We start from the raw sequence: 41,583 nt of genomic DNA, 5'->3' as shown, positions 1-41,583 counted from the left end.
CCTGTGTTATACTCTTGCTCATGAAGGATATGGCCCCCTCTCGTCAAGTTAAGTGTCGCAACTCAACTTTAACCGATAAGGCCCTATCCTTCATCCTTTTTTTATTCAACTGTCCAAGATGTATTGTACTCCTACAAAAAAATAAAGGGAGAATGGGATGCCACGTTTGACACGCGGTGTCCCTTCTGTTATAATCATATCATGCCGCCATGGCGGAACTGGTAGACGCAGGGGACTTAAAATCCCCCGGTAGCGATACTGTGCCGGTTCGATTCCGGCTGGCGGCACCAAAAAGCCCCGTATTCGCAAGGATACGGGGCTTTTTACCGCATGCGGATCTGAGATATGAATAAGGGATGCCTCACGAAACGGCGGGCGTATGGATTGACAGGGTTGCGGGCTGTCGGTAGAATAGAAGAAAGATCAAGAAAGATGAAGATAGAATGAGGGGAAGAAAATGTGTTTGATGCAATCGCGCTGTGCAAAAGTGCTGGGCGTTATCTTTTTGATATCTTTGATACCGCTGTATTGGATTGCGCGCTATGACTATTTATCGGGTGACGACTTTTGGTACCTTGCTCAGACGCAGCAGGTCTGGCAACAGACCGGTTCGGTAGTAGCGGTAGTCAAAGCGGCTTTGCAGCAGACAGTGCAGCGCTATTTTGAGTGGCAGGGCAACTTTTCTTTTATTTTCCTGACTTTTTTGCAGCCTGCCAGTTTTGGTGAGCAGTATTACGGCTTGACAGCAGTGCTGACGCTGACTGCACTGGTTCTGTGTGGTCTATACTTCTTCCGAGTGTTACTGCGCAGCTATATGCAGGCATCGCGCAGCGTCAGCTGGATCATTTCGTTGCTACTGGTGTTTTTGCTGGTGCAGTATATGTATGAGCCGGTTGAGGGGCTTTATTGGCATCCTGGTGCGATTTCCTACACGTTTTTCTATGCTCTTGGCCTGTGGATGAACGGCCTGTTGCTGCAAATGGCGCGGCACACCACGCTGCGCAGACGGTTGCTGTGTTTTGTGCCTGCGCTGCTCCTCGCGCCGATCGTGGGTGGCAGCAATTACTCGACCGCGCTGGTTTCGTCCATGCTGGTATTTCTCCTGATCGTTTACCTATTTGAGAAAAAGCGGCGGCAAAGCGCTGTGTTCTGCCTGCTGGTGTTTATGCTGTTGTTAGCGGCGCTGCTGGTCAGTGTTTTTGCGCCGGGCAACGGCCTGCGGCAGCAGACCGTAGGTGAGGCGAGTATAATCAAGGGTGGCATCGTGTCGGTTGTTTATGCGGTGTACAGCATGGCGAATGCCACAACTGTACCGGTGTTGTTGGCATGGCTGTTTATCGCACCGCTGATGTACCGGCTGGCAAAGCAGAGTGAGTCGGACTTTTCGCACCCGGTTTGGGTGCTGGTGCTGCTGTTTGGTCTGTATGCGGCGCTCGGCATGCCTTGCTTCTATGCACTGGGCTTTGCGATTCCTGAGCGCAATATTAATTTGATCTATTTTAGCTATTATCCGGTTGTGCTGTGCGCGATGTTCTATTTGTTTGGCTGGTTCTCACATCGCGTTTCGGACAAGTTGCCTAATTGGAAGATTGGTGCACTGTATGAAAAGCGGTTTGGTACGGTCTTTACAGTGTTCTGCCTGCTGTTTGCACTGGCCTGTGGCGGACAGATCGTAGTTAGCAAAAGTGCAGGCGGCGGACTGGCGTTTGAACGCATGCCAGCCGGCCTGAGCGCGGTGTATTCTCTGGTGGCTGGGGAGGCGCAGGAGTTCCATGCGCAGATGCTCGAACGTGCGGAGATCTGTCGCAATGCGCCGGGTGAGGATGTGGTGCTGCCCGCGCGGGCAGTCGAACCTTGGGTGCTCGCATACGAGGATATTACAACCGACCCAGCAGATTGGAAAAACACAGGAATGGCAGGGTATTACGGCAATGCCAGTGTACGGCTGGAAAGCGAAGGGGAAGAAGCATTGAGGTAAAGAAGCCGCTTTGAGTTCATTTCAATAACTACTTGCTTTAAAAAGTTGAGTATTTTTGATATCTTTCCTTCCTCTTTTGGCGCTTTGATGCGATTTGCGGTTTTCTTTTTATGAGTAGAATGGGAAAGTGCGTTTCCGTGCCCAGAAACGCACTTTCTTTATGTTTGGCCCCAAAAAGGAATAGACTGTAAGTTTATAAAGAAAGACGAATGACGGATGATAATGATTGAAATGAAAATGTTGCTCGAGAAGGGGTAGAAGTGCAGATTGTCTCGAAAAAGGCTGGCTTGTGGGCTAAACTCTGATAGAATATGCTTTTTTTTGTTTGAAAATTCACCTTGGAGTTCTTCCGTTTCTGCTATGGACTGTGATATAATAAATAAAAGCCTTTGCGTTGCATTTTCTTCAATAGTAACCTTTATTGCCGAAATGATTGCTTGCTTTGGATATGTGAAGAGCTTGTGGTCTTTGTCAATGGTTTTTTTGTTTTGAACTTAGGTATGCTTTGCTTTTGGGTGATAGGTGAGTTCCGGCAGTCTACAAAATCCAAATCCAATAGGAGGAATATTTGGTGCAGTCAGATTTTACGGTCATTGTGCCTGTGTATAATGTCGCAGATTATTTAGAGCAATGCGTGCAAAGTATTCAAGACGCAGTGGTTCAAAAGGATGAGATCATTCTTGTATGCGGAGATTCCGGCGATGGCAGCGATGAATGTGCAGCCAGATTGCAAGAAAAATATTCCAATGTAAAAATAATTAGGCAAACTGGAACGGGTGCATCTAATGCAAGAAACTGTGGCTTGCGCCATGCCAATGGTGAATATATCCTGTTTGTTGATGGTGATGATTTTGTGGATGCAAATGTGCTGAGCCGGTTACTAGATCAAATTCGAAGTGGCCAGCATAAATTTGATATGCTTTTCACAGATTTTTATCGCTATAAACGAATGATAGAACAAACGGTGAGCATTCGGCAATTCGGAGAAGATTATATCAGTGGTACAGAAAAGATTATTGGAAAACTGACTGGGAGAGAATGCTTTTGGAATATCTGGCGGTGCATTTATCGGAGGGAATTTTTGGTTCAAAACAAAATTGAATTTTGGGAAAATGCCTATGCTGAGGATCTCGATTTTACGATTAGGGCTTTTTTGAAAAAACCATTCGCTTGTTTTGTGCCGACCGCCTATTATCATTATAGACTTGGAAGAATAGGTTCTCTGATGAATTGCACTCCCAGCAAGCGCGTACTGAGCACCTTAACCGTCATTGCGTATGATATCAATCTACTGAAAGCATCTGATGAAATTTGGAAACAAAAGCTCATTGATGCATTACAATATGAATACATTTTAAATCTCGCCCTGATTCATGAGCTACCACACGGACAGCAAAAAAAGGCACTTGAAATCATAAAGCTGGAAGTGCTAAGCCCTACTTGCGATGGACTTGTGCGTGCGATGAGCATTATGTTACGGCTCTTTGGTGTTCGGATAACGGCGGCAGTTTTATCGCAGATAAAACGATTGAAACGAAGAAAAGAGGGACGCACCCTGTAATCGGGGGAGTATAATGCCAAAAATCACGATTTTATTGCCTACTTATCAGTCTGAGTTATATATAAATGAGACATTAGACAGCATACGGCGGCAAACGATGAAGGATTTTGAGATCCTTGTGGTGGACGATAGCAAAACAGACAAAACCCGCACTATTTTATCACAGGCAACAGATTTGCCAATTCGTGTGCTAAATGGGCGAAAAAAGGGGCTTGCAGATGCCCTGAATCTTGGTATAATGCAAGCAAAGGGACAGTATATCGCACGCATTGATGCAGATGATCTTATGACGCCTGATCGCCTTGAAAAACAGGCAAATTACCTTGATGCTCATCAAGATGTGATTGTATGTGGCGGCTGGCAGCAGTATTTTGGAAAAAGCTCATATTTGCATGCGCCTCCTGCTGATTCCAATCAGTGCCGTGCGAATCTGATTTTTCGCTGTGATTTATGTCATGCGACGGTTATGTTGCGAAGAAAGGTATTTGTTGAGCATGAGTTGTTTTATGATGCACGATATGCAGCAGAGGACTTTGAACTGTGGACTCGTGCGTTGCATTACGGGGAAATTGCCAATCTTCCTGAAATTTTGTGCTATTACCGATTTGAAGGACAAAATATAACCGTTGCGAAAATGAAACAGCTGATAGAACAAAATGGTCAAATTGCAGCAAAAACACTGAAGCGCACATTAAATATTGAGCTAAGCGAGGAGCAAACGGCTTATTTTACAGGATGGAGCAATCCATTTTATGAGGACAAGCGTTTTGTAGATCGCGGCATAAGACGCTGCGGATTTGATGACCTAAAAAAAATACTATTGCAAATCATAGAGACCAACGAGAAAGTAGGAGCATATGAGAGTGAGTCGCTTTGCAAAGCGTTACAAGCGGAGTGGCTGCGATTAAGGTATCGTATAGGTTTTCATATTGCCAAAGGGAAAATAGATAAAACCAAGCTTTTTCAGGAAATTTCTGCGCCAAGATGTTTTTTTCTTAAAATACAGGGGATTTGCGCCAATTATCCGGGGTTGAAACGGAAAATTATAAAAGTTTATTGCATTGTAAAGAATAAAGTTGAAAGAAAAGAGTGAAAAAATGATTATCACAAGAACACCATTTCGCATCAGCTTTGCAGGCGGTGGCAGTGATCTGCCGGATTTTTACGAGAAGTATGGCGGATGTGTGCTAAGCACAAGCATTAACCGCTATTGCTACATTTCAATTCATCCTTATTTTGATGAAACACATACACTGCTGAAATATTCGCAAAATGAGCTGGTGAGCGATTTGTCCGAAATTAAGCACAGTATTCTGAATTGTGTGCTAAATGAGCGTAAAATCAGCGGTGTGGAAATCACTTCAACGGCAGATGTGCCTGGCGGAACAGGACTTGGCTCTTCCAGCACCTTTACAGTAGGTCTGCTGAATGCGCTGAACTGCTATCAGGGCAAATATATGTCCAAAGGAAAACTCGCGGAAAAGGCTTGTGAGATTGAAATTCAGAAACTTGGCAGCCCGATTGGCAAGCAAGATCAATACGCGGCGGCGTTTGGCGGGTTGAATTTCATTCGATTTCATCAAGACGGAGAAGTTTCCGTTGCGCCGGTTGTCATGAAGCCGGAAACATACCATGAGCTGCAAAAAAATCTTGTGATGTTTTACACAGGTGATACGCGCTCTGCAAATTCCATCCTGAAAGAGCAGAAAAATAACATGGGGGCGGAAGAGAAAACTGCAAATCTTCGCCAAATGTGCGCGCTTGCAGAGGATATGCTGGTAGCGTTGGAGAAAAATCAAATTGACAGCTTTGGAGATTTGCTCAACGAAGGCTGGAAACTCAAGCGCACCCTTGCAAGCGGAATTTCAAATCCGCATATTGATGAGGCCTATGAAATTGCAATGAAAAATGGTGCACTGGGCGGCAAATTGCTGGGAGCAGGTGGCGGTGGCTTCCTGCTGTTCTACTGTCCGCCCCAAGAGCAGGAAAAGCTAAGAGTTGCGTTGAAATTGCGTAGTTTTCCGTTCTCATTTGAAAAAGATGGAGCATCGGTTGCTTATATCGGTGATAAATACTGGGACTGATCTGAAATAAAGGAGATTGAATGTTATGAAGGTTTTGGTAGCGGGCGGTGCTGGATTTATTGGCAGTCATCTGATTGACGCCCTTTTGGCAGAGGGGCATGATGTAGTATGTGTAGATAATTTTTTTATCGGCACAAAGGAAAATATTGCACATTTGCATGAAAATTCGCATTTTACTTTTTATGAGCAGGACCTAACCGAGTTTGATAAAATGCTTGAGATTTTTAAGGCAGAGCAGGTGGAGTATGTATTCCATATGGCTGCAAATTCGGATATACAAGCAAGTGCACAAAATCCGATGATTGAGTATAAAAATACTTATTCTACCACTTTTATTCTGCTCGAATGCATGCGGCTTTGCGGTGTGAAAAAGCTGTTCTTCGCATCTACTTCTGCGGTATATGGAGAGCAGATGGGTGCGGAGGTGAGTGAAAATGCAGTTGCACTCCAGCCTATTTCTTACTATGGCGGTGCCAAATTAGGCTCAGAGGGTATTATTTCATCCTTTGCTTATATGAACGATATGAGTGTGCTGATATTCCGCTTCCCGAATGTGATCGGTCCAAGGCTGACTCATGGTGTAATCTTTGATTTTGTAAAGCGTCTGAAGGCTGACCCCTCTCATCTTCGTATTTTGGGCGATGGCACACAGAGCAAACCTTATCTCTATGTGCTTGATTTGGTGGATGCGATTATGCAGTTTAAGGATGTGGACAAGGGAATTGCCCTTTACAATGTTGGTGTTCAGACGCAGACTTCAGTAACACGAATCGCGGAAATTGTATGTGAAAAAATGGGGCTTACGGGTATTCCGTTTGAATATACAGGCGGCAGAGGCGGTTGGAAGGGCGATGTGCCGGTGTTTGCCTATAATTTGGATAAAATTCATGCTGCTGGGTGGAAAGCAAGCATGACAAGCGATGAGGCAGTTGCCAAAACAGTGGAAAAGGTGCTTTGATATGCAGGCAGTGATTATGGCAGGCGGCAAGGGAACCCGTCTGCGTTCGATTACAAATGATGAAATCCCAAAGCCAATGGCGCCTGTGGCAGGTAAGCCGATTTTAGAGTGGCAGATGGAATGCTTGAAGCGTCAAGGTGTTTTGGATGTTGTTCTGATTATTGGTCATTTGGGACAAAAGATCAGAGAATATTTCGGTGATGGCAGCAAGTTTGGTATGAATATTGATTATATCGAGGAAACTGCACCGCTCGGAACAGCAGGTGCACTTTCGATGCTGCCTCCATTCCTGAAAGAGGATACTTTCTTTTTGATCTTTGGCGATGTGTTGTTTGATATTGACTTGAACCGTATGGCACAGTATCATTCGGAAAAAAAGGCGGAGGCAACCCTGTTTGTACACCCGAATACGCATCCGTTTGACTCGGATTTGGTGATTTGTGATAAAGATGGACTGGTAAAGCGGTTTGATTCCAAACACAATGTGCGCGATTATTGGTATCAGAATTGTGTAAATGCTGGTTTTTATCTGATGAATCGCAGCGTTTGCGATTGTGTCCCAAAGGGACAAAAGTTGGATCTCGAGAAAGAACTGCTTACAGGCATGATAGAACAAGGTCGGGCAGTTTATGGTTACCGCTCGCCGGAATATATCAAGGATGTGGGCACGGTGGAGCGCATTCGTCATGCAGAAAAAGAGCTGAAAAGTGGCTTTATTGCGGGACGATGCCTGCAAAATAAGCAAAAGGCGATTTTCCTTGACCGTGACGGAACAATTAACCAGAAAAATGGTTTGGTTTATCAGGAAGAGCAGTTTGCACTGGAAGATTGTGCAGTTGAGGCAATCAGGACAATCAATGCATCAGGCTACCTTGCAATTGTCATTACCAATCAGCCCGTTGTTGCGAGGGGCTTGTGCGAAGAAGATGATGTGATCCGAATTCATAATAAGATGGAAACCCTTTTTGGGCGAGAGGGTGTGTATTTGGATGATATTTGCTACTGTCCACATCATCCGGATAAGGGTTATCCAGAAGAAAATCCAGCATATAAAATTCCGTGTCATTGCAGAAAACCGGATATTGGCATGATTGAGCGTTGTGCGGAACTTTATAATATTGATTTATCGCAGTCTTGGATGGTTGGCGACACAACGGTCGATATTCAGACCGGAAAAAACGCCGGCACAAAGACTGCGCTGGTGCTTACTGGTGACGCTGGTAAGGATAAAAAATATGATGTTGCAGCGGACATCACTGCACAGGATATCTTAACAGCGGTTCAAAAAATCATAGAATAACGGGAGTGAAGATATGAACTATATTAAGGATATTGAACAATATATTGCACTTGAAATAGAGATATTGAAGCAGCTGGATGCGGAACAGATCAATGCTGCGCTGAACCTTTTGGACGAAACCCGTCAGCACAAGGGGCGAATTTATATTTGTGGAAACGGTGGCAGTGCAGCGACTGCATCACATTTTCAAAACGATTTCAATAAAGGCGTTTCTGAGTATATTGATGTACCGTTTCGCTTTCATTGCTTAAATGATAATATGGCTACGATTATGGCGATTGCGAATGATATTGGATACGAGGAAGTGTTCCGTTTTCAGCTGCGGAACAATTTAGAGGAAAATGATGTGCTGATTGCAATTTCGGGCAGTGGCAACTCTCCGAATATCATTCACGCAGTAGAGTATGCAAAGGAACATGGCTGCAAAATTATCGGTCTGACCGGTTTTTCGGGCGGCAAGCTTAAAGAGATGGCAGATATTTCTCTGCATGCGCCAGTAAATAGCATGCAGGTCACAGAGGATATCCATATGACTTTTGACCATTTGATGATGAGCATTTTTTATAAGCATCTTTGCGGACAAGATCACTTAAAAGGCTAATAGTGATGGAGGAAGAAATGGGGAAAAATGCAATTATGCTGGCAGATACAAGACCGGCGCTCGTTGGTACAGTACTGTTACAGCTGCAAAATACAAATAAGGGATTGTTTGATGAGGCGATTATATATTATAAAACACCGATCTCAGCAAAAGACCGGGAACTCATGTGCTCAATTATGCCATGTCGGTTTATTGAATACCAGCCGCCGCTTCCTGATTATTTGTTTGAAAAGCCGAGATTTCAGCGTTTTTCGGTGCTGATGTTTTGCAGATATGAAATGTTTTCATATTTGGATGAATTTGATACGATTACATGGATTGATACTGATATTCTGATTCAGGATAGTTTGGAAGATCTGATTTCTGCAGCGCAAAAAACGGGAGCAGCAATGGTTCATGAAGATCCGATTCATAAGACTGCTGAAAATACAGATCGAATGCGAACCTGTTTTACCACCGATGTGCCAGGATACAAAATGGACGAATATCTTTATCCCTCTGGTACAATTGTATTTTCTAAAAAAATTGAAGGCTACAAGAATTATACAAAATGGTGTTATCAAAAGACGATCGAATGGGCAGATATTCTTAGTTTGCCGGATCAAGGTGTGATTAACGCGGCGATACAGCAGTTTAAAATTAAGGTAAGCCCAGTTGCTGGAAAAGACTATTGCTGTTATCCATATATGGGACGCGATTGTTCCAGTGCGAAAATCATACATACCTGGGGCAGTAATAAGTTTTGGAATGATTGGTATAATTATTTATCTTTTCCTAAGTGGAAAGAATACTATCAAAATTGGATAGAAATGGGCGGTATTTCGCTTGGCTTTGACATTCTTCCTAAAATATCAATAGTTATTCCATCATATAAGCCTAATTTGGAACTGATGAAACAGGCTCTAGACAGTCTGATAAACCAGAATCGTGCAGATTGGGAGCGATATTCGGATTTCGAAATTATTATTGTTGCTGAGCCGTTTGAAATAGATGCTTTAAAACAACTAATTGATTCGTATCATGATCCCAGAATCTGTTTGCATTTTAATGAAGAGCGAATGGGAATTGCTGCAAGTTTGAATGTTGGGTTGCGTCTCGCAAAGGGAAAATATATTGCTCGTGTGGATGACGATGATATTTGCGAAGCATCTCGAATGTATTTACAGGCCAAATATTTAGATGAGCATCTGGATATTCACCTATGCACAAGTGATTTTGAATATTTTGGCGATATGAATGAGTGGCGCTTGTCTTTTGAAGGGGAAATGAGCCGGGCATGGTCTATTTTTACTTGTCCATTTGACCATCCGACAATTATGTTCCGTAAGGACTTTTTTGAAGAAAACGATTTATTTTATGATGAAAAAAGAGGATTTGTAGAAGACTGGGAGCTTTGGAGACGTGCTTTCGATAAGGGATTGAAGGTTGGATGCATTCATCAAGTGCTCTTTTTTCATAGATGGATGAATACAGGCAGTGCAGGTCAGACTAATAAGACCATCGATATGATGCGTGAAATGATTCAAAATAACTTTGCACAGCTTGGAGTTGAAATACCTAGAGAGGATTTGTCACTAATTGGACCGTGGAATGGACGTTTAGATAACGAAGAACAAATTCAAAAGGTAGAAAGTTATTTCGAGCAAGCATTGAAGCAAAATGAAGTATTAAAACTTTATGATCAAGATGCTCTGGCTGAAGCGTTCCGCTTACGTCTTGTTGAAGCTCGCACAGGAAATTTGCCGGACTTAAGCAGAAAGATCCAGAGAAACAGCGGCAAAAAGCGAAATGAGGGTACGCAGCAAATTTCTTTGAACTATGAGACTCCACATCAGCCATCTTTGTTTAGAAGAATTGCAAAGAAGATCATAAAACCGCTTTATCGCCCGTTTAGAAATAGATACGAAGATCGATTGATTGAAATTATGCACACAACATATACAATCAGCGATCAGTTAAATCGTTTGCAGGCATATGTTGAGACACAGGATAATAAAATCTCAGCACTAACTCAGCAGCTAAAGGAGCAAATTCAGTTAAACTCCACTCTGCTGAATTCAAGAATTTGTGATGAATCTGAGCACACTAGGCAGGTGCTAAGCGCAAACATGTATCAGGAAAGTGAAAACACAAGACAGATGTTGAGTGCGAATATGTATCAGGAAAGTGAAAACACAAGACAGATGTTGAGTGCGAATATGTATCAGGAAAGCGAAAATACAAGACAGATGCTTAGCGCTAAAGTGTTTGAGGAGAGTGAGCATATTCGTCATGAAATTCTCGATCAAGTCAATCGACATATTGATTTTACCTATCGAGATATTATGGTAGCAATGGAACGCCAAAAGCCTTTTTTGCCAGAAAATAGTGTAAAGCTAATCACAGATTATCCTGTTGCATATAAAAGTTTAGATCATTTACATCCGCATGGAACAATAAGAGATAACACAAGGTATCCAAGATTTGTAGAAAAATGTGAGGAGATCCTTGATAAGAAAACTGGACTTAGCTTTTTGGATCTTGGTTGCTCTGGTGGTGGCATGGTGTTAGAAGCTGCGCTGCGAGGACATACCGCTATGGGACTTGAAGGAAGCGATAGTTCTAAAAAAGAACAACGCGCAGAATGGAGATTGCTTGGTGAACGCTTACAAACATGCGATATTACAAAGCCGTTCCAGATAGAATGTATAGATGGTTCCAAGAAAAAATTTGATATTATCACTGCGTGGGAAGTAATGGAGCATATTCAGGAGTCAGGCTTACCGCAAATGTTGCATAATATCAAAAATCATCTAAGTGATACTGGATATTTTGTTGCGTCTATTGCAAATTGGGAAGATATCGATTCCGAAAGTGGTGTAAACTGGCATGTCACCCTTCATGAGTATGAATGGTGGGTTAAGCTATTTGAAGATGCTGGGTTTAAAATACATTCGGATTTGTTTGAACCAATTGATATGGCAAGAGGTACATATAATCCACCGCATTGCTATGAGGCATTGTATCCGGAATATGATAGCGAAAAAAATTTTTATATTGTGGTATCTGTTATAAAATAACAGAAATTATGGGAGTGAGGTTTTGCTTTGAATATCATAAATAAACTCAAAAAAAATCAATTTCTCTTCCAGCAGCTTGTGCATCGTGATTTTACAAAAAAATATAAGCGAACGGTTTTAGGAATTGGCTGGAGTATGCTGTCTCCGCTTCTTACCTTGCTTGTTATGAATATCATTTTTTCTTCCTTATTGGGTTCAGATATTCCACACTATACGATTTATTTATTTTCAGGACAGCTGGTATATTCTTTTTTCAGTGAATCTACAAATCAAGGCATGACCTCACTTCTGGATAATGCAGATATTTTTACTAAAGTCAATGTACCCAAATATATGTTCTTGTTTTCAAAGAATGTATCTGCACTGATTAACTTTGGATTAACACTTATTATTTATTTTATTTTTGTTATCGCCAATGGGATTCCAATCACTTGGAAGTTTATTTTTCTCATTTATCCAATTGCGTGCTTGGTGATATTTAATTTGGGAATGGGGCTTATACTTTCGGCCCTATATTTGTTTTTCCGAGATATACAGTATTTGTATAGTATTTTTACTATGCTGTTGATGTATATGTCTGCGATATTCTACGATATTGGTTCATTCCCACAGTTAGGACAAAATCTGTTTTTACTCAATCCGATTTATCTGTATATTCGGTATTTCCGTAAAATAGTAATCGAAAATACAATTCCAACGCTGCAGTTTCATTTGCTTGCTGTAGCATATGCAGTGATTGTTTTTGCAATTGGAAGCTGGATTTATAAAAAGAAGAATCATAGTTTTCTTTACTACGTGTGAGGTTTACAATGGAATTTGCATTAAAAGCAGAAAATGTGTCAATTCGTTATATTACAGGCGATTTTAAGGATATTGGTATCAAGGAATATTTGACACGTAAGGCTACTCATAACTATCATGTAAATGAGTTCATGGCAGTTGATGGTGTATCTTTTACACTTGAGCATGGCGACATGCTGGGCATAATTGGAACGAACGGTGCGGGCAAATCCACGCTGCTCAAAGCAGTAGCTGGAATTATGGAGCCTACCAGAGGAAAAATCACCGCAAATGGAGAAGTCGCTGCTCTGCTTGAATTGGGCAGCGGCTTTGATGGAGATTTGACAGTAAAAGAGAATGCATACCTGCGTGGCGCAATGCTGGGTTATACCAAAGAATTTATGGATCAAACTTATGACCATATTATTGACTTTGCAGAGCTGTGCGAGTTTGAGGATAGACCGTTTAAACAGTTGTCATCAGGAATGAAGTCGAGACTTGCATTTTCGATTGCATCTCTTGTAAAACCAGATATTCTGATTCTCGACGAAGTGTTGTCGGTGGGCGACGGTGCATTTCAGGAGAAAAGTGCGAAAAAAATGAGAGAAATCATTTCTCAAGGTGCAACAACTATCTTGGTATCGCATTCGCTGGAACAAATTCGTGAGCTGTGCAATAAAGTATTATGGTTGGATCACGGAAAACAAATTGCATTTGGTGATGTAACAGAGGTGTGCGACCAATATGCACGATTTTTAAATGGCGAATGTTCATTACCAGTAAACGAAAACGCACCTGAACAAAATAATACAGAGGAGCAGTCTCGCCTGCAATCGAAAGAAGGACAGGTCAAAAGTGAAAAGAGTAGAAAAATACTCTCGGCGCTGATTTCGATAGCGGTGGCGGTTTTTTTTGCGTTGCTTGTATTCTTAGCTGGCCTTAACATATTTTCTCCTCAGAATTCTGGAGAGGAGATAATAACGCTATATAGTCAGGATTTGAGCAAAAGCGTGGTGTATCGTGGCGCATCTGTAGATGGGCAATGGTATAATCCAAGTGATACGGTAACAGACTGTGGAAATTGGGTTGCAGTTACAGGGGATTTATCAACATATACTGCAACGGACGAAACAGGATTCAAATTTACCATTCCTCAGGCAGAACAACGCACGCTTACATTCAATGTAGGTCCTAATGAAGGGAGCGTAAAGGTAGAGATTGGAAACGAAACACTTGTTTTTGATCTTAACCAAGAAGCAGAGGTAAAAAATGGTGTAGCATTTGAAATTCCAGAAAATGTTGGTGTGGACTACACCAATTACATGTATATTGGAGCAATATTGACATTTATATGTGTCTTTTTGTTTATGTTCTTAGTGGTAAGCAAAAAGAGGGTTGGTAAAAACAGCGGAAATAAAAATGAAAAAAAACATAGCAAACGAAAAATATTTTTTATAGCAGTTGCTTTTCTGTCTTTTTCGATGATCTTGGTTTTAACCGGATTGGGTATAATTCGAGATATAGAAGCAAAATCAGCATTAGAAGTAAAGGTTACTTCGCTTTTGCCAGAGAAGGAAGTGGTATTTCGTGGAGCTTCGATAGATGGCGTATGGTATAACCCGCAAACTTTGGTTCAATCAGCAGATGGATGGAATTTTGACGAAGCAACATTTACATATCGAGCTGAAACTTCATCAAAAATGACGTTAGATATCCCCAAAGGATCAGAACGTGCAGTAGTGTTTAATACTGGGGAAGGGCAAGGCAATATTTTGCTTGAAATCTCAGGGCAAACAACCGAGTATTCACTATCAGATTATACATATAGTGATGCAGGTATGCCAATATCTATCATAAATCCTCAAATAGATAGCGCAAAAAATGAAAAAATATGCAATTACAGTGGAGCTATTCTGCTTTGTGCGTTTGTTGTGCTACTGATTAGTATAATTGGTTTGTTATGGGATGGTCAGTCAAGGACAAGGGTGAAAACAAAAAGAAATTCTTCGATTGAATTTCTGCGATTTGTGGTTATTATGAGCGTTACAGTACACCACTATTGTGCCCTTAGCCCCAATGGTTATTTAGGCGTTGATTTCTTTTTTGTACTCAGTGGATTTTTGCTGATGTCTCATTTTACAGCGCACTATAGACCAGAGCATGACGCAGTGAAGCAAGCAGCAGTATACACAAAAAATAGATATTTAAAGATTATACCTTTCTATCTTGTCGCATTTGCGTTGTCAATACTTTTATCTATATCGATGAATAAGGGCTTGACAATTGGTTCATTTGTAAAAAACGCAGGATGGGAACTTTTGATGCTAGAAGGATTTGGAATAACACAAGATTTAATTGTGGGTCCAGGCTGGTATTGCAGTTCATTATTGATTGCAGGATTTGTCATTTATTTTTTATTGGGAAAGAGTCGCAAAAACTATCTGTATTTGATTGCCCCGATTAGTTTGATGACTATTTTCGTATACATGGCAGTTCATTTTTCGAATTTGAATCGATGGCTTCAGGTAGATACATGGATCAGTACAGGAACACTGAGAGGCTTTGCAGAGATGGGCCTTGGTTGCATATGTTATGAAATTTTCCAACATGCAAAGGATAAAATGCAAAATCGAATGAAAATTCTGAGTTCAATTGTGGAATTGCTATGCATTATTTTCATTTTATATGTTATGTATGGAAAGAATGTGCAGGGATATGATTTCATTTGTGTACTTGTAATGGCAGCATTGATTACTTCGTTTTTTATTGCAAATAGTTATTTATCCACCGTGCTTAATAACTCGCTTTCAGCATATTTGGGAAGAATTAGTGTGTCCATATATCTGAACCATATTATTCTGGCTAATATTGATTGGTATGGCTTGCTTGGAATAGATTGGAATGATTCGTTTATTATTTATCTCTGCATTGTGATTCTATTTTCATGTGTATCACAGAAATTTGTTGAACTTATAATGCAACGCTGGAATAGATTGGAAGTTTAGATAGTGTAATCCTGAAAACAACTAGGTGAAAGTAATGAAAAAAATATCATATCAAGATAAGCTTGTATTTATTACAACTTTTATAATTGGCTTTTTAACGCATGGATTTGCCATCGTAAATAAGATTACTAATCATGATGATATGGCCACTCTGATTGGATGTGGCAATGGAATTGCATTAGGGAGATGGATGTGGAATCTTTGGGCTAGTTTAAATACTATAATCAATCCGTTTGTATATGGACTGATTAATCTGCTGCTCATGTCCATTTGTGCAGTATTACTCATAAGAATATTTGATGTTAAGAAGAGATGGATAGCAGTTTTAATAGGTGGCGTATGGATTTCGTTTCCAGCGAACAAATCAATGTTTTTTTACACACAATTGATCCCAATATATACCATAGGTATATTCTTGTCAGTACTCGCCATATATATTTTTGCATTTCAATCTGGCTGGAAAAAATATTTGCTCAGCGTTATATGTATCATACTTGGAACCGCATGCTATCAAGCATATTTTGCTATTACGGTTGCAGGGTTAACACTTCTGCTGTTCTTTAGAATTTGTCGAGGCAATTTATCACAAAAAGATATTATATTTCAAGTGCTGTATACGGGAGGCGTACTGCTAATCGGTATTTTGGGATATTTTGCAGCAACTAAAATAATTTGCAACTACTATAATATACCGCTGGTTTCTTATCAAGGAATGGATAGTATTGGCGTGGGTTACATGGATAAACTCCCGCAAATGCTTTCAAATGCATATGAGGCATTCTTTGGATTCCATTCTGGATTACAAAATGTGTTCTTGGCGAAGATCCAAGATATTATATTACCACTAGTGTTTTTTGCAGGTGGAATAGTACTCTTATGGAAACAAGTTAGAGCAAGAAACATATTAGCAGTCATTATAGGTGTGATCATTATTGCATTATACCCGGCTGTCTGCAATTTGACTTATTTATATGGTTCTGATTTTGTATATTCACTTATGCAATATTCTAATGCATTTCTCCATATTGCAGTATTAGTATTCTTAGATGAATTTCTGCCGTTGATTACCGATAGCACTAAATACCTTAGAGTCACTGTTTCATTAATTGGTGTAGTGATTAGCTTAGGTATTGTTCAGAATGTTATGCTTGCAAACCATGAGTATTATGCTCAGTATCGCACACAAATATTTTCTTTTGAATATTTAGGTGATGTTGTGACAAGAATTCGCTCGACAGATGGGTATTCGCCGGAGATGCCCGTTTCTTTGATCGGATATTGTCAAGATGCTAGTATCAAGGGAATGGATGCGGCTTTAAAACGAACAAATCTAGGTGGAATCACAACTGCAGATAACTTTATTAATAGTGCAATATATCAAGATTGGCTTAGACCAGGCTTATTTAATTATTGGTTAGGATTCTCAGGGACGTTTTTATCTAAGGAACAAAGCATGGAATTACTGAAAGATCCTAGGGTCAGCCAAATGCCAGATTATCCGGCAGATGGGTCGGTGCAGGTAGTTGATGGAATTGTTGTTGTTCATTTTTCATCGCTATTTTAAAATGGGTTTGTAAAGCAATTCTGAAAGCTTATCAGAAGGAGATTTTTAGTGAATTCGCTTGTATTTATAGTTAAACTGCTTGTAGTGCTTGCAGTAGCTTTTGCGATGATAAAAAGCAATTGCATATCGATAAGGTGGGCCAAAACGAATGTAATTTTTGTGATTGCCTTTGCTTTATTGGCACAAACAATTTCGACATTTTTGCCTCCAGTAACTGATACTATCACTATTCAAGCTCTTGGAGAAAAAAATACATCGGCACAGGCTGATGAAGTGTTGTTGAACGCTATTTTGGTGGATGGGGAAACTATTGAGATTCCTACACCTGAAAATGGAAAATGGTTCTGGATTGGTGAAAATTATGCATGGCGTAACGAAAGTGATGGTAGGCAGCCACAAGGTACAACAAGAGAAATAACGTTGCAAATCCCAGTGGGAACTGAGCGCTTTTTGCAATTCACAACAAGTCCTTGGAGTGGAATGTGTAAAGTTAGTTCAATAAATACTGAAAGTACTATTGACACTTACTCGGAAGTGAATGGCGCTATAACTGTACAACTGGGGAAAAGCGCCAGTGCGATGTTGATAAGACAGGCATTTCAGCAGATAGCAGTATTCACTTTGGTTTTTGTAATATTAAGCGGAATCTTGTGGCAAGTGGAAAGATTATATCAGAGGCTGAAAATTAATGAAAAAGAACAATGGAAGAAGGCAGTCGATAGGCGAATCGCACCTGCTATAATTTCCGTAGTCGTATTTTTTCTTATGATTAAATATGCGGATGTAAGTTCTTTCTGGACTGATGAAGTTGCTCAAGTAAGTTTTGCTTCAAAAGGCATTATAGAAAATATATTAATTTGTATTCGAGCACAAGATTTTTCGCCCCCTCTTTATGATATTGTATGCAGTATTTGGTATCGAATAGCGCCATATGGTGAGCAATGGTTGCTTTTAGTTTCTATTGTGCCAACAGTTCTCGCAGTGTATTTTATTGGACGAATGGCAACAGAACTAACCGGGTCTAAATTTGCAGGTGTTTTTTGCTCACTATTGATGGCAACATCTTCAACAGTTTGGTTAAGGCAGGCATATGAATTGCGTTCCTATGCATTGCCGTCTCTTTTTATAAGTTTGGCATTATATATCCATGTGATTCGTCAGGATAAAAAAGGATTTGGAATATTATTTAGCCTATCCATTGCTGCGCTTGCGATGAGTCATTATTTTGGTATGCTTGTGTGTGGCCTGTTTTTTTTGGCAGATGCTTTTTTATATTGGAAAAAACGTATCTCGTTGAAAAAATTAATTGGCTATTATATATTTCCAGCAGTTCTTTCGGTTGCATGGGTTGCGGTAGTATATTTTGTAACACTTCGTCATGTTGATTCCAGTCAATTAGCCACGTGGTATCCTGTTCCAGCGCTTGCTCAAGTCAAAGAATTAATTGTTTTACTTGCAGGAAATAATAATATCACAGTGCTGCTATTCATTTTAGGATTTACCGCAGCTGTTGTGAGCATTTTGCTCAATCGAGATAAGGATTATGAAAGAAAGCATTTTTATTTGGGTTTTTGCTGCATATCAATTGTTTTGTTGATTGGTGCCATGTTCATTTATGGCAATTATATTAATACCGTGTCTACAAAGTGGGAGATACGCTACTTTTTGGTGCTGACACCTTTTGTTTGGCTTGTAACTGGATTATGGCTTGATATGATTTTACGTAAAATGGATGAGGTCTTTTGTAATCAAAAATTAAATTGTCGATGCACAGCAGCAATCTTTTTGGCAATTACACTTTCAACATCTGTTGTGCAAGCAGTCAAAACGGCAATGTGGCCGGTAGAGCCGTATCGTCAATCAGCGGACTGGTTATATGAACAGGCAAATGATATTTATGATGAGAAAACAGCGGTCTTGGTTATGACAACAGATTTTGTTGCAGATGGCTGGAGTGAGTATTATTTGACAAAGCAAGGAAGACGCGATCCGATAAATTGCTATAACATTTATCAGTTTGCTAATCCGGAAACCGAGTTGCTTGAATTTGACAAACTTTATATCCAATATACATTAGTTGGTATTCCGCAAAACATCCAAGTAATTTTAGATGAACATTTTGAACTACTTGAGGATCGGACAGATTTAGCAATGAGAGCATATTTGAGAAAATAAAAAGGATTGGTGAGAATATGAAAGTTCTGCCAAGAGCAGATGAATGGGTTGTTGAAAGGGTAAGAAAAGTATCGAAAACAACTTGGATTGCTTTTTTTACTGCTGTAATTACATCAATTATTATAAATTTTCCTGCATACTCGCTTCGACTGCAGACTCCGGATGCGGTGTATGGAGATCCTTTTACACCATGGTATTAGGATTTTCAGCTGGGACGATTTGTTTTAGCGTTAATTGGGTATTTTAAACATTTTTTTAACCTAACTTATTATAGTTGCGCAATTGCATTTGTATTTATTGGATTAACAGCTGTACTTCTTTGCCATATACTTCAGATAAAAAGCTCCTTAATGGTTTTTATTATTAGTGCGTTAATGGCTGTATTTCCGGCATATGCTTGGATGACCCAACTCTTTTATTACATAGAAGCATACGTTGCTTCTCTGTTTTTTGCTATGTTTGCAATATGGCTAAGCAATAAAAGATATGGTATCATTACAGGTGCAGTGGCAATGTGCATTTCACTTGGACTATACCAAAGTAGTATTGCAGCAGCAATTACATTAGCTTTATTGCTTATTATCCGCCAATTGCTGGCTGAGAACAAAAATTTGAAAATGATCGCACTATCAGCGATGCGTATGCTGGTAGTAGGTGTTTTGGGTGGAATAGCATACTTTGTAATATATCATGCAGCATGTGCATGGTTGCATATTCCAACAGCAGTGGCATCATATTCGGGAATAGAGGCAATACTGAATCCTGCGAATTGGGGACCGATCATTAAAGACATATACACAACTGCAATTGGTTTTTATATTTCGCCAAATGCCTATAATAATGGTGAATGGGGACTTCATATTCTAAATATCATTATTTTGGCAGTCGGATTGGTAGGTTTGTTGTGTAAAATTAGAAGAGCGCAGTGGTGGAGGGGTGCTTTATCAGTCGTTATCATAGTGCTCTTACCGTTTGCAATGCTTTTCCTCTTGATTCTTTCTCCAACGCATATTACACCGTGGGGATTCATGGTACCATTGTTATTGCCCATGCTGTTTGGCGTTTCGGCATTTATTCAAGAATTGGAAATAACGGATAAAAAACAAATTTTGATTGGTATGCAATATGTGCTGATAATTGCTATGTTACTGCTATGCAATAGCTATTGGAAATATAATACAGCGAATTATCTTGCAATGGAACTTACGCAAAACAAGGCTGTTTCACTCGCCAATAGATTAGTGAGCGATATGGAGGAAGTGGATGGATATACTCCGGGAATGAAGGTAATGTTTTGTGGAACAGAGAATCCTGAATTATACCCGCGCATACATAATCAAATTTATGATTATACCAGTGCTCATTCAGCGGATTCTGGTATGGTTTGGGCAGATTTGTCTTGTGCACAGATGGAATGGACTGGAATTATGCACCAATTTATTGGAATATCCTACCAGCAGACAACCGTTGAGGATTTTAAGTATATTATACCAACTGAACAATACCAAAATATGCCGCTTTACCCCGAGCAGGGTTCCATTCAAATTATCAATGATACAATGGTGATAAAATTGTCATCAGTATATGATAGCGTCACTTATTGATAAAAATATGCCTGCACCTATTGAAATTGTGAGGAGTAGCACTATGACATTAAATATTTTATTGCCAGTATATAATGAAGAAAAGAGACTTCGTAGGGGCGTGGAAATAACACAAAAATATTTAGCTCAAAAAGCTGATTTTGAGTATCAATTAACGATTGTGGATAATGCATCGTCAGATAAGACGCAGCAAATAGCCGAGCAGCTCTGTTCTGAATTCGAAGGGATCGTACACTATATCAGAATTGCCGAAAAAGGTGTTGGTGCAGCATTTCGCGCCGGCGTAGCAAAAAATACCTGTGATATTGTAGGATATATGGATATAGATTTGGCAACAGATATCAAGCATATTCCCGAAATGATGCAAATTTTCCAAAACAATCCGCAAGCCGATATGGTAAATGCATCACGCTGGAATAAAAAATCGGATACAAGTGGAAGAAAGTTTTATCGCAATATTACATCGATTGGGCTTGTTACGATTTTGAAGTTGGTATTCCATATGAAAGCATCCGATGCAATCTGTGGGTTCAAGTTTTTTAGAAAAGAGGCGCTTGAAAAACTGATGACCTATGCAGAGCCTCAAAATGGATGGTTTTATCTGATTGAGCTGCTCATTCGAGCAGAAAAACATTCATTTAATGTAGTGGAGCTGCCAGTGAAGTGGGAAGATGATGCGAAAAATACAACTGTAAAAACAGGGGCATTGATAAAGGAATATCTAAGACAAATTGTTGCGCTGAAAAAACGTATGAATATGAAATAGAGGAAATGGCATGAATTACGATAAGGTGATTATAGGGGCGGGGCTATATGGGCTTTATAGCGCGCTGAAATGCGGACAAGCTGGTCAGAAAGTGCTTGTGCTGGAATGTGACAGTGCGCCATTTTCAAGAGCAACTTATATTAACCAAGCGCGTGTGCATATGGGATATCACTATCCGCGCAGTTACTCTACGGCCATTAAGAGCGCGCACTATTTCGAGCGGTTTTGCGAAGACTATGGATTTTGCATTCTGACAGAATTTGATCAAGTGTATGCAACCAGTGCGAATTTCAGCTGGACCAATGCAGATGCATTTCGCAAATTTTGTAAAGATGCAGATATCCGTTGTGATGATGTTGCGCCGACAAAATATTTTAATCCAGGAATGTGCGATGGTGCTTATTTGACAACTGAATATACGTATGATGCGCAGATCCTGAAAAGATGGTTTTTGGAGCAGATTTCTAAACACAGCAATATTGAAATTTTGTACAATCATCGAGTGGAGAAAATTGTTAGAAATGCGGCGACATGGACGATCAAAGCAGGAGATGTCAATGCAGAAACACCGTATATCCTCAATGCTACTTATGCGGGCGTGAATGAAATTCATCAGATGGTTGGAGTAGAGCCATTTAAGATTAAGTACGAGCTTTGTGAAATTATTCTATGCAATGTATCTGATAATTTTAAGGATACGGGTATTACGGTTATGGACGGACCATTCTTCTCCATCATGCCATTTGGCAAAACAGGATATCACAGCTTAACCAGCGTTGCATTCACGCCACATCAAACATCGTATGATACAGTGGCAACATTTCCATGCCAAGAGCAGAGCGGCGGAGCATGCAAGCCAGGGTGCCTGTTTAATTGTAATGAATGTGTTGCAAAACCGGAAAGTGCATGGCCAAATATGAGTCAACTGGCAAAGAAATATCTCCATCCGGATTTGAAATTTGAATATGTGGAGAGCCTTTTTAGCATGAAACCCATTTTAAAAGCGAGTGAAATTGATGATTCCCGTCCAACAGTAATTCGAAAGTTTTTTGACGAACCGACCTTTGTGAGTGTTTTGTCAGGAAAGATCAATACCGTATATGATTTAGATGAGGTGCTTGTATTATGATGCCTACTGCCAAAAATAAAGAGCAGAACTATATATCTGCGGTTGTATATGTCGATCGCGCTGATGAAGGAGACATACACTTTTTTCGTACGCTTAATCAAGTGCTAGCAGAGCATTTTTTGAAGTATGAATTAATTGCAGTGACAGCAGATGAAGCTAATCATAATGATAAAAAACTTCGTGATTTCGCAAGTGAGATCAATATGCCGTTGACACTTGTGCATATGTCGCTTAAACAGCCGCACGAGCAATGTATGAACGCGGGACTGGATGTGTCCATCGGTGACTATGTATATGAGTTTGATACAACCGATATGCCTTATGCAAAAGAGGAAATTTGGAATGCGTATGAGCTTGCAATGAAAGGCAATGATATCGTTACCGTATGTCCTTCTGAAGAAAAGGTTACAAGCAAGCTTTTCTATCATATTTTTAATAGGCATAGCAATGCGGAATATAAATTGCGTTCAGACGCGTTCAGACTGGTTTCCAGAAGAGCAATTAACCGCGCTCATGCAATTAGTAACAACCTTCCGTACAGAAAAGCAACTTACGCAGCAAGCGGCCTCAAAATGGCAGAGATTGAGTTCAAGGGAAAAATTAAAAGACAAAAATCCGATAAATTTGAACTTGCAGTGGATAGTCTGGCGTTATACACTGATTTTGGATACAAATTTAGTGTGGGATTAACAGGAATTATGCTGTTGGGCACGCTTGCCATTTTAATCTACACATTTGCAGTCTATCTTATGGGGAATCCGGTTTCAGGTTGGACGACTACCATGCTGGTGTTAACAGGTGGCATGACCGGAATGTTTGCGTTAATTGCAGTAATGATAAAATTCCTGTCGTTGATCCTTATGCTTTCGTTTAAAAAACAAAGCTATCTCGTAGAAAACGTAGAAAAACTTTAATACAGAAAGGGAAAACAATGGATGTAGCGTTGCTTGGGTATGGATATTGGGGACAAATCATTGAAAAATATATCCACAAAAGTCCAACAATGAATTTGAAAAAAATTTATGTGCGCAGCATGCAGAAGCACGAGGGAGATATCTTTACAGATGATCTAAACAGCATTATGCATGCTTCTGAAATTGAGGCAGTTTTTATCTGTCTACCATCTTCGCTGCACTATGATATTTGCAAGATGGCTTTGCAAAGCAACAAGCATGTTTTTTGCGAGAAACCTTTGGTGAAATACAATCAAAACCATCAGGAATTAGTGGAGCTTGCACAGAACAAGCAAAAGGTGCTTTTCACTGATTACATCTATACGGTTTCCCCATCTATCCAGTTAATAAAGGAGAGACTGCATTTACTGGGTAACATCTGCTTGATTGAAGGGCAACTGTTGCAATTTGGTAAGTTTTATCAGGGAGACAGCATATGGGAGAACATTGGGATTCATCTTGTTTCGGTAATCTGTACTTGGTTTCCTGATATACAGATTGAGAAAATTCAGCGTACGGGGCACAAAAATGTGCATGGACAGATAGAAAGTGTATTGCTTGAAGATGCTCATGGGATGCAAGTGAAATTGGAGTGCAGCTTGCTTTGCCCACAGAAAAAACGCTGTATATATATATATGGAGAAAAAGGGAGTATATGTTTCGATATGCTGGACCCTGATGCAACAATTCGTCAAAATCTATATGAGTTAAATCAAGGGGGCTGTGAATTGCAGTCAACACGATCATGGAAATATGATGAGCAGAATAATCTTGTGCATGCTATTTCTTTTTTTGAAGCATTCATAAGATCAGAAAATTATCAATCAAATTTGCATATTTCGCAGAAAGTGCACCGACTGCTGTGTGATATTATAACGAAAGAGGAATAATTTATATGAATAAAAAAACAATCAGCGTAACAATACCCTGTTGGTCTGAAGAAAAAAGTGTTCGTCAGATGTATGACCGATTGATGAAGGTGTTTAGAGAACAACTTTCACAGTACGATTATGAAATCATTTATGTGGATGACTACTCTCCTGATAATACTCGAGCGGAAATTCGCAAGTTGTGTAAAGAGGATAAAAAGGTAAAGGCGGTATTTAATGCCCGTAATTTTGGATTCAGCCGAAATGTCTTTGCTACTATGCAATATGGTAACGGTGACGCAACATTTATGCTATTTGGAGATTTGCAAGATCCGCCCGAACTTTTACCCGAAATGGTGAAACGTTGGGAAGCCGGAAGTAAGGTGGTCATTGGCCAACGGACAAAAGGCAACGAAAATCCAATTATGTACGCTATGAGAAGGTTTTACTATAAACTTATGGGGATGTTGTCAGAGTCGAAGCAAATTGAACACTTTAATGGTTTTGGGCTATATGATAGAAGTTTTATTGATATTCTCAAAAAAATAGATGACCCAATGCCATATTTAAAAGGAATTGTAGCTGAACTAGCGATTGAGCAAAGCATTGTACCATATGAGCAGGCAGCAAGTGTTAGAGGAAAATCTGGTGCAAACTTTCTCAAGAATTACGATCTGGCAATGCAAGGGATTACATCATATACCAAAATTTTAATGCGAATTGCGACTTTTTTAGGTGCAGGTTTAGGAATTCTTAGCGCGATTTTTGCAATTTTTGTTTTAGTATCCAAAATTCTTCATTGGAATCAATATCCGTATGGAACAGCAACCATTATCATTGGCGTCTTTTTTATTGGCGCAGTGCAGCTATTCTTTATGGGCATTTTGGGTGAGTATGTACTCAGTATCAACACTCGTTCCATGAAAAGGCCGCTCGTAGTGGTAGGCGAGAAAATCAATTTCGAACAGAGTGAAGAAGAAAAGGAAGTAAAATAAATATGCAGCAAGATACCCTATATTCGATTGTAAAAAGTTGGGCGGAGAAAGAGCAAGGTGTAAATTCAACGCAGGAAATTCTCAGCTGGGTGAACAGCCTAAATGAAACGGTTGAAGTCGACATTCATAAAAACAAGCTGTCGGATAGCGTATTTTGGTTTTATGATGCAGATAAGGGGACTATCCACAACAAAAATAACAGTTTCTTTTCGATTGTGGGGTTTGAAAAGACCAGTGATGATGGGGCGATTATCAGGCAGCCGGTGATTTTACAGCAAGAGATCGGATTTTTGGGTATCATTTGTCAAGAAATAAACGGTGTAATGCATTTTTTAATGCAGGCAAAAGTCGAGCCGGGTAACATTAATAAAATACAGCTTTCTCCTACCATTCAAGCAACGAAGAGCAACTTTACACAAAAGCACGGTGGAGCAAAACCGCCATATCTCGAGTATTTTGAAAATGCTTCAAAATATGAAATTGTAGTGGATCAAATTCAATCTGAACAGTCTTCGCGCTTTTATAAGAAACGCAATCGTAATATTTTGATACGAGTTAATGAGGAAATTAGCGTGTTGCCATCGCATAAATGGATGACGTTGGGACAAATAAAAGCACTGATGCGAGTGGACAATCTGGTGAATATGGATACCAGAACGGTGTTATCCTGTATTCCATATCATGCATTGCGTCTCACTAATGATCAGCAAAAAGAGCTTAGTAGCCTGTTTTCTGATCAAGCTCTATTTCAGTCTGTTTTTTTTGGAGATGGAATAAATTCTTTGCCGGAGATCTACCACAGCATCAATGACTTTAAGATGTTTCATGCGACGCAAGGCAAGTTTGTTCCACTGCATCAGTTACAAGGTTGGACAATGCAGGATGACAAAATTTCCCATAAAATGCCCTACCCATACCGGGTGATTTTTTGTGATATAGCCATTGAAGGGCGAGAGGTAAAACAATGGACACAGCCGTTGTTTGAAGCGATGGGTATTGCGACCTTTGGCCTGATTTGTTGTGAAAAACAAGGAGTGCTGAAATTCCTTGTAAAGACAGCGCCAGAGCTTGGCTGTTTTGATGAAATTGAGCTTGGGCCTACAGTGCAGAGAGAAGCTGTACCGATGCACGGACATGAAGAAAATGAAATAGAACAAATTTTTTTTGATTATCTTGCAAAAGGGAAGGGCGTATTTTTTGATCATCTTCTTTCTGAAGAGGGCGGACGATTCTATCATGAGCAAAACCGAAATATTCTGATGAAGGTGCGGGAGGAAGAAATGCCGCCGTTGCCAGAGGGGTATTTTTGGACGGATTACCGAACGTTAAACGAACTTGTGCAGGTGAATAATACGCTTAATATTCAGTTGCGCAATTTACTTTCTCTATTGGAGGTGTAAAAAGTGAGACTTGGGATTTTGGGAACGGCAGATATCGCTTTTCGCAGATTTTTGCCTGCACTGAGCAAGTGTGATGGTATTACTTATGTTGGTGTAGCATCTCGTACCCCTCAAAAGGGAGAGAAATTCCGAGAAGCTTTTGGCGGAGAGGTATATGAGTCCTATGATGCGCTTATTGCAGACAAGAGTATCGATGCAGTTTATGTTCCACTGCCACCTGCTCTTCACTTTGAATGGGGAAAGAAGGTGTTGGAGGCAGGAAAACATCTTTTGATGGAAAAGCCGTTTACTACAAACCTGCATGATACAGAGCAGCTTTTGAAACTGGCAGAGGAAAAGGGACTTGCAGTACACGAAAATTATATGTTCCTCTACCATAGCCAACTTGCAAAGATCAAACAAATGATTGCAGATGGAACACTGGGTGAGATTCGTCTTTACCGAATGTCGTTTGGGTTTCCCATGCGTTCGCAGGGAGACTTTCGCTATAATAAGGAATTAGGGGGCGGCGCATTATTGGATTGCGGCGGCTATCCAGTTCGTTTAGCGCTCGAAATGCTCGGTGATACAGCGAAGGTCGTGCACTCAAAACTTGTTCAGCCAGAGGGCTTTGGGGTTGATTTGTACGGTAGTGCTGTTATGGAGAACGATGCAGGTGAGGTGGCACAGCTTTCATTTGGTATGGATAATGCCTATCAGTGTCAGCTTGAAGTTTGGAGCAGCAAGGCAACGCTGATTGCTCCTCGTATCTTCACCGCTGGTGATGGCGTGAAACCAAGTCTTATTCTGCGCACATCTTCGGATGAGAGTAAGATAGAATTGGATGCAGATGACCAGTTTTTACATTCAATGCAAGTATTTGCGAACAAAGTTTTCGAAATTCCGATGCAAAGTGATGATATATTTATGCAATCATCTATGATGCAAGAAATAATGGAGAAGAATTAAAGATGACAAGAATCGCTGTCATAGGTGCCAATGGCTACTTGGCAAGAAATTTTACATTTCTGTGTAAAAATAAAGCAAACATTCGACTATATGCATATGGCTATGAAGACAGACAACTGGATGGATATGAAAATTATACTCCAATTGATGTGTTTTCCAAAGAAGACATGAGAAATGTTGCAAGTAGCTGTGATGTAATTTATTTTTTTACGGGCAAAACAGGAACACTACAAGGGTTTGAGCAACACGACGAGTTTTTAAATTTAAATATACGCGCACTTGTTAACACGTTGAATGCTGCAAAAGAATGTAATCCATTTGTTAAAATTGTTTTTCCCTCAACAAGGCTAGTATATAAGGGGGCAGAGCATCGGTTAACAGAAGATGCAGAAAAACAATTTCTAACACCCTATGCGCTTCAAAAATTTATGTGTGAGCAATATTTGGAAATGTATAAAAATTTGTATGGAATCCGATATAGTGTTGCGAGAATTTGTGTGCCATATGGCTCGCATATTGGAGAGGTAAGTGCATATGGTACGATTGGTTTTTTTATTCATCAACTTAGGGAAACTGGAAGTATTAAATTATTTGGAGATGGGCATCAAACGCGAACATTTACTTATATAGATGATTTGTGTAACGACTTATTGTTTTTAGGAATAAATGAAGCTTGTGATAATCAAGTTTACAACATTGGTGGAGAAAATTTGTCGCTTAAGGATCTTGCAGGTTTAATTGTAAACAGATTTGGCGGTCGTGTAGAATATATTGAATGGCCAGAATATGCTTTAAAAATAGAGTCAGGGGATACAATGTTTGATTCTTCGAAGCTGGATTTGTTGACCGGTTTGTCTGAAAGGACTAGAATTAATGAGTGGCTGCAAAGCATTTGAATTTTAGTCATGCTGAAAGGATGAAGATGATGGGAAGAATTATTGTAGTTGGCGCAGGCTTTTCGGGTAGTATTCTGGCTAGAAAAATCGCAGAGGAGCTGGGATATTCCGTTATCGTCATAGAACGACGTTCCCATATAGGTGGAAATGCTTTTGATGAAGTAGACGAGCATGGTATTTTGGTACAAAAATATGGCCCTCATTTTTTGAATACAAATCATTATGAGGTTATTCGTTTTTTAAAACAATATGGAGCACTGCATCCGCATAACGCCAGATTGCTTAGCTTTATTGATGGAAGTTATGTGCAGCTCCCATTTAACTTTACCTCTGTGCAGCAGCTGATTGGTGCGGAGAAGGCAGAATCTCTGCTTGCAAAACTCAGAGAAGCTTTTTATGGACGCGATCGTGTACCGATTTTGGAACTGGTTGACCATGCCGACCCTGATATCAGTGGCTATGGCACACTTCTGTTTGAAAAGGCATATCGCACCTATACATCAAAAATGTGGGGGATTCAGCCTGAGCAAATCGATAAGTATGTTTTGGAACGCGTTCCAATGGCAATGAACTATGATGAGCGATATTTGAATAAAGATTTTCAGTATCTGCCAACGGAAGGGTTTACGAAGCTGTTTGAAAATATGCTCGATCATCCGAATATAGAAGTTCGTCTGAATACGGACGCGCTTTCATTATTGCGTCTGGAAGAAGATACAGGATCTATCTACTTTGAGGGTGAAAAGGTAGATTGCCTTGTTTATACCGGTGCGATTGACGAATTATTTGGACGAAAATATGGCTTGCTTCCGTATCGTTCGCTTGATATTCGGTATGAGTACTATGCAGATAGTACGAGTGTATTACCGTGTGAAATTATCTCTTATCCTCAGGCAGATGGCTATACCAGAAAAACAGAGTATCATAAACTAATGAAGGATTATAACAAGGCGCAGGGAAGCGTTGTGGCAACAGAATATCCTCTGCAATATGATCCTGATGCAGAGGTTGGCAATATTCCGTATTATCCGGTTATGACAGAAGAGAGCAATCTGCTTTATCAAAAATATTTGAATGACGCGAAAAAATATAATGGACTGTTTTTGTGTGGGCGTTTGGCAGAGTTTAAATATTATAATATGGACATCTGTATTGAGCATGCTCTTGCCTATTTTGATAATGTAAAGGATTATTTAGGGGATCTATCATGAAAAAATTTCTGGAACGAGAATTCCTGATAGAAACCTTTCGCTATCTGGTTTGCGGTATTTCAACTGTTATTGTTAATATTGTTGTGTACAAGTTGCTGTCTTATCAATGTGATACGCTAATTGCGAATACCGTAGCATTTATCCTATCTGTTTTATATGCTTATTTTACAAACAGTTTGTTTGTGTTTCGAGTTCGTCTGACATGGAAAAACTTTCGTGAATTTTTCGGCATGCGAATCGGCACCATTTTTATTGACAACGGCATGTTGTTGTTGCTTATCTGGCTTGGTATGCATGACATGCTCGCGAAATGTATCGTTAATGTTGTTATTATTGGACTAAACTATATTTTCAGCAAACTGTTTATTTTCAAAAAGAAATGAGTGGAAAGATATGAAAGGTATCATTCTGGCAGGTGGATCGGGTACGCGCCTATATCCGATTACAATTGGTGTATCAAAACAAGCGCTTCCGATTTATGATAAGCCGATGATTTATTATCCGTTATCTACCTTGATGTTAGCAGGTATCAGGGAGGTTTTGATTATCTCCACACCTCGGGATATTTCTGTATTTAAGGAGATTTTAGGCGATGGCAGCCAACTTGGAATGAAATTTGCCTATGCTATGCAGGAGAAGCCAAATGGGCTTGCAGAGGCATTTATCATTGGTGAAGAGTTTATCGGCGATAGCAAAGTAGCATTGGTTCTGGGGGATAATGTTTTTTACGGCGCCAGTTTTTCAGCAACGCTAGCGCAAGCAGCAGCGTTAGAAAAGGGAGCGGTTATTTTTGGATATCCCGTTCACAATCCGAAAGAGTTTGGTGTAGTGACATTTGACGAAGATGGGCGAGTGCTTTCGCTCGAAGAAAAACCGCAAAAGCCGAAGTCGAATTATGCTGTTCCCGGTCTTTACTTCTATGATAATCAAGTGGTGGAGATCGCAAAGAACATTAAACCTTCTGCTCGTGGGGAACTCGAAATTACAGAAGTGAATAATGAATATTTAAGGCGTGGCCAGCTAAAAGCTGTGAAATTTTTCCGTGGTATGGCCTGGCTGGATACCGGTACCTATGAGGGCTTGCAGGAGGCTTCTCAATTTGTGAGTATCATTCAAAAACGTCAAGGACTCTATGTGTCATGCATTGAGGAGATCGCTTATCGCAAGGGATTTATTGATAAAGAGCAATTACTCACATTAGCAAAACCGCTGATGAAAACGGAATATGGACGGTATTTGCATACCATTGCAGAGGAGGAGTTTGCATGAAACGGGTACTGGTTACGGGAGGGGCTGGATTTATTGGCTCTAATTTTGTTCACTATCTGCTTCGAGAGAAAAATGATATTGAGATACTGGTGAATCTTGATGCGCTGACTTATGCGGGTAATTTAGAAAACCTGACTGCGATAGAGACGGATGAGCGATATTGTTTTGTCAAGGGTGATATTCGTGATAAGGAACTGGTCGAAAATCTGTTTTCGGAATATTGCTTTGATACAGTGGTGCATTTTGCGGCAGAAAGTCATGTTGATCGCAGTATTGAAGAGCCGGAGTTGTTTTTGACAACCAATATTGTTGGGACGCAAACGCTCTTAGAGGCAGCAAAGCGTCATTGGAAAATCCATCCCGAAGATAAATATTCTCGTGAATATCGTGGGGGTGTGAAATATTTGCAAGTATCTACCGATGAGGTGTACGGCGCATTGGGAGCGACTGGTATGTTCACTGAAACGACACCACTTTCGCCCAATAGCCCATATTCTGCATCGAAAGCAAGTGCAGATTTGGTTGTTCGAGCATATCATGAAACCTATGGTATGCCTGTAAATATTACCAGATGCTCGAACAATTACGGCCCTTATCAGTTCCCGGAAAAGTTGATTCCGCTAATGATTCATAATGCTAGCAATGATAAGGCTTTGCCTATATATGGCGATGGGATGCAGATTCGTGACTGGTTGCATGTATCTGATCATTGTGCAGCGATTGCAACTGTGATAGAAAAGGGTAGAGTTGGCGAGGTATATAATATCGGTGGGAACAATGAAAAAGCGAATATTGAGATTGTTCGCTTGATTCTTTCAGAGCTGGGTAAGCCAGAAAGCCTGATCACCTATGTAAAAGATCGCCCTGGGCATGATCGCCGCTATGCAATTGATAATACTAAGATTACGACAGAATTGGGGTGGAAACCTCAATATACGTTTGAACAGGGCATCGCGGAGACGATTGTATGGTATCAAGAGCATCAAGACTGGCTTGAGCGAATCACATCCGGTGCATATGTCAATTATTATAAGAAGATGTATGGAGATGGTTGAATAGTATCTGCACGGACTTAAATTTCAATGGTGTAGCCGATAGAAGATACCATCCCCAGTTTTGTATAAACCTCCCGTGCGGTGTAGTAAAGAAGCAACGCACAGGAGGTTTTACATTTGGCCAGAAAAATCGTGCTTCGGAAAGAAATGCTGGGTCATGTCAAGAATTTTTCGCAAATTGGTTTGCAGACTCTAGAAATGGAAGCGAAAGGGAATTGTCAAACCGTTCTCGATCATGCATTATCAAAACTTAAGATTTTTTCCGGAAGAAAGTATAAGTCTTTTCGGATGTCTTCCTGCTGTGCAAGATTTTTTCATAAGTTATTGCATTGTAAACAAGAGCCGGAATGCGTATTCTTATAATACCGCAGAGAGTACAGAAAGGAAGGATGAAAGTGAGCGCACGCAAGAAGTTTTTCAGCTTGCATAAGCAGCTGACCGCGGCGGCATTGGCCGTATTGATGGCAATGTCAGCGGGAGTGGGGGCGTTGGCGGCAGATGAGCCTGCAACCAATGCTGGATTTGAAAATGGCCCTTATCTGTTGGCGCCCAAGGCCAACAGCATGGTGGTTGCTTTTGAAGGCAAAACCGGCGATGCAGCCAAAATTTATTACGGCACTTCGGCAGACAATATGCAGGAGCTGAGCATCAATTCGCAGGATGGCCCGGCTTTTGAAGGCGAGAAAATGCACATTTACCGGGCGAAGCTGGAAAACCTTACCCCGGATACACTTTATCAGTACCGCATTGAACTAAAGGACGGTTCGGTGGAAAACGGTACGTTCAAAACATTGAGCGAAAACCCGGATGATATCCACTTTATGGTGGTTTCGGACACACATAAGTTTGAAACCGCGCAGGCAGTCAGCGATTACATCATGGCCAACCGCCCGGATTTTGTCCTGCACACCGGCGATATGGTGGAAGGAACGGGCACCCAGAAGGATCAGTTTAATTTCTGGTTCAAGAACGGAACGGAATTTATTAAAAACATTCCGGTGATCTATAACTGCGGTAATCATGACTACGGTGAATATTTTGATGCGTATGTGACCGAGGTGCAGAAGCAGGAATTCCATTCCAATACCGACGGCACCAATATCTCCTTTAACTACGGCAACACGCACTTCACGATGATGAACTCCAACCCGTGGTCGCTGTTCGAGCTGAACACGGATTCGGCAGGCGGCAGCGCAAGTGCGGAGACACATGCGAACGTGGAAAAGTCGCTCGAATGGCTGCGTAACGACCTGCAGTCGGACGAGGCACAAAATGCGGATTTTCGTGTACTGACCATGCACCATCCATATGAGGATTTGTATACCCGCAAGTACATCCCGCCGATCGCGGAAAAGTACAATGTCAATGTAATGTTTGCAGGCCATACCCACGCATACAGCCGCATTGCTTCGGCAGACCCGGCGGTTGGCACAGGAACGTTGTATGTGACGCAGGGCGATGCCCGCGTGGGCGACGGCAAGGTTTCGACCGGTTCGGATGACGAGCGTCTGGATGAAAACCTGCCCGAACTGTTGGCAAACGGCAAGGGCGACATGCTCGACGTACATATCAAGGACGGCGTGCTGACCTACACGAACCTCGGCCTGTCCGAAAGCGGTGAGAAGGAGATCGAAACCGTGGCGCTGGCGCAGAACGGCGCAGATGTGAAGCTGAGCGACATCGCGATTTCTCCGGACAGCGTGCAGTCGAGCGGCGCGGCTACGGTCAAGGCAACCGCAACCAATACCGGCAAGGGGTTGGCTGTCGTCAGCCTGCCGGTGAACGACAACGGCATGACCCGTTATCTGTATCATTTCGGAAAATACGGCAAGGAGCGCGTCGTAGCGCTGCAGCCGGGCGAGAGCAAGACGGTATCCGCAGAGCTGACGCTGACCGATCTGGGCAAACACACGCTCAAGCTGGGCGACTATACGAAAATAGTGGACGTTACCTACCGTCCGGCGACTTACTCCGCATCCAACCTGCGCGTCAAGCTTGGTGACGGTGAGACGAGCGATATCAATTCGGATGTGCTGTATGTCAAGGCGGATGTTACCAATATTGGCAATGATGTAGGCAACCTGCCGGTCGCCTTTGTGATGGACGGTAGCAGCCTTGCCGAGCAGCGGGTTACGCTGGCGGCTGGCGAAACCAAAACGGTTGAATTTGTGTATCAGTTTGATACTTATGGCGATCATGAGGTTGCCATTGGCAATTCCGATGCCAAAAAGGTCACGATCGCAGGCACGATCCAGGGCACGCCGATCGTCAAGGATAAGTCGGGTAAAGGCAATGACGGCATCATCCGCGGCAAGCCGACCCTGATCACTTATGGCAAAAACAACGAATACGGCCTGAAGCTGGACGGCGTATACGACTACATCGAGATTCCCGACCGCCAGAACTATGTGGTGGACGACGGCGTCACCGGCATGGTTTGGGCGAACATTGGCCGTCTTGCCAAGGGCGATTCGACTGACTGGGACCACAACCCGCTGATGATGAAGGGTTCGACCATCAACTACGGCACAAACTATCTGTTCCGTATGGCAGTCCGATCGACCGGCAAGCTGACTTACGGCGTAGGCTTTGACAACGACAATGGCGAATATTTCTGGAATGACAGCGACGGCAAGAACCAGAATGGCGCAGAATACGGCGCACAGCTGAACGAATGGGTGCAGTACACCGGCTCGTTCGACCGTGCAACCGGTGGCGCAAGCTATCAGAACACCGAGGTCAGCGGCACGATCGCTGCACCGGCATTCGACTCCCCGATCAAGAACTGGCCCGGCTGCTCGATGTATGTCGGCGGTACCTATACCCGCCATCTGCTGCCCGATCGCAACCGCGGCAAGTACCACTGCATGCTGCAGGGCGAGGTCGGTCAGGTGCGCTTCTACACCACCAAGCTGTCCGACGCGGACAACAAGGCGGTTTACGCTAACCCGACAGCGGCAGGTCCTCAGGCAGATAAAATGGTAGTCTGGCTGGACTTCAATCCCAAGAACATCGTGACCACTGGCACGCACCAGACTGAGTGGGTCTCTGTCGGCGCACTGCAGGAGCTGCAGTATGATGCGCTGGTGGAAGGCAAGGCTGGTCTGTCGGTGAAGGTTGAACTGTCGCAGGATGGCAAGAACGTTTCTTCCTCCAAACAGTACACACTGGCAAACGGCGCCAATACGATCGACCTGAGCGAACTCGGTGAGGCGAAGTTCGTCCGTCTGACCACGACGTTTGACAGCGCGGTTGGCACCGACAGCACCGATCTGCCCAAGGTGATGGAATACACGCTCAAGGGCGCGGAGCAGAGCGCGAAGTGGTCGACCATCGCGGACTGGAACCGCGGCACGTTCAGCGGCGCGGCTGGTCACGAAAATCTGGATTTCTACAACGGCTACGAGAACGACTTTGACGACTACTCCGCCAAGGCTGACATGAGCATGACGGTTGAGGCATCCGGCGAGGATGTCCGTCCGTCCCAGAAGTTTACCGATACCCGGACGCACTGGGCGGCCGACGCGGTGGACTACGTCGTGGAAAACAAGCTGTTCAACGGCACAAGCGAGACGGAGTTCTCCCCAGATGCCGAGATGACTCGCGGCATGCTGGTGACAGTGCTGCACCGTCAGGCGAAGGAGCCGGAGAGCGCGGCGAGCAGTTTCGCAGATGTTCCGGCAAACCGTTACGACGCCAAGGCAATCGGCTGGGCAGCGGAAAATGCGATCGTGTCCGGTGTGAGCGAAAACATGTTTGCGCCCGACCTTGCAATCACTCGTGAGGAGATGGCAACGATCCTGTACCGATATGCCAAAACGCAAGGGGCAAGCAGCGACGTTTCCGACGATACACTGGACGGCTATCCGGATGCGGATGCCGTGTCCGGATGGGCACGGGATGCGGTTGCATGGTGCATCGGTGAAGGCTTGATCAGCGGCTCTGACGGCGGTGCGATCGATCCGGCAGGGACGGCAACCCGTGCGGAGATTGCAACCGTTATGATGCGCTACCAGAACAAGTAAACAATCCGTACCGCATGACTTTGCATTGTGCATGCGGGAAGCGAGCAGCGCTGCCGGTGGTTTAACGGCAGCGCTGTTTGTTTATTTGGCGGCTTGTTTCCCGCAGGGCGTTGTTGTACAATGAAAACAGAAATATCTTTGCTGGAGGCTGAGATGAAATCTTTTTCCCGACTGATCGGTTGTGCAGTCCTGTTTTTGGCAACCGGGATGATTTTGCTCGCGCTGCAACTATATGCGCGGTCAGATATGGCCTCGAAAACGGATGAGCAGTATGTTGTGGGTGTTGTTGCAACCGCGAGCGAAGATGAGTGGCATGCTATGATGCTGGAAAGTATTTTGGATTCCGCCGCCGCGCAAGGGTTTGATGTGATCACGCTCCATTCGGCGCGCAGCACGGATGCGCAGGCCGAGCAGGTGCGCGCGTTGATCATCTATCAGGTGGATGCGATTGTGCTTTCTCCTGTTGCTGAAACAGGATGGGATTATGTTTTTCAAGAGGCGCATGATGCGGGTATCCCGATTATCACAGTCAATAAGCGCGCGTCTGCACCGCAGGAGGATTTGGTCAGCTATGTTGGCTATGATTATAACGCAGCGGGACATGACGCAGCGCTAGCGTATCTGGCATCGCCGGGCGAGCATGACGGGAATGTGGTGGAACTGTGCGGAACGGTAGACGCGTCCTTCACGCGGGAGATTACAGGCGGGTTCAGCAACTGCCTGCGGCAGATGCAGTCGCCTCTGCGCATCAATTACAGCGTCAGCACAGAGTTTATGCGTTCGCGTGCAAAAGAAGTGATCGAGTGGCTGGCGAGCAATCGCTACGAAATGGATGTAATTCTCGCGCATAGCGATGGGATCACAATTGGCGCTGTGGAGGCACTGGAGGCGACAGGCGGAGCACCCGGAGACGAGGTGCAGATATATGCCTTCGGCGGCAGTGAGCAAGTGCTGCAAATGCAGCGCGACGGGAAAATCAGCTGGTTGGCTTATCTCGATCCGGCCTTGTTGGGCGAGCAGGCGGTCGCTGAGGTGCAGGAGCGCTTGTCCGGCGCACATCCGGAAGAGCGGCTGTGCCCAGTGCAGATTTTGAGCAAGGGAGGTCAGTGAAATGACCCCTTCCAGCATTCGTTTGACGCTGAAACGTTCCTACCGCACGATTATTTGTGCGCTGCTGGTGCCGGTGCTGATGCTGCTTGTCACGATTGTCGGCTTGTCTTTCCAATACAGCAGCTGTATTGAGAATATCGAAACGGCCAACACATTGCGTGAAACGGTCGGGGATCAGAGTACGGAAGAAGTGTGGCAAATCGTTTCGGGCAATCTGGCATTTGAGGACGGAAAGCAGTATGCGTACATGTCGCGGATTGTGAACGGAATCCAAGTGCTTGAGTCCAGCAGCAGCGCGCAGAGCAGTCAGTATTTGCAGGCGGCTGCCCGCGCGACAGAGACCATGAAAAACTATTTTGATATTCTTGGTAAGCAAATTGCGGAAAACCGTGCGGTTGCCTACCGTGAAAGTGTAATGGAGGAAATCAGCAGTGTAGCGCGCTTGATCGACGAAATGCTGCAAAACTATATCGAAGAGGAAATCGTGCGCATCGGTGAACTGAACCGGCAAATCCAGTCAACAACGTTTGTTATGGTGATTATTTCGTTCGCGTTGTTGGCCATGACGGGCTGGTATGCGCGGAAAAGCTATCAGCATGTGCAGCAGGCAATCGACGAACCGGTGCAGGCGCTGGATAAAATGGCGGCCGCCATTGCGGTGGGCGATTGGGACGCGCGCACCGCATTGCCGCAGGTGGAAGAATTTCGCGGTTTGGCGCGCCACCTGAACCACATGGCAAGTCGGCTGGAGCATTCGGTAGCTGAGCAGCTGATTGCTGAAAAAAACCTGCAAAAGGCGGAAATGAGGACGCTGCAGGCACAGATCACACCGCATTTTCTGTATAATACGCTGGATACGATTGTGTGGCTAGCTGAGGCAGAGCGCAATCAGGAAGTGATGGATATCACGATGGCGCTGACGAGCTTTCTGCGCATTTCGCTCAGCAGCGGACAGGATTTTATCCCGGTCTCCCGTGAGATCGAGCATGTAAAAAGCTATCTTGCCATTCAGGCGACCCGATATGGCAGCACGATGGAGTATCGCATCGAGGCGGATGGCAGCCTGGGAAATATGCAGGTACTCAAGCTGCTACTACAGCCGCTGGTGGAAAATGCCATCTATCATGGTGTGCGCGCAAAGCGTGGGCGCGGCTGTATCGTGGTTTCTGTTCAGCGCACGGGCAAGGATCAGATGACGTTTTCCGTTTCGGACAACGGCATCGGGATCGAACCGGAAAAACTGCGCGCACTGCAAGCGGATCTGTCGGCCGGAGTCTGTCCGGCGACGCAGTCCGGCGGATTTGGACTGTTTAATGTCTCGCAGCGCATCCGGCTGTATTATGGCACGGAGCTGCAGATCGCAAGTGTTTATCGGGAGGGAACGACGGTTTCGTTTACCATCCCGTGTAAGGAGCAGGAAAATGTATCGTATATTTCTGGCAGATGATGAAGACATCATTCGAGACGGCCTTCGGCGCACGATCGACCGCGTCGACTTACCGGTCAGTTTTTGCGGGGAAGCACCGGATGGTGAAATGGCCCTGCCGCTCATTCAGGAGCTGCGGCCGGATATTTTGATCACAGACGTGCGCATGCCCTTTATGGACGGGCTTGCGTTGGCGTCGCTCGTGCGCCGCGCCATGCCGTGGGTACATATCATTGTGCTCAGTGGGCATGATGAGTTTGAATATGCACAGCGTTCGGTTTCGATCGGCGTGGACGCTTATCTGCTTAAACCTATCGACCCGGGCAATCTGAGGAAGGCACTCGAGGATACTATTGCCCGTATCGAGGCGGACAAGGTGCAGCTGCTGGCCAGACAGCGCACGGATGACGAGCATATGCTACTACGTGAGAATTTTCTGGCGCGGGTGGTCAGCGGGGCGCTGCCCTCGGCTGATATCCACGGCCAAAGCAGCCGGTTCGGCATTAACCTGCTGGCAAAACAGTATCAGGTGGGCTACATCTCGCTACCGCAGGCGTGCTTTCGCGGTGAGGGGACAGAACGGCTTCGCTGCTTGTTTTCCCAGTTATTCGATGCTCGGGATACCGTGCAGGCATTTCTGAAAGGCTGTGACTGCGGTATTTTGCTGCTGACCGGCAATACGCCAGACGAGGTGCAGGAAACTGCGTACGAGGCGGCGCGCGCGTTGCAGCATGAGTTGGAACGGCTGCTGGATACGGTTTCAGTGATTGGGCTGAGCCGTGTATGCGACCGGATCAGCGCGCTGCCGGATGCGTTGCAGCAGGCGCGGCAGGCGGCGCAGGTCGTCGGTTCGGGACTAAAGCAGAGCCGGATCACAGGATTTGACGAATTGTCGACGACTGTGTCATCATCGAGGCTCGAGCTTGGTGCAGATGTGCCTCTGGTGGACAAGATCCGCCATATGCAAGAGAAGGATATCCCTGATATGGTCAATGCGTATTTGTCAACGGTTAACCAAGAGGATGTACAGAGCGTGCTGTATCGGTATTACTTACTGGTTGACTTGCTGATGGTCGCTTCACGATTTGTGCGCGAATTGCAGCTGGAACCGCAGGAATGCTTTGAAGATGTTTCGGATATATCCAAACTACTGCATACCGCCGGCGAGTTGGACAGCGCGCGTGCTTTTTGTATCGAGATACTCGAGCGGGTTGTACGCTATCGTGGGATGAGCGAGCCCATCCGTTATGGCGCGGAAATCGAGAGGGCGCGTATGTTTATTCGTGAAAATTATGCCGACCCGAATATTTCACTGCATGTGGTCGCATCTGCCATTGGTTTTTCGTCCAATTACTTCAGTACAATTTTTTCACAGGAAACCGGCGAGACCTTTATTGAATATCTGACCAAAACACGGATTGAGGCAGCCAAAAAGGCGCTGCGTGAGACCGACCGTAAATTGTCGGAGATTGCGTTTGATATCGGATATAATGAGCCGCAGTATTTCAGCTATATTTTCAAGAAGAACACTGGACTGACGCCGCGGGAATACCGTATGCAGGAGGGCAGCGTATGAAAAAACGCATCCTGTGCGTCTGCGCAGCGGGGCTGCTGCTGGTCTCCGGCTGCACGTCCCAAAACGGAGAACCAGAAGTGGAGCTGCAGCCGGATTTTACGGTGGAGGCGGCTGTGCAGCCGGAGTATCCAATACTGACTGTCTACACGCCGTTGACTGAGCCGGAGGTTTCGGTGTATTTCGACGCGTTTGAAAAGGACACGGGTATCCGCGTGGAATGGGAGCACCTTTCCACGCCGGATATGCTGGAGCGTGTGCGGCAGGAGCGGGATGCGCCGCAGGCCTCTGTGATGTTCGGTGGTTCAAGCGAAAACTATATAGCCATTGCAGAACAGGGGCTGCTCGAACCGTATGAGCCGGAAGGGTTGGAGCAGATTGCGGACATCTATCAGGATGCGGCACATGCATGGTCGCCGTGCTATGTGGGTGCGATCTGCTTTGCCTATAATGAGGAAACCTTTGCGCAGGAAAAGCTGCCGCTTCCGCAAACCTGGGATGACTTGCTCGACCCCGTGTTCCGTGGGCGGATTGTAATGGCGCATCCTTCGCTTTCGGGCACCTCCTACACAATCGTTGCTGGTCTGGCGCAGATGCGTGGAGAGGATGCAGCGTTTGAGTACCTGAAAAAGCTGGACGAAAACATTGCCTATTATACCAAAGGCGGCCCGTATTCTCCGTCTGCAGTGGGACTGGGGGGTGCGGCGTTGTGTATCACATTTGCACATGACGCTTTGCGGCAGGCGCACGAAGGCTTGCCTATCAAAATCATTTTCCCGAGCGACGGTACAAGCTATGAGATTGGTGCAATGGCGCTCATCCGCAATGCTGACCCGCGAGAGGCGCAAAACGCTCGTACTTTTTTAGACTGGGTTCTTAGCCGGCGTGGGCAGGAATGTTATATTGACGCAAAAGGAGAGCGGCTTCCGGTCAATCCCGGCGCAAAAACAGCGGAGGGGCTGACCGAACTCGACCGTGTATCCATCATCCGATATGATACGCAGTGGTGTGCGGAAAACCGCGAACATCTGATTGAGCGGTTTGCGCAGGAGATTCGCGCCGCCGAAGACCCAGGAGATGGGGAGGTTATAGAATGATCAAAGGACGGTTAATAATGGGTAAGACATGGGTGTAAAGAGCTTGGGTTGGTCGGTCAATTCAGCAAAAAGGGAAAAAGCAAAAAAATAGTAAAAAGCTGTTGACAAAAGGCGCATGGGGTAGTATACTATTCAAGCTGCTTCGGTGAGAGGCGGCCGAACCGGAAAAGTTCGACAAGAAATGAAAAAACT

Annotated in this window: 31 protein-coding genes, 1 tRNA gene and 1 pseudogene; all 33 read left to right on the top strand. The window is 43.3% G+C overall.

The genetic code is table 11. The features are described 5' to 3' along the window. Window positions 1–203: 203 nt before the first annotated feature. The 33 genes and pseudogenes from ACESSO_RS16585 to ACESSO_RS16425 all read left to right on the top strand — a co-directional run bounded on the left by ACESSO_RS16585 (window position 204) and on the right by ACESSO_RS16425 (window position 41,391). A tRNA-Leu gene (locus ACESSO_RS16585) sits at window positions 204–290 on the top strand. 167 nt (window positions 291–457) lie between these two features. Then, complete coding sequence (locus ACESSO_RS16580; protein WP_373166663.1) at window positions 458–1,978, top strand: DUF6056 family protein; 1,521 nt, start codon at window positions 458–460, stop codon at window positions 1,976–1,978. Window positions 1,979–2,549: 571 nt separating this feature from the next. Next, window positions 2,550–3,539, top strand: a complete 990-nt coding sequence (locus ACESSO_RS16575) for a glycosyltransferase family 2 protein (RefSeq protein ID WP_373166662.1) — start codon at window positions 2,550–2,552, stop codon at window positions 3,537–3,539. 13 nt (window positions 3,540–3,552) lie between these two features. Continuing rightward, window positions 3,553–4,632, top strand: a complete 1,080-nt coding sequence (locus tag ACESSO_RS16570) for a glycosyltransferase family 2 protein (RefSeq protein ID WP_373166661.1) — start codon at window positions 3,553–3,555, stop codon at window positions 4,630–4,632. After that, window positions 4,616–5,623, top strand: coding sequence for a GHMP kinase (locus ACESSO_RS16565; protein WP_373166660.1), 1,008 nt, complete (start codon window positions 4,616–4,618; stop codon window positions 5,621–5,623). Before ACESSO_RS16570 ends, ACESSO_RS16565 begins: the two co-directional genes overlap by 17 nt. 25 nt (window positions 5,624–5,648) lie before the next feature. After that, window positions 5,649–6,581 carry an NAD-dependent epimerase/dehydratase family protein gene (locus ACESSO_RS16560; protein ID WP_373166667.1) on the top strand — a complete coding sequence of 311 codons (933 nt, stop codon included), beginning with the start codon at window positions 5,649–5,651 and terminating at the stop codon, window positions 6,579–6,581. Window positions 6,582–6,597: 16 nt separating this feature from the next. Then, the gene (locus ACESSO_RS16555) at window positions 6,598–7,881 is read left to right on the top strand and encodes an HAD-IIIA family hydrolase (RefSeq protein ID WP_373166659.1); all 1,284 of its coding nucleotides are present in this window, start codon (window positions 6,598–6,600) and stop codon (window positions 7,879–7,881) included. Between the two features lie 13 nt (window positions 7,882–7,894). Then, a complete protein-coding gene (locus tag ACESSO_RS16550) occupies window positions 7,895–8,482 on the top strand; it encodes an SIS domain-containing protein (RefSeq protein ID WP_373166658.1) in 588 nt (195 codons plus the stop codon). A 5-nt stretch (window positions 8,483–8,487) separates the two neighbouring features. Then, entirely contained in the window at window positions 8,488–11,541 is a 3,054-nt protein-coding gene (locus tag ACESSO_RS16545) for a glycosyltransferase (protein ID WP_373166657.1), read from the top strand. A gap of 27 nt (window positions 11,542–11,568) precedes the next feature. Then, a complete protein-coding gene (locus tag ACESSO_RS16540; protein ID WP_373166656.1) occupies window positions 11,569–12,342 on the top strand; it encodes an ABC transporter permease in 774 nt (257 codons plus the stop codon). Window positions 12,343–12,350: 8 nt separating this feature from the next. Then, window positions 12,351–13,079: pseudogene (locus ACESSO_RS16535) on the top strand (ABC transporter ATP-binding protein); the annotation flags it as partial. Between the two features lie 564 nt (window positions 13,080–13,643). Beyond that, on the top strand, window positions 13,644–15,326 hold the full coding sequence (locus ACESSO_RS16530) for an acyltransferase family protein (RefSeq protein ID WP_373166666.1): 1,683 nt from the start codon (window positions 13,644–13,646) through the stop codon (window positions 15,324–15,326). A gap of 34 nt (window positions 15,327–15,360) precedes the next feature. Further along, on the top strand, window positions 15,361–16,890 hold the full coding sequence (locus ACESSO_RS16525; RefSeq protein ID WP_373166665.1) for a glucosyltransferase domain-containing protein: 1,530 nt from the start codon (window positions 15,361–15,363) through the stop codon (window positions 16,888–16,890). 48 nt (window positions 16,891–16,938) lie between these two features. After that, window positions 16,939–19,065: a hypothetical protein gene (locus ACESSO_RS16520; protein ID WP_373166655.1), complete on the top strand. Its 2,127-nt coding sequence runs from the start codon at window positions 16,939–16,941 to the stop codon at window positions 19,063–19,065. A gap of 209 nt (window positions 19,066–19,274) precedes the next feature. After that, on the top strand, window positions 19,275–20,669 hold the full coding sequence (locus ACESSO_RS16515) for a glucosyltransferase domain-containing protein (RefSeq protein WP_373166664.1): 1,395 nt from the start codon (window positions 19,275–19,277) through the stop codon (window positions 20,667–20,669). Window positions 20,670–20,712: 43 nt separating this feature from the next. Further along, window positions 20,713–21,435, top strand: coding sequence for a glycosyltransferase (locus ACESSO_RS16510; protein ID WP_373166654.1), 723 nt, complete (start codon window positions 20,713–20,715; stop codon window positions 21,433–21,435). Window positions 21,436–21,445: 10 nt separating this feature from the next. Then, complete coding sequence (locus tag ACESSO_RS16505; protein ID WP_373166653.1) at window positions 21,446–22,564, top strand: FAD-dependent oxidoreductase; 1,119 nt, start codon at window positions 21,446–21,448, stop codon at window positions 22,562–22,564. Continuing rightward, a complete protein-coding gene (locus tag ACESSO_RS16500) occupies window positions 22,561–23,478 on the top strand; it encodes a glycosyl transferase family 2 (protein ID WP_373166652.1) in 918 nt (305 codons plus the stop codon). The genes ACESSO_RS16505 and ACESSO_RS16500 overlap by 4 nt, the downstream gene beginning before the upstream one ends. Before the next feature lie 17 nt (window positions 23,479–23,495). Continuing rightward, window positions 23,496–24,407 carry a Gfo/Idh/MocA family protein gene (locus ACESSO_RS16495; protein WP_373166651.1) on the top strand — a complete coding sequence of 304 codons (912 nt, stop codon included), beginning with the start codon at window positions 23,496–23,498 and terminating at the stop codon, window positions 24,405–24,407. A gap of 5 nt (window positions 24,408–24,412) precedes the next feature. Beyond that, the gene (locus tag ACESSO_RS16490) at window positions 24,413–25,381 is read left to right on the top strand and encodes a glycosyltransferase family 2 protein (RefSeq protein ID WP_373166649.1); all 969 of its coding nucleotides are present in this window, start codon (window positions 24,413–24,415) and stop codon (window positions 25,379–25,381) included. A gap of 2 nt (window positions 25,382–25,383) precedes the next feature. Beyond that, window positions 25,384–26,781 (top strand): NDP-hexose 2,3-dehydratase family protein, encoded by a 1,398-nt coding sequence (locus ACESSO_RS16485; protein ID WP_373166648.1) that lies wholly within the window; start codon window positions 25,384–25,386, stop codon window positions 26,779–26,781. A gap of 3 nt (window positions 26,782–26,784) precedes the next feature. Continuing rightward, window positions 26,785–27,729, top strand: a complete 945-nt coding sequence (locus tag ACESSO_RS16480; protein ID WP_373166647.1) for a Gfo/Idh/MocA family protein — start codon at window positions 26,785–26,787, stop codon at window positions 27,727–27,729. Window positions 27,730–27,731: 2 nt separating this feature from the next. Continuing rightward, on the top strand, window positions 27,732–28,625 hold the full coding sequence (locus tag ACESSO_RS16475; protein WP_373166646.1) for an NAD-dependent epimerase/dehydratase family protein: 894 nt from the start codon (window positions 27,732–27,734) through the stop codon (window positions 28,623–28,625). 20 nt (window positions 28,626–28,645) lie between these two features. Beyond that, window positions 28,646–29,836 carry a UDP-galactopyranose mutase gene (glf, locus tag ACESSO_RS16470; protein WP_373166645.1) on the top strand — a complete coding sequence of 397 codons (1,191 nt, stop codon included), beginning with the start codon at window positions 28,646–28,648 and terminating at the stop codon, window positions 29,834–29,836. After that, complete coding sequence (locus ACESSO_RS16465; RefSeq protein ID WP_373166644.1) at window positions 29,833–30,219, top strand: GtrA family protein; 387 nt, start codon at window positions 29,833–29,835, stop codon at window positions 30,217–30,219. Before glf ends, ACESSO_RS16465 begins: the two co-directional genes overlap by 4 nt. A gap of 10 nt (window positions 30,220–30,229) precedes the next feature. Next, the gene (gene rfbA, locus ACESSO_RS16460) at window positions 30,230–31,105 is read left to right on the top strand and encodes a glucose-1-phosphate thymidylyltransferase RfbA (protein ID WP_373166643.1); all 876 of its coding nucleotides are present in this window, start codon (window positions 30,230–30,232) and stop codon (window positions 31,103–31,105) included. Then, a complete protein-coding gene (gene rfbB, locus ACESSO_RS16455; protein WP_373166642.1) occupies window positions 31,102–32,160 on the top strand; it encodes a dTDP-glucose 4,6-dehydratase in 1,059 nt (352 codons plus the stop codon). The genes rfbA and rfbB overlap by 4 nt, the downstream gene beginning before the upstream one ends. Window positions 32,161–32,277: 117 nt before the next feature. Continuing rightward, a complete protein-coding gene (locus ACESSO_RS16450; RefSeq protein WP_373166641.1) occupies window positions 32,278–32,523 on the top strand; it encodes a hypothetical protein in 246 nt (81 codons plus the stop codon). Between the two features lie 26 nt (window positions 32,524–32,549). Beyond that, entirely contained in the window at window positions 32,550–36,185 is a 3,636-nt protein-coding gene (locus ACESSO_RS16445; protein WP_373166640.1) for an S-layer homology domain-containing protein, read from the top strand. A gap of 153 nt (window positions 36,186–36,338) precedes the next feature. After that, entirely contained in the window at window positions 36,339–37,295 is a 957-nt protein-coding gene (locus tag ACESSO_RS16440; protein ID WP_373166639.1) for a substrate-binding domain-containing protein, read from the top strand. A gap of 1 nt (window position 37,296) precedes the next feature. Next, a complete protein-coding gene (locus ACESSO_RS16435; RefSeq protein WP_373166638.1) occupies window positions 37,297–38,742 on the top strand; it encodes a sensor histidine kinase in 1,446 nt (481 codons plus the stop codon). Continuing rightward, window positions 38,717–40,297, top strand: coding sequence for a response regulator (locus ACESSO_RS16430; RefSeq protein WP_373166637.1), 1,581 nt, complete (start codon window positions 38,717–38,719; stop codon window positions 40,295–40,297). The genes ACESSO_RS16435 and ACESSO_RS16430 overlap by 26 nt, the downstream gene beginning before the upstream one ends. Further along, window positions 40,294–41,391, top strand: a complete 1,098-nt coding sequence (locus ACESSO_RS16425) for an ABC transporter substrate-binding protein (RefSeq protein ID WP_373166636.1) — start codon at window positions 40,294–40,296, stop codon at window positions 41,389–41,391. The genes ACESSO_RS16430 and ACESSO_RS16425 overlap by 4 nt, the downstream gene beginning before the upstream one ends. Window positions 41,392–41,583 lie beyond the last annotated feature (192 nt).

This window comes from Agathobaculum sp. Marseille-P7918 (assembly GCF_964248325.1).
In the GTDB taxonomy this organism is placed as follows: domain Bacteria; phylum Bacillota; class Clostridia; order Oscillospirales; family Butyricicoccaceae; genus Agathobaculum.
The sequence above is the reverse complement of the archived record's forward strand: the minus strand, read 5'-3'. Positions and strand labels throughout refer to the sequence as shown.

Bases quoted from the DNA above. Each gene is read 5' to 3' on its own strand.
- ACESSO_RS16580 (WP_373166663.1), top strand. From the start codon at position 458: ATGTGTTTGATGCAATCGCGCTGTGCAAAAGTGCTGGGCGTTATCTTT.
- ACESSO_RS16570 (WP_373166661.1), top strand. From the start codon at position 3,553: ATGCCAAAAATCACGATTTTATTGCCTACTTATCAGTCTGAGTTATAT.
- ACESSO_RS16560 (WP_373166667.1), top strand. From the start codon at position 5,649: ATGAAGGTTTTGGTAGCGGGCGGTGCTGGATTTATTGGCAGTCATCTG.
- ACESSO_RS16555 (WP_373166659.1), top strand. From the start codon at position 6,598: ATGGCAGGCGGCAAGGGAACCCGTCTGCGTTCGATTACAAATGATGAA.
- ACESSO_RS16550 (WP_373166658.1), top strand. From the start codon at position 7,895: ATGAACTATATTAAGGATATTGAACAATATATTGCACTTGAAATAGAG.
- ACESSO_RS16545 (WP_373166657.1), top strand. From the start codon at position 8,488: ATGGAGGAAGAAATGGGGAAAAATGCAATTATGCTGGCAGATACAAGA.
- ACESSO_RS16530 (WP_373166666.1), top strand. From the start codon at position 13,644: ATGTATATTGGAGCAATATTGACATTTATATGTGTCTTTTTGTTTATG.
- ACESSO_RS16525 (WP_373166665.1), top strand. From the start codon at position 15,361: ATGAAAAAAATATCATATCAAGATAAGCTTGTATTTATTACAACTTTT.
- ACESSO_RS16510 (WP_373166654.1), top strand. From the start codon at position 20,713: ATGACATTAAATATTTTATTGCCAGTATATAATGAAGAAAAGAGACTT.
- ACESSO_RS16505 (WP_373166653.1), top strand. From the start codon at position 21,446: ATGAATTACGATAAGGTGATTATAGGGGCGGGGCTATATGGGCTTTAT.
- ACESSO_RS16500 (WP_373166652.1), top strand. From the start codon at position 22,561: ATGATGCCTACTGCCAAAAATAAAGAGCAGAACTATATATCTGCGGTT.
- ACESSO_RS16495 (WP_373166651.1), top strand. From the start codon at position 23,496: ATGGATGTAGCGTTGCTTGGGTATGGATATTGGGGACAAATCATTGAA.
- ACESSO_RS16490 (WP_373166649.1), top strand. From the start codon at position 24,413: ATGAATAAAAAAACAATCAGCGTAACAATACCCTGTTGGTCTGAAGAA.
- ACESSO_RS16485 (WP_373166648.1), top strand. From the start codon at position 25,384: ATGCAGCAAGATACCCTATATTCGATTGTAAAAAGTTGGGCGGAGAAA.
- ACESSO_RS16475 (WP_373166646.1), top strand. From the start codon at position 27,732: ATGACAAGAATCGCTGTCATAGGTGCCAATGGCTACTTGGCAAGAAAT.
- glf (WP_373166645.1), top strand. From the start codon at position 28,646: ATGAAGATGATGGGAAGAATTATTGTAGTTGGCGCAGGCTTTTCGGGT.
- ACESSO_RS16465 (WP_373166644.1), top strand. From the start codon at position 29,833: ATGAAAAAATTTCTGGAACGAGAATTCCTGATAGAAACCTTTCGCTAT.
- rfbA (WP_373166643.1), top strand. From the start codon at position 30,230: ATGAAAGGTATCATTCTGGCAGGTGGATCGGGTACGCGCCTATATCCG.
- rfbB (WP_373166642.1), top strand. From the start codon at position 31,102: ATGAAACGGGTACTGGTTACGGGAGGGGCTGGATTTATTGGCTCTAAT.
- ACESSO_RS16445 (WP_373166640.1), top strand. From the start codon at position 32,550: ATGAAAGTGAGCGCACGCAAGAAGTTTTTCAGCTTGCATAAGCAGCTG.
- ACESSO_RS16440 (WP_373166639.1), top strand. From the start codon at position 36,339: ATGAAATCTTTTTCCCGACTGATCGGTTGTGCAGTCCTGTTTTTGGCA.
- ACESSO_RS16435 (WP_373166638.1), top strand. From the start codon at position 37,297: ATGACCCCTTCCAGCATTCGTTTGACGCTGAAACGTTCCTACCGCACG.
- ACESSO_RS16430 (WP_373166637.1), top strand. From the start codon at position 38,717: ATGTATCGTATATTTCTGGCAGATGATGAAGACATCATTCGAGACGGC.
- ACESSO_RS16425 (WP_373166636.1), top strand. From the start codon at position 40,294: ATGAAAAAACGCATCCTGTGCGTCTGCGCAGCGGGGCTGCTGCTGGTC.